This is a genomic window from Thalassotalea hakodatensis, assembly GCF_030295995.1.
GTDB classification, from domain to species: Bacteria; Pseudomonadota; Gammaproteobacteria; order Enterobacterales; family Alteromonadaceae; genus Thalassotalea_C; species Thalassotalea_C hakodatensis.
Map to the genome: position 1 here is coordinate 3,517,961 of NZ_AP027365.1, position 57,671 is coordinate 3,575,631.

At 38.4% G+C, this 57,671-nt stretch carries 60 protein-coding genes (2 of these 60 running past the window's edge); 11 read left to right on the plus strand and 49 right to left on the minus strand.

The genetic code is table 11. The features are described from left to right. The 11 genes from QUE72_RS15550 to QUE72_RS15600 all read right to left on the minus strand — a co-directional run. Nucleotides 1-149, minus strand: partial view of a Maf family protein gene (locus tag QUE72_RS15550; protein ID WP_074500298.1) — the 5' end (the start) only. It extends 454 nt beyond the left edge of the window; the window shows 149 of its 603 coding nt (coding positions 1-149); its start codon is at nucleotides 147-149; its stop codon lies off the left edge, out of view. Nucleotides 150-160: 11 nt separating this feature from the next. Beyond that, entirely contained in the window at nucleotides 161-640 is a 480-nt protein-coding gene (gene mreD / locus QUE72_RS15555) for a rod shape-determining protein MreD (RefSeq protein ID WP_074500296.1), read from the minus strand. Continuing rightward, entirely contained in the window at nucleotides 627-1,514 is an 888-nt protein-coding gene (gene mreC, locus QUE72_RS15560) for a rod shape-determining protein MreC (protein WP_074500293.1), read from the minus strand. The genes mreD and mreC overlap by 14 nt, the downstream gene beginning before the upstream one ends. Nucleotides 1,515-1,698: 184 nt before the next feature. After that, nucleotides 1,699-2,742, minus strand: coding sequence for a rod shape-determining protein (locus QUE72_RS15565; protein ID WP_074500290.1), 1,044 nt, complete (start codon nucleotides 2,740-2,742; stop codon nucleotides 1,699-1,701). A 168-nt stretch (nucleotides 2,743-2,910) separates the two neighbouring features. Next, nucleotides 2,911-7,074, minus strand: a complete 4,164-nt coding sequence (locus QUE72_RS15570) for a LamG domain-containing protein (RefSeq protein ID WP_286270000.1) — start codon at nucleotides 7,072-7,074, stop codon at nucleotides 2,911-2,913. A 225-nt stretch (nucleotides 7,075-7,299) separates the two neighbouring features. After that, nucleotides 7,300-7,929: a PEP-CTERM sorting domain-containing protein gene (locus tag QUE72_RS15575; protein WP_286270002.1), complete on the minus strand. Its 630-nt coding sequence runs from the start codon at nucleotides 7,927-7,929 to the stop codon at nucleotides 7,300-7,302. A gap of 173 nt (nucleotides 7,930-8,102) precedes the next feature. Beyond that, nucleotides 8,103-8,513, minus strand: a complete 411-nt coding sequence (locus tag QUE72_RS15580) for a pilus assembly PilX N-terminal domain-containing protein (protein ID WP_074500282.1) — start codon at nucleotides 8,511-8,513, stop codon at nucleotides 8,103-8,105. 19 nt (nucleotides 8,514-8,532) lie between these two features. Continuing rightward, nucleotides 8,533-9,282 (minus strand): type II secretion system protein, encoded by a 750-nt coding sequence (locus tag QUE72_RS15585; RefSeq protein WP_286270003.1) that lies wholly within the window; start codon nucleotides 9,280-9,282, stop codon nucleotides 8,533-8,535. Further along, nucleotides 9,282-9,827 carry a type II secretion system protein gene (locus QUE72_RS15590; protein ID WP_286270005.1) on the minus strand — a complete coding sequence of 182 codons (546 nt, stop codon included), beginning with the start codon at nucleotides 9,825-9,827 and terminating at the stop codon, nucleotides 9,282-9,284. Before QUE72_RS15590 ends, QUE72_RS15585 begins: the two co-directional genes overlap by 1 nt. Then, nucleotides 9,817-10,326, minus strand: a complete 510-nt coding sequence (locus QUE72_RS15595) for a type II secretion system protein (RefSeq protein WP_074500274.1) — start codon at nucleotides 10,324-10,326, stop codon at nucleotides 9,817-9,819. Before QUE72_RS15595 ends, QUE72_RS15590 begins: the two co-directional genes overlap by 11 nt. After that, entirely contained in the window at nucleotides 10,323-10,814 is a 492-nt protein-coding gene (locus QUE72_RS15600; protein ID WP_074500272.1) for a prepilin-type N-terminal cleavage/methylation domain-containing protein, read from the minus strand. Before QUE72_RS15600 ends, QUE72_RS15595 begins: the two co-directional genes overlap by 4 nt. Nucleotides 10,815-10,975: 161 nt before the next feature. On the opposite strand from QUE72_RS15600, the gene QUE72_RS15605 reads away from it, so the two are divergent. Continuing rightward, nucleotides 10,976-12,709, plus strand: coding sequence for a PglL family O-oligosaccharyltransferase (locus QUE72_RS15605; protein ID WP_286270006.1), 1,734 nt, complete (start codon nucleotides 10,976-10,978; stop codon nucleotides 12,707-12,709). A 68-nt stretch (nucleotides 12,710-12,777) separates the two neighbouring features. Here QUE72_RS15605 and QUE72_RS15610 read toward each other — a convergent pair whose 3' ends face one another. The 12 genes from QUE72_RS15610 to QUE72_RS15665 form a co-directional block, all read right to left on the minus strand. Continuing rightward, nucleotides 12,778-13,221 (minus strand): type II secretion system protein, encoded by a 444-nt coding sequence (locus QUE72_RS15610; protein ID WP_286270008.1) that lies wholly within the window; start codon nucleotides 13,219-13,221, stop codon nucleotides 12,778-12,780. Between the two features lie 20 nt (nucleotides 13,222-13,241). Further along, a complete protein-coding gene (locus tag QUE72_RS15615) occupies nucleotides 13,242-13,853 on the minus strand; it encodes a pilus assembly FimT family protein (protein WP_286270010.1) in 612 nt (203 codons plus the stop codon). Nucleotides 13,854-13,954: 101 nt separating this feature from the next. Continuing rightward, on the minus strand, nucleotides 13,955-14,440 hold the full coding sequence (locus QUE72_RS15620; RefSeq protein ID WP_286270012.1) for a hypothetical protein: 486 nt from the start codon (nucleotides 14,438-14,440) through the stop codon (nucleotides 13,955-13,957). A 2-nt stretch (nucleotides 14,441-14,442) separates the two neighbouring features. Next, complete coding sequence (locus tag QUE72_RS15625) at nucleotides 14,443-15,675, minus strand: type II secretion system F family protein (RefSeq protein WP_286270014.1); 1,233 nt, start codon at nucleotides 15,673-15,675, stop codon at nucleotides 14,443-14,445. 6 nt (nucleotides 15,676-15,681) lie between these two features. After that, the gene (locus QUE72_RS15630; RefSeq protein ID WP_286270015.1) at nucleotides 15,682-17,397 is read right to left on the minus strand and encodes a GspE/PulE family protein; all 1,716 of its coding nucleotides are present in this window, start codon (nucleotides 17,395-17,397) and stop codon (nucleotides 15,682-15,684) included. A 4-nt stretch (nucleotides 17,398-17,401) separates the two neighbouring features. After that, entirely contained in the window at nucleotides 17,402-18,553 is a 1,152-nt protein-coding gene (locus QUE72_RS15635) for a tetratricopeptide repeat protein (protein WP_286270017.1), read from the minus strand. Beyond that, nucleotides 18,550-19,452, minus strand: coding sequence for an ExeA family protein (locus tag QUE72_RS15640; RefSeq protein WP_286270019.1), 903 nt, complete (start codon nucleotides 19,450-19,452; stop codon nucleotides 18,550-18,552). The genes QUE72_RS15635 and QUE72_RS15640 overlap by 4 nt, the downstream gene beginning before the upstream one ends. A 17-nt stretch (nucleotides 19,453-19,469) precedes the next feature. Beyond that, entirely contained in the window at nucleotides 19,470-21,167 is a 1,698-nt protein-coding gene (gene mshL / locus QUE72_RS15645; protein WP_286270021.1) for a pilus (MSHA type) biogenesis protein MshL, read from the minus strand. A 2-nt stretch (nucleotides 21,168-21,169) separates the two neighbouring features. Beyond that, a complete protein-coding gene (locus tag QUE72_RS15650; protein WP_286270022.1) occupies nucleotides 21,170-21,496 on the minus strand; it encodes a hypothetical protein in 327 nt (108 codons plus the stop codon). Continuing rightward, nucleotides 21,489-22,172, minus strand: coding sequence for a hypothetical protein (locus QUE72_RS15655; RefSeq protein ID WP_074500248.1), 684 nt, complete (start codon nucleotides 22,170-22,172; stop codon nucleotides 21,489-21,491). Before QUE72_RS15655 ends, QUE72_RS15650 begins: the two co-directional genes overlap by 8 nt. Nucleotide 22,173: 1 nt before the next feature. Beyond that, entirely contained in the window at nucleotides 22,174-22,776 is a 603-nt protein-coding gene (locus QUE72_RS15660) for a PilN domain-containing protein (protein ID WP_286270025.1), read from the minus strand. Further along, entirely contained in the window at nucleotides 22,769-23,680 is a 912-nt protein-coding gene (locus QUE72_RS15665; RefSeq protein ID WP_286270026.1) for an MSHA biogenesis protein MshI, read from the minus strand. The genes QUE72_RS15660 and QUE72_RS15665 overlap by 8 nt, the downstream gene beginning before the upstream one ends. Nucleotides 23,681-23,850: 170 nt before the next feature. On the opposite strand from QUE72_RS15665, the gene QUE72_RS15670 reads away from it, so the two are divergent. Continuing rightward, the gene (locus QUE72_RS15670; RefSeq protein ID WP_286270029.1) at nucleotides 23,851-24,798 is read left to right on the plus strand and encodes a 1-aminocyclopropane-1-carboxylate deaminase/D-cysteine desulfhydrase; all 948 of its coding nucleotides are present in this window, start codon (nucleotides 23,851-23,853) and stop codon (nucleotides 24,796-24,798) included. Here the strand turns inward: QUE72_RS15670 and QUE72_RS15675 are convergent. The 9 genes from QUE72_RS15675 to QUE72_RS15715 form a co-directional block, all read right to left on the minus strand. After that, a complete protein-coding gene (locus QUE72_RS15675) occupies nucleotides 24,761-26,383 on the minus strand; it encodes an EAL domain-containing protein (protein WP_286270031.1) in 1,623 nt (540 codons plus the stop codon). The two genes, QUE72_RS15670 and QUE72_RS15675, sit on opposite strands and share 38 nt — an antisense overlap. A 134-nt stretch (nucleotides 26,384-26,517) precedes the next feature. Beyond that, a complete protein-coding gene (rplI, locus tag QUE72_RS15680; RefSeq protein ID WP_074500239.1) occupies nucleotides 26,518-26,970 on the minus strand; it encodes a 50S ribosomal protein L9 in 453 nt (150 codons plus the stop codon). Between the two features lie 20 nt (nucleotides 26,971-26,990). Beyond that, entirely contained in the window at nucleotides 26,991-27,218 is a 228-nt protein-coding gene (gene rpsR, locus QUE72_RS15685; RefSeq protein ID WP_074500237.1) for a 30S ribosomal protein S18, read from the minus strand. Between the two features lie 9 nt (nucleotides 27,219-27,227). After that, nucleotides 27,228-27,533: a primosomal replication protein N gene (gene priB, locus QUE72_RS15690; protein ID WP_074500235.1), complete on the minus strand. Its 306-nt coding sequence runs from the start codon at nucleotides 27,531-27,533 to the stop codon at nucleotides 27,228-27,230. Nucleotides 27,534-27,540: 7 nt separating this feature from the next. Next, nucleotides 27,541-27,948 (minus strand): 30S ribosomal protein S6, encoded by a 408-nt coding sequence (gene rpsF / locus QUE72_RS15695; RefSeq protein ID WP_074500229.1) that lies wholly within the window; start codon nucleotides 27,946-27,948, stop codon nucleotides 27,541-27,543. Between the two features lie 170 nt (nucleotides 27,949-28,118). Next, nucleotides 28,119-29,195, minus strand: a complete 1,077-nt coding sequence (locus tag QUE72_RS15700; protein WP_074500226.1) for an ABC transporter substrate-binding protein — start codon at nucleotides 29,193-29,195, stop codon at nucleotides 28,119-28,121. Nucleotides 29,196-29,385: 190 nt separating this feature from the next. Beyond that, a complete protein-coding gene (gene rlmB, locus QUE72_RS15705; RefSeq protein WP_074500223.1) occupies nucleotides 29,386-30,159 on the minus strand; it encodes a 23S rRNA (guanosine(2251)-2'-O)-methyltransferase RlmB in 774 nt (257 codons plus the stop codon). A gap of 8 nt (nucleotides 30,160-30,167) precedes the next feature. After that, nucleotides 30,168-32,561, minus strand: coding sequence for a ribonuclease R (gene rnr / locus QUE72_RS15710; RefSeq protein WP_286272993.1), 2,394 nt, complete (start codon nucleotides 32,559-32,561; stop codon nucleotides 30,168-30,170). A 136-nt stretch (nucleotides 32,562-32,697) separates the two neighbouring features. Further along, entirely contained in the window at nucleotides 32,698-33,315 is a 618-nt protein-coding gene (locus QUE72_RS15715) for a tetratricopeptide repeat protein (RefSeq protein WP_286270034.1), read from the minus strand. 385 nt (nucleotides 33,316-33,700) lie between these two features. Here QUE72_RS15715 and QUE72_RS15720 point away from each other — a divergent pair, with 385 nt between their 5' ends. Beyond that, nucleotides 33,701-34,870, plus strand: a complete 1,170-nt coding sequence (locus tag QUE72_RS15720; RefSeq protein ID WP_074500216.1) for an HD-GYP domain-containing protein — start codon at nucleotides 33,701-33,703, stop codon at nucleotides 34,868-34,870. 65 nt (nucleotides 34,871-34,935) lie between these two features. Here QUE72_RS15720 and QUE72_RS15725 read toward each other — a convergent pair whose 3' ends face one another. The 4 genes from QUE72_RS15725 to QUE72_RS15740 all read right to left on the minus strand — a co-directional run bounded on the left by QUE72_RS15725 (nucleotide 34,936) and on the right by QUE72_RS15740 (nucleotide 40,590). After that, complete coding sequence (locus QUE72_RS15725) at nucleotides 34,936-38,076, minus strand: efflux RND transporter permease subunit (RefSeq protein WP_074500215.1); 3,141 nt, start codon at nucleotides 38,074-38,076, stop codon at nucleotides 34,936-34,938. Further along, the gene (locus QUE72_RS15730; RefSeq protein WP_286270035.1) at nucleotides 38,076-39,176 is read right to left on the minus strand and encodes an efflux RND transporter periplasmic adaptor subunit; all 1,101 of its coding nucleotides are present in this window, start codon (nucleotides 39,174-39,176) and stop codon (nucleotides 38,076-38,078) included. Before QUE72_RS15730 ends, QUE72_RS15725 begins: the two co-directional genes overlap by 1 nt. A 352-nt stretch (nucleotides 39,177-39,528) precedes the next feature. Further along, nucleotides 39,529-39,870 (minus strand): iron-sulfur cluster insertion protein ErpA, encoded by a 342-nt coding sequence (gene erpA / locus QUE72_RS15735; protein ID WP_074500213.1) that lies wholly within the window; start codon nucleotides 39,868-39,870, stop codon nucleotides 39,529-39,531. Nucleotides 39,871-39,921: 51 nt separating this feature from the next. After that, nucleotides 39,922-40,590, minus strand: a complete 669-nt coding sequence (locus tag QUE72_RS15740) for a DUF6776 family protein (RefSeq protein WP_286270037.1) — start codon at nucleotides 40,588-40,590, stop codon at nucleotides 39,922-39,924. A 148-nt stretch (nucleotides 40,591-40,738) separates the two neighbouring features. Here QUE72_RS15740 and QUE72_RS15745 point away from each other — a divergent pair, with 148 nt between their 5' ends. The 4 genes from QUE72_RS15745 (at nucleotide 40,739) to hemL (ending at nucleotide 45,279) form a co-directional block, all read left to right on the plus strand. After that, nucleotides 40,739-42,424, plus strand: coding sequence for a chloride channel protein (locus QUE72_RS15745; protein ID WP_286270039.1), 1,686 nt, complete (start codon nucleotides 40,739-40,741; stop codon nucleotides 42,422-42,424). Beyond that, complete coding sequence (locus QUE72_RS15750; RefSeq protein WP_286270041.1) at nucleotides 42,421-42,852, plus strand: CopD family protein; 432 nt, start codon at nucleotides 42,421-42,423, stop codon at nucleotides 42,850-42,852. The genes QUE72_RS15745 and QUE72_RS15750 overlap by 4 nt, the downstream gene beginning before the upstream one ends. Nucleotides 42,853-42,966: 114 nt before the next feature. Then, on the plus strand, nucleotides 42,967-43,980 hold the full coding sequence (locus QUE72_RS15755) for an aspartate carbamoyltransferase (protein WP_286270043.1): 1,014 nt from the start codon (nucleotides 42,967-42,969) through the stop codon (nucleotides 43,978-43,980). 9 nt (nucleotides 43,981-43,989) lie between these two features. Further along, entirely contained in the window at nucleotides 43,990-45,279 is a 1,290-nt protein-coding gene (gene hemL, locus QUE72_RS15760) for a glutamate-1-semialdehyde 2,1-aminomutase (RefSeq protein WP_286270045.1), read from the plus strand. Between the two features lie 50 nt (nucleotides 45,280-45,329). On the opposite strand, the gene QUE72_RS15765 is transcribed toward hemL, so the two are convergent. The 6 genes from QUE72_RS15765 to QUE72_RS15790 form a co-directional block, all read right to left on the minus strand. Continuing rightward, nucleotides 45,330-45,731, minus strand: a complete 402-nt coding sequence (locus QUE72_RS15765; protein WP_074500210.1) for a hypothetical protein — start codon at nucleotides 45,729-45,731, stop codon at nucleotides 45,330-45,332. A 279-nt stretch (nucleotides 45,732-46,010) separates the two neighbouring features. Beyond that, entirely contained in the window at nucleotides 46,011-46,403 is a 393-nt protein-coding gene (rpsI, locus tag QUE72_RS15770) for a 30S ribosomal protein S9 (RefSeq protein WP_074500209.1), read from the minus strand. A 3-nt stretch (nucleotides 46,404-46,406) separates the two neighbouring features. Continuing rightward, a complete protein-coding gene (gene rplM, locus QUE72_RS15775; protein WP_074500208.1) occupies nucleotides 46,407-46,835 on the minus strand; it encodes a 50S ribosomal protein L13 in 429 nt (142 codons plus the stop codon). A gap of 376 nt (nucleotides 46,836-47,211) precedes the next feature. Next, nucleotides 47,212-47,991, minus strand: coding sequence for a TIGR04219 family outer membrane beta-barrel protein (locus tag QUE72_RS15780; RefSeq protein WP_286270050.1), 780 nt, complete (start codon nucleotides 47,989-47,991; stop codon nucleotides 47,212-47,214). A gap of 4 nt (nucleotides 47,992-47,995) precedes the next feature. Next, on the minus strand, nucleotides 47,996-48,988 hold the full coding sequence (locus QUE72_RS15785; RefSeq protein WP_286270051.1) for a DUF2333 family protein: 993 nt from the start codon (nucleotides 48,986-48,988) through the stop codon (nucleotides 47,996-47,998). A 9-nt stretch (nucleotides 48,989-48,997) separates the two neighbouring features. Continuing rightward, the gene (locus QUE72_RS15790) at nucleotides 48,998-49,495 is read right to left on the minus strand and encodes a copper chaperone PCu(A)C (protein ID WP_286270053.1); all 498 of its coding nucleotides are present in this window, start codon (nucleotides 49,493-49,495) and stop codon (nucleotides 48,998-49,000) included. 68 nt (nucleotides 49,496-49,563) lie between these two features. Between QUE72_RS15790 and QUE72_RS15795 the strand changes: the two genes are divergently transcribed. Further along, a complete protein-coding gene (locus tag QUE72_RS15795) occupies nucleotides 49,564-50,301 on the plus strand; it encodes an enoyl-CoA hydratase-related protein (protein ID WP_286270054.1) in 738 nt (245 codons plus the stop codon). A 27-nt stretch (nucleotides 50,302-50,328) separates the two neighbouring features. Here QUE72_RS15795 and QUE72_RS15800 read toward each other — a convergent pair whose 3' ends face one another. From QUE72_RS15800 to dusA, 7 genes are all read right to left on the minus strand, one after another. After that, nucleotides 50,329-51,303 (minus strand): tetratricopeptide repeat protein, encoded by a 975-nt coding sequence (locus tag QUE72_RS15800; protein WP_286270056.1) that lies wholly within the window; start codon nucleotides 51,301-51,303, stop codon nucleotides 50,329-50,331. Between the two features lie 298 nt (nucleotides 51,304-51,601). Next, the gene (locus tag QUE72_RS15805; RefSeq protein ID WP_074495289.1) at nucleotides 51,602-51,940 is read right to left on the minus strand and encodes a hypothetical protein; all 339 of its coding nucleotides are present in this window, start codon (nucleotides 51,938-51,940) and stop codon (nucleotides 51,602-51,604) included. 40 nt (nucleotides 51,941-51,980) lie between these two features. Continuing rightward, a complete protein-coding gene (locus QUE72_RS15810) occupies nucleotides 51,981-52,193 on the minus strand; it encodes a PspC domain-containing protein (protein WP_074495286.1) in 213 nt (70 codons plus the stop codon). A gap of 68 nt (nucleotides 52,194-52,261) precedes the next feature. After that, nucleotides 52,262-52,924: a phage shock protein PspA gene (pspA, locus tag QUE72_RS15815; protein ID WP_286270058.1), complete on the minus strand. Its 663-nt coding sequence runs from the start codon at nucleotides 52,922-52,924 to the stop codon at nucleotides 52,262-52,264. Between the two features lie 10 nt (nucleotides 52,925-52,934). After that, a complete protein-coding gene (locus QUE72_RS15820) occupies nucleotides 52,935-53,216 on the minus strand; it encodes a hypothetical protein (protein ID WP_286270059.1) in 282 nt (93 codons plus the stop codon). 750 nt (nucleotides 53,217-53,966) lie between these two features. After that, nucleotides 53,967-54,098 (minus strand): hypothetical protein, encoded by a 132-nt coding sequence (locus tag QUE72_RS15825; RefSeq protein WP_286270060.1) that lies wholly within the window; start codon nucleotides 54,096-54,098, stop codon nucleotides 53,967-53,969. A 279-nt stretch (nucleotides 54,099-54,377) separates the two neighbouring features. Then, nucleotides 54,378-55,343 carry a tRNA dihydrouridine(20/20a) synthase DusA gene (gene dusA / locus QUE72_RS15830; protein ID WP_286270062.1) on the minus strand — a complete coding sequence of 322 codons (966 nt, stop codon included), beginning with the start codon at nucleotides 55,341-55,343 and terminating at the stop codon, nucleotides 54,378-54,380. A 238-nt stretch (nucleotides 55,344-55,581) separates the two neighbouring features. Here dusA and zur point away from each other — a divergent pair, with 238 nt between their 5' ends. The 3 genes from zur to QUE72_RS15845 all read left to right on the plus strand — a co-directional run. After that, nucleotides 55,582-56,016 carry a zinc uptake transcriptional repressor Zur gene (zur, locus tag QUE72_RS15835; protein WP_074495273.1) on the plus strand — a complete coding sequence of 145 codons (435 nt, stop codon included), beginning with the start codon at nucleotides 55,582-55,584 and terminating at the stop codon, nucleotides 56,014-56,016. Nucleotides 56,017-56,267: 251 nt separating this feature from the next. After that, entirely contained in the window at nucleotides 56,268-56,732 is a 465-nt protein-coding gene (locus QUE72_RS15840) for a chemotaxis protein CheX (protein ID WP_074495270.1), read from the plus strand. A 392-nt stretch (nucleotides 56,733-57,124) separates the two neighbouring features. Further along, nucleotides 57,125-57,671 carry the 5' end (the start) of an IS4 family transposase gene (locus QUE72_RS15845; RefSeq protein ID WP_286269174.1) on the plus strand. The gene runs 632 nt beyond the window's last position, so 547 of the gene's 1,179 nt are visible here — the first part of the coding sequence; it begins with the start codon at nucleotides 57,125-57,127; the stop codon falls past the right edge of the window.

The following is a 57,671-nucleotide window of genomic DNA, read 5'->3' on the forward strand; positions in this document are numbered from 1 at the left end:
CGTGCTACATAATCATCAGGTGTTTCTTGCGCTTTTAACGATTCATCAATATCTGGGCTAATACTTTCAAATTGATAGCCTAATTGCGAAAGAAATGCTTTTCGTCGTGGAGATTGCGAGGCTAAAATCAATGAGTACAGTTGTGACATGCACACTCCTGTTATTTAATACCAAAATGCCGGCGTATTTTTCGTAATAATAAAAAAGCCCACGGCCATAAAATGATTGTGGTGATCACTGGATATAAGTAGCTTGGTAAAAAGATAATATCCGTTAAAAAGCGTTGAAACCAAAACACCAACAAGTGATATAAAGCTGATAGTACACCAACAATAAGTGCTTGCTGCCAAACTGAAAAGTTACGAATTTTTTGAAAGTTTCCTGCAACAATATACACACATAATGCCATTGCTGCCGCATGTACCCCTAGTACCGACCCTAAAAGTACATCAAGTAGAAAACCCATTAACCAAGCTGTGATCACATTTACTCGGCTTGGTAATGCTAAGGTCCAATAAAGTAAGACTACCAACACCCAATCAGGTCTAAAGGCATCAACGTTTAATGGTAGCGGCATAATAGAACCGACTATCGCTACTAATAAAGTTAATAGAATAATAATACCGTTATGAGCCAGCATTTTCACTCTCCGGCGCTACTGTTAATGCATCTTTACTTGAAAATATTGGTGTTGGTTTTTCTGGCCATAAAAGTAAGACATAACGTAGTCGATTTATTTGCGCAACTGGCTCACTTTGAACCTGTGCAAATGGTCTAGATTCATCCATTTTAACGGCTACAACTTTAGCAACTGGATAACCTTCTGGGTATTTACCGCCAAGGCCTGATGTTACCAGTAAGTCACCTACTAACACATCTGTGCTGTGTGGCACAAAATTATGCACTAATCGATCAATAGTACCTGTACCGTTGGCTACCATACGTATACCGTTTCTACGGTTTCGCACCGGCACAGCATGAGTAACATCTGTTATTAATAATACCCGACTTGTAATAGTACCAACATGTAATATTTGGCCAACAATACCCTTTTCATCAATAATGGCTTGTCCTTCAAACACACCATCGTTAGCGCCTCGGTTAATAACCACTTGGTGAGAATAAGGGTCGCTATCGACGGATAAAATCTCAGCCACCATTTTCTTAGCATCTTTGCGCACAGGAGATGACAACAACGAACGTAACCTATCATTTTCTTGCTTAAGAATATTAAGTTGCATTGCCTGCTCTTGAAATTGCAATTCATTTGATTTAAGTCGTTGATTTTCTTCTATCAAATGCTGTCTGGTAGTTAAATTCTCTACTGCCCAATCAATCGCTTGTTTAGGGGTTGTAGCTAAGTATTGCAATGGACTTACCATAGACTGTAAATAGCCACGCACAAACTCGAAACTATTCATTTTATGGTCAAAAAATATCAATAGCGCAGAACAAAACAGCACCAGAACTAGCCGGTGCTGTGGAGAAGGTCCATGTTTGAATATAGGATTCATCGAGAATATAGTTTCTCTTTTTTATTAAATTTAATCGCGCATAATGTAAATTACTTAAGCCATCTGGCGTCAATTTATGCGCCTACAATACACTTTAACATGAGAAAAAAGCACGATATTGATTGTTACCAAAGAGTACTTCTAACGAATTCATAAAGTGTCATAACAAGCATAAAGCTCGTTATTATTCGTAGGCAAACAAGTCGCCACCATGCATATCAATCATTTCTAAGGCTTTACCACCACCTCGTGCAACACAAGTTAGAGGATCATCAGCAACAACAACAGGAATACCTGTTTCTTCCATTAATAAACGATCTAAGTCTTTCAATAAGGCTCCACCGCCGGTTAATACCATACCGCGCTCTGAAATATCAGACGCTAATTCTGGCGGAGATTGCTCTAACGCTACCATGATTGCGCTAACAATACCGGTTAACGGCTCTTGTAAAGCTTCTAGAATTTCATTGCTATTAAGCGTGAAACTACGCGGAACCCCCTCAGCTAAGTTACGACCACGTACCTCTATTTCAATTAGCTCTTCGCCTGGATATGCAGAGCCTATTTCGTGCTTAATGCGTTCAGCCGTTGCTTCACCAATTAAACTACCAAAGTTACGACGCACATAATTTATGATCGCATCGTCAAACTTATCACCACCAATGCGTACTGATGACGAATACACCACACCATTTAATGAAATAATACCCACTTCGGTAGTACCACCACCGATATCTACCACCATTGAACCTGTTGCTTCAGAAACAGGCATGCCAGCACCAATAGCTGCTGCCATTGGTTCATCAATAAGATAAACTTCACGCGCACCAGCACCAAGTGCAGACTCACGAATAGCACGGCGTTCCACTTGTGTTGAACCACAAGGCACACACACTAATACACGTGGACTAGGACGTAAAAAATTATTGCTGTGTACTTGCTTGATAAAGTATTGCAACATTTTTTCAGTCACGAAAAAGTTAGCGATTACGCCGTCTTTCATCGGACGAATAGCCTCAATATTACCAGGCGTACGACCTAACATTTGTTTTGCAGCGGTTCCCACTGCGGCAACACTTTTTGAACCACCGGCTCTGTCTTGACGAATAGCAACTACGGATGGCTCGTTAAGTACGATGCCTTGTTCTTTAACATAAATGAGTGTATTTGCTGTTCCTAAATCGATTGATAAATCGTTTGAAAACATGCCTCTTAATTTTTTAAACATAAGGTCTAAATGTCCTTGCTACTTGACTACAACATGCCTGCCATAGCGTACTTCAATTATTTTGCTAATTGTCGGTAATCATACCCCAGTATGTACTAGATGTGATGCCTCAATGATGAAAAAAACACGTTTTTTTGCAACTTTTTTCATGAAAATGTCAAAAAGCGGTTATTTTTGAATTTCTCGCCACGAAATTACCCGATCGTTACCACGAAATAGACCAAAATTTAATAACGCTGCAGGGTTATCATCGTTATTGCCATTATCTTGCCAATCGTATTTTAACCATGCAGGCACTTCATATTCAAACCGTAATACACCTTGTTCACCATTTCTGGGGGCGCTGAAAGTAAATCGGCTTGGCTGTTCAATAAAGTGTCCCGCGGCAAAAGCACCTGAAGTTGCCGCTTCAACATCTGAAGCTGTTAATCCATCTGAATTATCTTCATCAAACAATCGATATTGTCCTTCCCCTAAGCCACCACTAAAAATTGCACCAGAAGCAACTTTATCGTTAGGCGTTCTATTTAATGACGGAGTCGTACAGCTATCACTTGTATTGGTCATAAACTTACCACCATTAAAATATTCAACCGTCATTGCAACGGGTAAGTCTTCGGTTTCTGGACCATAAGCATTATCCATGACCCATCGACCATAAAGCATTTCACTAACATCGATTGCCAATGCTTTCGCGGTAAAGTTACCCGCATTCGATAACATATCTAAACTTAGTAATTCACTGCCTTCAGGATCAACAAGCTTAATACCGTACCGAAGTTGTTCATAGGGACCATCGATAGTTGTTAGTCGATTAAATTTACCAAGGTCATCACCTAAATGATCGTCATCATTTTCATAAACACCTGATTGCCAACTGCCTTTAAAGTCAGCTAATCGCGTTGTTAAATCCGTTACATTGGCATTTTCAGCAACAAAAGTAATATTCGCCTTAATAAAGTCAAAATTGCTAGTTTTAAGATAATTTTCAGTTTTAACACCTTTTGAATTTTGCGCCTCTATCTGATAATTGAATTTAATTTCTGGTTGAGACATATATGTCATAGCATTACAAAAATTATCTACACCACTACTGATCATCGCAAACTGCGCCGGCACAAATCGCCCGATAGCCGACTGGCCTTGCGCATGATTATTGTTGTTATTGGCATTTTGTACTTCACGAGCAAACAATTTAATTAATCCTACTTCACTGTATGCCGCACCTTGATCATTGACTGTGCTATTGTATTCCCCTTGAGAAAAAGGCACCGTGACACCGGTATAATTTTCTGCGAGGGTATTTGACACTAACCCTAATACACTTTTAGCAACCAATACTCCCTCATCACCTTCGCTAAATGGCGCTGTGCGTTGTAACGCCAACTCAACATTTTTGTTAAAATTCTTTGTCACATCACCTGATTTATTCACGGCTTTTATCGATAAATTAAACGCTTCACCCGCTTTTTGAATACTTCCCCCAGTATCGCTTGTGTTATCTAGGCTATTTCCGGAAGAAGTAAAGGCTGAAATTAAAAACGCATAAGGCCTTACATAAAAAACATCACTGTCTCCAACAAGCGTGATTGCAGGGTTGTCTACAGTAGCGGGAATAGTGTGCTTGGCATATAACGCAATTTCACCTGCATCATCATAGAGGTTATTCGGCAATTGCGCTTGCGAGTTCACATCAAACGTTAAACTGACCGATGTATATTGACTGGGCGTTGCACCGTTGTACTTCGGTATTATGCTATTGCCCATGGCGTAGTCCTGCGTGCCATTGGTTGTATTTGGCGTGATAGCTTTCATGGCGAAATCAATATCTCTAACGCCTGGGGTATCAAAATATCCTTGGCATACCCCTTTATTATCTTTCACTGCTTGAATAAAGATTCTCGAGTTTCCAGCAGAAAGCATTGGCTCGCCAGCAACTTCAATGTTATTGAAGCCGGTAATTTTAAAGCCCGCGTTACTAAACGTGATTTCACAATCATTTGGATTATTACTATTACATACGTATCCGTTGCTAGCTGCAATACTGGCATTATTAATTGATAACGTCGCCGTCTCTGCGACTTGAAAAGGTAAATCAACCGTGGTGCTGCCAATAAAACTGACCGTTTGAGTCACGGCATGTGAACTACCTGTAGCAACAAGATCTACATTGACAATATTGCTCGATTCTACACAATTTGCGCCAAAGCTATTGGTACATGCTTTTATTGTGATGGGCTCCGGTTCACATGTTAATCCTGTTCCACTGTGCGTGATTAAGTAATGATCCACATCGGTCAGTGGACAACTCGGGTTGTTATCAATAAGCGTTTGTACTTCTGCGGCAGATAATGCATTTTGAAAAACATGAATATCATCAATAAGACCATGGAAGAAATATTGATTGGTACCTACCCGTTTACTGATCGCTAATGGGTCATTGGTTTGAACTAATGTTGTCGCAGAGAAAGATTTACTAGCAACAACGACACCGTCTTGATATAGCTTTAAACTTGAACCATCAAATACCAAAGCAACATGTACCCAATCACCTAATATTGCAGGTAATGACGACGTAATTTCATGCCTACCATTAACCGTTTCGGCCCGCCCCTTTAAAACACCTCTTTCAGAAAAAATACCCATTTGTGCTCTACCAGATCCACCGCCGTGTACTGATTTGGCCATTATTTGTGTAGTACCATTCCAACTATTCGCCCTAAAATAAGCAGCATAAGTTAAGGTTGAAGAACCGTTTAATAGGTCGTTGTGGGGAATTTCAACGTGATCGTTACGTCCATCAAACTCACCATATCGACATGACGCATTACCAACGGTATTAGCGCCATTATAAGCAGTACCGTTGATGCCATTAATACTGTCAGTAACTAAGCCAGTGCCACCTTGCCACGTTGGCTCTTCCATTTTTAAATGCAACACTTCTTTTGGTTGTGCTGTTGAGCCACAACTGTAAGTAACAAAAGAGTCTCGCTTCAATTCAATATTATCACCCGAAATTGCGCCTAAAATAGTGGCGCTCCTTTCAATTTCAATATCTTCAATGGCATATAAGAGCGCAGTCAGATTAACGTTACGGTTTAACTTTACGCCTTGATAGGCATAAATATGAAATTCACTCGCATTCCCCCCCTGATTTATCGTAGTATTTCTTGGTAACTCCAGCGCATTATTATTTCCATCACCATCTTTAAAAAACAGACGTACTAAGCCACTGCCAATCACTTCAAAATTAAGAGCAACGCCTGAATAGGTTAACTCTTCAATCCAATAATCACCTGGCGTCAAGCGCAAAGTAGCGTTAGCTTTTAATGATAGTGTTTCAATGCGATATTCAGAATAGTTAGATGAAAAGTTTAACGTGCCATCTCTTTCTATTTCGACTTCTTCAAAGTTATTGCCATTGATAGTTCTCGTACTATTTCGTGAGACACTGAAATCTCGGCTACTTGATGTTGTTTTAAATCGAGACTCGACAATTTTAGTGGTTGGTGAACCTGAAGCTGAACATTGCCCATAGATATCACAAGAAGAATTATTACTTGAATGCATAATCCTTGCTGTAGCGAGAAGGTTATCAGGATTATTGATAATTTTACTATCACGATAAAAATGTATTTGGCCATTATTTGTGTGGCTCGTTAAACCATCGACAAATGTTGAATTACAAGAAAAGTCAAAAGGTTTAGTATTGACACATAAACCATGTGTATCCATATCGGTTATATCTTCAGCATCAAAATCAAATTCACCTTCACCATATACCGCTAGCGCTCCACCAACTGAAATAGCGCCATTAATATCAAAGTCATTCCCACCCAAACTTCCTATTACAGCAGAACCAGCCACATAAATATTCGCATTAATTTTGACATCGTCGGCAATCGTTAAGGCTCCAGTTACAACAATTAAAATATTGCTTGGTACTCCTGATAAGTTAACTTCAGAACCAACAGGAATTGTCGCGTTTCCGTCAATGTAAATAACCGCTGTACCTGCTCCAGAAAATGTCAGCCCTTCACTGTCAGTAAGTCCCCAACTAGAATAATAATAAACCCCATCGGTTACGGTGGTTAGATTAAACGCGCCGTTATTGGGTAAACCGGTTACAGAAGGGGGGGTAAAGGTCGGTATAGTAACGCTCTTGCACTTATTGCTATTACATTCACTATCATCACCATACGAAAAAAATTGTTTACTGCCGTTCACAGCAAATGAATGATCTTGCTGAGGAAAGATCTCTGAACAATCTATTGCATTAGCAACCACTGAACAACATAACAAAATGGTAGCAGCAAATACCTTAATATACATATGTTCCTTGACACGGTTTCGCACATGATTAGTTAAAAGGTACTCTGATGTTATCGAATTGACAAGTAACAGCTTGTATTTATAAAAATAATATTAATTTCAATTGCGACAGCAATACAAAAAGAAAAAACCCCGCATGTGCGGGGAAGATTTTCATGAAACATCGGGTTACGAATAACAATGTTCTCATAAACAACATCGTTATGTGTAAAAGCGGTAATCAATCTAGTAACGTACTAACTTACGAGACACTATAAAAACAAGACCTAGCGCAATTAAAAGTAATGACGCTGGTTCAGGTACATCAGCTGATGGGGTGTCAACTAACGATTCCCTTACATAAAAGGTATCAGCAAAATCAAGATAAAAAGGAATTAGCCCCGCTTCGTTTCGCTCACTGGCAATTATACCAATAAGGAAATCACTTGTAGTGACAACGTCTTGATCTAATATATTCTGATTCAGACCAGTAAAAACGGAATTAAAATACTCTACAGCGTGGATATAACCTGTCGCATTTCCCTGAGCATCTTTAATGGTAAAAGCATCTAAAGTTAATACCTGATGAATAAACACCAATTGTTCTAACGTAGCATACGTCCAGTTTTGTTGAACTTCAGGCGCGTATAATGTGTTTGTTCCCCAAGTTTCTGCATTTACTGGTGAAACCCATGCATAATCCCACCCATTTGCTGAAACATAGTGAATATTTTCAGAGGCTGATGATAACTGATCGACCGCGTTAGTATAATCATGACTATCAAGTTCAGACTGCGTTAAATTAGTGATCAGCGTTGCCTGTGAAGCACTAGTTAAACATATCGATAATAATATTAGGCTAAAAAAACTTTTCATTAATACCACCTCTATTTAATGAGAAGACTCACAAAACGTGTAATCTTGAGTTTTTACAATCAAATTACATGCCAATAATATATTTTTCATTATTTTCAATATATTGATGAAAAATTTAACGGTGAAAAATTTAATACTGTAAAGAAATCCTACAATATTGTGTTACAGGAGTGTTATAAACTACGTGCCTGTACTTCTATCGTTCGAGATGTCACAACATCATCAACAGCGCAGCTTCCCGTGCTAGTTAATCGGTAATAACGCACACCAGAAACTTCAATATTGTCTTCACACGTTGTATTTATCACTTGGCAATTTTGAAAACCATCGACAGAATCAATCCGTGGCGCAGGCCCAAAAGATGTGCAACGTTGTGCAGGGTTGTTTAATGGGAAGAGTTTATTTAGTTGCCATTGCATACCTGTTTGAGCAGCATGAAAAGCGCGAGTGCCAAGCACTTCATAAACCACGGTATTGCTACTTGTGCGTAGCATTTTTACTAATGCTACGCCAAGTAAACTCATGACAACAATAACGAAAATAGCGATCACAAGCGCACTGCCTCGTAGTTGCTTTCTATTCATTGTATTTTTTCCTGATACGCTATGGAACATTTGGCACCTGTATCTCATTACTAAACAATGCTTGTTCATCATTTTCTTTAAATAACAGCGAAATACGCACTAACGCGTTTCGTTGTAAACTTGCTGGTATCACTTCAATAATTGACGATGCTGTGTCTATACCTTCAGCGATTGTCACACTATTACGCTGTAAAGTACCTGTGCTTGTTAAGCAAATTTGAGTGTTATTGCCAATAAAATAAACGCGCTTAGTGGGTGAATCTGTATTAAATATCACGTTAGTAGCAAAGTTTACCCGCCAGGGTATTATTGAGTCATCAATGGTAGTGAAGCTTTGTACTTTACCAGAAGCTACATTCGTATCTGATTGATGTGTAGGGTACACAATCACTTTATCTGCGTTTGCAATATCTCTCACTTCAAATGGTACAACTTCTATAGCGTTTTTTGGTGACTCTGGCGATACAGGAATATCAATATAAGTCGTTACGCCCCATATCGGCATGAAGGTTAAGCACGTTGAGCTACCAGCATTTGTCACACGTAAAGAGTTTGGTAATGCTTGTCGCACTTCTCTATTTAGTCGTTCAATTGCAAATCGCGCACCACTAACTAACTTATCTCGAGCAGTAGATTCGGCGTAAATATTACTGCCAAATTGCAAAAAGTTACTAACACCTACCGCCAATATCCCCAGGATTACAATAACCGTAATTAACTCAATCAAGGTAAAACCATGCGCTTGACGTATAGAGCTTTGAGAGAACATCAGTGGTTTGTCCGGTAGGTTGAAAACGTAAGTTCGTAACCTGTTGGCGTTGTTACAGTCACCGTGATAAGTTTTGCCGTATTGCGATTATCATCAGTATCACCTTCTTCATAAGTAGCACCATTATAGTCACTATCATTGCCTACTTTGACCGATAAGGTATAGCCTAAATAATCAAGAGCATTTTCTTGAGAATCTTCAATTTCACCGACGTTATAAATTAGCCCATGGTAATCATCTACATCATCAAATTGCTTACGTTCATTAGCTTCTTCATTTCCCATGCTTGTGCTGCATGCAGCAATACCTGTTTCACCACAGCGTAATCGGCCTCCAGACTTATCGCTATTTTCATCGAATGCTTTTTGCTGAATTTCATTGAGCATTGATTGTGCTAATTCAGCACCTCGTATTTGATGCAATACACTCGCACTTTGCTCAGTCGCGGGGTATAATAAACTAGTTAAAACGGCAAATGAAATAGAAAGCACCACCATACCAACAATGGTTTCGATTAACGTAAAGCCTTTACTCTTAACCTTCATAAATAAAGCCTTCTATATTTACCAATACTTTTACGGTTTTTTCGCTGCCTTGTATCTGTATTTCACAAGGTGCGGTACAATTGTTCGGCCGTCCCATCTTATCAAATTGAATATCTGCTCCGCTAAAAGCTACCTCATGATTTGCATCTATTTGAACACTCGTAGGGCCATCTTCTTTGGTTAAGTCATATCGTGCATCATCCTGCCAATTACTCGCATGACAATTATTCGAGGTACTAAGATCTGTTGCTAATAACCCAATAGTTTTCGCTTGCACTTTTACCGTATGGCAATGTTCATCCGTTGCTTGTTGCATTGCGCGCATTTGCACAGCACGCAAGGTTGTGATGATTTCATCTTGATAGGTCATTTCTTCATAACCGTTGCTAGTAAACCATTTAGGTACAATCGTTACCGCAACAATCGCTAAAATAATAATAGTTACGACCATTTCAATGGTGGTAAACCCTTGTAACGGGCGATGTGGAGTCGTTATCATGGGCAAGGGTTCATGCCCACTTTAGCTTTAGATGTATCGGTAGCCGCTAGATAAAACACGATACAGTCTTCATTAATGTTATTAGGTACTGCTTGACCTTTTGGATAAATGATAAACCGAGTACTATCAGTAGTGGCAGTGTGTGTAAACTCATCGCGATCATAGGTAATTATTTTTTGCCATTCACTATCTGAGCCAAGTGGATAACCATAACTCACCGCAACCATTTGACCATCGAGGGTTACGCGCGGGAATGCTAATGCAGTATTTGCATTCGGTGCAAACGGTAATTGGTGATTACCTGCAACCACTGACTTTCCATGTACTCGTGCCATCCCTCCTTCAATCGAAGCCTTTATCGCTTCTAGGGTTGTTGTTTTTGCATTACCGGAAAAGTCGATATACTTAGGCACAGCAATTGACGCTAAAATACCAACGACAATGATCACCACAATCAATTCTATTAAGGTAAAGCCGTTTTTATGCATTAGTGTGTAACCCCAAGTGTATTGCTATCAACTTTCTATAACACTTCAATCATAATGAATATTCTTCAATAAATACAACTCTTGGGTAAAAATCGTTAAAAAGTTGAAATAAAATCACTTTCTACTTAATCTGCGTTTAACGCAACTTAACTCTTCACCTTATGGCTCGCTTTAACCAAATCTCGTTTTTCTTATTGTTCGGTTATTTTGTTATTGGTATGCCATTTATTATGGAGACGTCCGGTGGTAGTGGTTTAGCCTATTCATTCAATGTGTTAGCGTGGCTTTGCATGCTGTTAACCATAGCTTTAGCGTTATTTAAAGCGTCTACTGAGAAAACATTTGCCATATCATGGTTTGAATATAGTTTATTAGCGGTTTTATTGTGTTTATTGATACCTTTCTTTTATGGTGCAGATTACCGTGACTTTGCCATTCCCCGATTTTTAGGTGCTTGTGTTGCTATCGCTTTTATTATTGCGCTGCATCAATTTGATATTTGGCGGAACAAAAAGCATTTACTTTTAGGGTTAATTTTATTAGCTGTTAGCATTCAAGCCGCGGTTGGACTCTTTCAATTAAGTCTCACTGAATATTTTGCGCCACTTCATTTTGATCCTCAACGTAATCGTGTTTATGGTCTATTTTATCAGCCGAATGTCATGGCAAGTTTTATCGCAACGGGTTTCGCTATCTGCTGTTATTTCATGGCAACACGGCAATTATTAGCAAAAAAATGGCTCGTACTACTTTTAATTCTACTCGCAATTTTTACGGTTTTACTGACCGATTTATTATCATTAACGGGCAGATACGGCGCAATGACTGCGCTCATTTGTATTACCCCCTTACTCATAAAACGTTCAATTAAACGTACGTTGGCTTGCTATGTTGTTATCGCTGTGGCTGTACTGACGACGCTTTATATCAATAAGCACACTGATGAACCCAGTTATATAAAGGATGAACAACGCAGCGTTAATGTCAGAGAAACTATTTACAGCGTTAGTTTAAAACTCTGGCTCACTGAGCCGTTAACAGGAATTGGATATGGCCACTTTGAGCGCGAATACCTCGACTTTCACAACCAATTAAAAAAAGAACAGCCAGCAATAGCTGAACCCTTAATTAATCTAAGCCATCCGCATAATGAGCCACTGTTATGGATTGTTGAAGGCGGTGTTATACCACTGATTGGGTTTTTATTATTGATAGGCTTATTTGTTCGATTAATGGTTAGCAGTAAAAACACCTATCAAGCCGTTGCTTGTTTAGGGCTGTTAATGCCTATTGCTTTGCATACGCAAACAGAGCTACCTTTTTATAGCTCGACGCCTCATTTGTTAGTATTTGCAATGCTCATTGTGTATGTTTCTAAAAAACTACTAACAGATACCGCAATTACCACTAATGAAGGTAGAGCTATATCCTCCTTTAAGCGTAACGGTTACAAAGCCTATACAGTAATATGGCATAGCAGCGCAAAATTAACGGCAATACTGATTACAGTGATCTCAACAACTTTTTTACTAACCACACTACACACCAATTATATTGTCACGCAATACCAAAAATCTTCGGTGCAAACGTTAGATAAGTTAGCAGCAATTATTAATCCACTACCTTGGCGAAGTAAAATTGAGGCGCTTGTCTTTCATAATATGCTGTATTCAGGCGTAAAGCATAAAGACATTCAAAAAATAGCAGCCTTTGCTAGCTGGGCGGAAAAAAGAGTAAAGCGAAAACCGAGAAAAGCATTATATGAACAGCTTTTATTTTGTTATCAAATTAGTGGAGATGAAAAAAACTATCAACGTGTACTACAAGAAGCAAAAGCGACCTACCCATTAGTTAACAACTGGTCTATCACAGCTAAAAATTATAATGAATCATAAATACTAATTGCTTTATTGGTATAAAAAACCGAGCGTTAACGCTCGGTTTAAATGCATACAATTACCGCTTAACACGCATCTAAATCAACCGCGGTTATTTCAGGGCGACCATTGATATTTGTTAAGTTATTGTTATAAGTCACACGACAATTTGCTTGATCATTTGACTCTAAATGAAAAAATGCCCCCGCAGCAAAACTTACTGACTCATCAATATCAATTAAGTCAACAATTGATGCATTGGTTGGCCATCCAAATGCAAGGTTGACCGTTTCGCCAGCCATTGAAATAGACGCGCTACTTGAGGTTTCACCTTCAACCAATGCTTTTGCATGAGCTAAATCAGCAGCCGAATTAATCGAGCCTTGTACACCTTGCATCACTGACGCTTTTGCATCCCCAGTTAGGTCGATAAATTTAGGCGCGGCTGTCGCTGCTAAAATACCTAAAATGACAATCACCACAACAAGTTCGATTAAGGTAAAACCTTTAACATTTGATAATTTTTTCATAGTAAATCCCCGAACGATTATTAATTATTTATTGTTATTGCAACCGCACTGTTTGCGGGTTGATATGTAAAGTAGTTCGCAACGCTATTGATGTTAGTAACATCGTAATCGCCATTAGTGTCTTTCGCAATGGTTTCTTTCAAGTAATAAAAACACGTACTTGCAGCACCTGTACCGGTTTTTGCTACATAATATTGCATACTAGTGTCGCTATTTAAGGTACCAGGAACATCCGTTACTTTAGGTGGTTGCTGTAAAATACTGTTCCAAACGTCAACACAATTTGCAGCATCAAAACCACCACCTAGACTTGCACCATCATTGCTCACAGCCGTAGAACCCACCACATAACCAGGGCGAATACCGGCAGCTTCTGTGGTTAATAGCACTTCTGTTCCGTCATAACTCACGACATTACGGCCACCAGTATCTTGTTCTCGACCTAACGCTTCCCATTGCGCTCTCGCCAGCGATATACCCGTTGCAAAGCCGCCGGCCATACCTTCAATATTGGCTTCTTTAGCACGATCGGTTAAATCTAAAAACTTAGGTATTGCTGTTACCGCAAGAAAACCCAAAATTACAACAACGATAACCAGTTCAATCAATGTGAAACCTGATTGCTTTTTCATATGACACAACCTCAATTAAGATCTTAAAATTATTCTAACAACGTTTTAACTAATAAGTCACTGGTTTATATTTACTAATGATTATTAACATTGACGCCTTTTTATTTTATTACCATTACCTGACTCACTGTACCTGTTTGCAGGGCATAGTCAAAGTATTCTCCGCTAGCAAGTTGATACCGACAACTTCTTTGTAAGGTCGGCTTTTCTCTAAACCTTTCAATAGCAGCGACAGGTTGGTTCATAAAAGTTAACGGTGATTGCATAACAACTTGCCAAATCTTGCCACAATTATTGTTAACCTGCTGAAAGTCAACCCAGCCTTTCCCATTTACAGAAATCGTCATATCTTCTTTCTTAATAGTAACAACACTTGGTTGATTTTCCATAAACCATTGCGCTCTTATCGACATTACTCTAGTGGAAAACGTTGATGCTGCGGTTTCAAAGCTAACTTTAGTAAAGCGTTGTTCTTGCTTAAAGAAATAATAAATAAATACTGACATTAAGCAAGCCACTAACGTAATAATAATAATATTTTCACTGAGTGATTTTTCTCGGCTATTTGCCTGCTCTTGCTGTGTCATTTTTACCCCTTAAACGCAGACATCATATCCCACATTGGTGTAAATATACCTAAAGCTAAAATGAGTACCATGGCCGCAACAACCGCTATCAAAATAGGTTCGATTTTAGCGGTTAACGTACTTAATTCGTAATCAACTTCACGTTCATAATATTCCGCTACCTCTTGCAATAGCTCATCAACTCGGCCAGTTTCTTCACCAACAGCGACCATCTGTAATACTAACGGGGTAAACAACTCACTCGCTATTGCTGAACGCAGTAAACTTTCTCCACTCTCGATTGCGGTACGCATTGCAACTATTTTCTTACCCATATAGCTGTTATCAACAGCTTCTGATACTAAGGATAGACCTGTAGTCATCGGCACACCAGCTTTTAGTACAATGGCAAAACTATGTGAAAAGCGTGCAAGTATCGAACGTTCAATAATAGAGCCAACAATTGGCAAGCGAGTTTTGATACGATCCCAGCGATATTGGCCATCAGTGGTTTTTAAATAACTTCGCGTGCCAAAAAAGCCAAGCACACACACAATGAGCATATGCGGCCAATATGTTAAGAAAAAAGCTGAACTATTAATTAACGCTTTAGTTGCCCAAGGTAACTCGGCACCTAACTTAGAAAACATATCAGCAAAGGTTGGAATAACAAAAATATTTAAAATAACAATGGCAATAACAATCGCAATGATCACAAAAGACGGATAACGTAAGGCCGTTTTAATGCGTTTTCTCGTCTCTTGTTCACGTTCAAAATAACTGGCTAATTTCGCAAAGGCTTGTTCAAGTTGTCCGGTATTTTCACCTACGTGAACCAAAGAAATAAACAGTGGCGTAAAAATTCTCGGGTGATGGTTTAACGCAGAAGAAAGCGCATACCCCCCTTCTAACTGTGATGCTATCTCGACTAACGCTTTTTTTAACTGTTTGTTCGTGCTGGAATCTGCCATGCCATTGATAGCACGTAAAATGGGAACCCCTGAACGAACTAAGGCATACATCTGGCGACAAAACACGATCAAATCATCTAACGATACAGGTGAAGAACCAAATATTTGCGCCAAATCCAACTGATTATTGGCATCACCTGATTTGTTTTTACTTGGCTCAATGGCGATTGGAATTATTTGCTGGCGATTTAGCTGCTCGGCTACAGCCGTAGCATTAGCGGCTTCAATTGACCCCTTTACCTGGGTGCCGCTGCTATTTCTACCAATATAATCAAATGCCGCCATATCTTGTTACTCGCTCACATCAACCATTTCAACAAGGCGTAACACTTCTTCAACGGTCGTTATTCCTTGGGCGGCATAATCAAAAGCAGCCATCGCTAAAGGAATAAACCTAGGGTGTGCTTTTGCTTGCTCAGTAAACATTTCAGCATCATCTCTTTTTAATGCCGCCATCATCGGTTCATTCATTTCTAACAATTCAAATACACCAATTCTGCCTTTATAGCCTGTATATTGACACGATTGGCAACCTGTCCCTTGTTTATAACTTGCTTGTGTGGCTTTCTGTCCTGCTAAGTGGGATAACCACATTTTTTCTTGGCTGGTTGGTTCATGCTCACTTGCACAACTTTCACATACGCGTCGTACCAACCGCTGGGCAATAATCGCACGTAAAGAGCTACCCACTAAAAAACCTGCTGCGCCCATATCTATCAATCTTAATGCGCTAGTTATAGCATCATTAGTATGTAAAGTTGATAGTACCAAGTGACCTGTTAATGCGCCTCGTAAACCAATTTCAACGGTTTCATGATCACGCATCTCACCCACCATGATAATATCAGGATCTTGGCGTAATGCCGTACGCAACACCCCTGAAAAGCTTAAATTTATTTTACTGTTAACTTGTACCTGATTAATACGTGGTAAACGATATTCTACGGGATCTTCAACCGTGATTATTTTTTTAGATGACTGGTTTAGTTCACTTAACGCACCATATAATGTAGTTGTTTTACCGCTACCTGTGGGGCCAGTAACCAACACCATGCCGTGCGGACGGGTTATTTGATGTCGTACCCGTGCAACTAGCTCAGCAGGCATACCCGTTTCATCAAGCGACAGTAAACCTGCTGATTGATCTAACAAACGCATAACCACTGACTCGCCATGTTGCACCGGCATTGTCGACATACGCACATCAATACTGTGCCCTTTAATTTTTAAATTGAAACGGCCATCTTGCGGTAAACGTTTTTCTGAAATATCTAACCCTGCCATGAGTTTCAACCGTAATACCATGGCTGAGGCTATTTTATTTTCTTTTAATACATTTTCTTGCAACACACCATCAATACGTTGGCGAATACGTAAAAGGTTTTCATCCGGCTCTATATGGATATCTGATGCACGCATTTGCACGGCATCTTCAAATACTGATTGTAATAACTTCCCTACGGTTGCGTCACCGCCCTCATCGACAAACGAAGTCGTTAAATCAAATTCAGAAGATTGATCGTATTCTTCTTCTAATTGGCTAGCGAAAGATTCTATATCTGCTGTACGGCGATATAAGCCATCAAAAGCTTGATAGAGTTGAGATTCCATCACTACCGCAAGTTTTATTCGGCGTGGCGAAAGCATATCTTCAAGTTGATCTAAACCACCTAAATCAGCTGGATCACTCATGCCTACAAGTACTGCATCACCTTGATCTTCAATGATGAGTGCTCTTAAACGTCGGGCATGTACTTCTGGTAATAATTTTGCGACTTCAGTCGGAATTCTACGCTGACTAATATCTAAAAATGGCACATCAAGTTGTTGTGCAAGAAACTCTAATAGCTGTCGTTCTCCTAAATAACCTAATTCAATTAAGGTATCACCAAGTTTTCTACCCGTTGATTTTTGACTATTTAGTGCTTGCATTAATTGTTCATTAGTAATGATATGCTCATGAACAAGCAAATCACCAAGTCGCATTTTTAATTTAGGGGCAGCCATAGTGTTATTCTCCTATCTCTGTCAGTCGTTGACGAATAAACTGACGAGTACTTTCAGATATATCATTCGTTTGTTGAGTTTGACGGTACGCACTTTTCGCTAAGTTAAATTCGCCTTGGCTATCTAATGCAACGGCATATCCTAGCCACCATTTTCCTTGAGCAGGCTGTAGTTGAGTAAGGCGTAAATACGCTGCTGCGGATTTTTTATGATCGCCCACTTGCTGAGTTAACGATGCCAAAAGCGATTGAAATTCAACATTATCGACTTTGGCAAGCGGCAGCAAACTTGCAATAGCATTTGAAAGCATGCCTTGCTTAATATAAATACGTGCTTGCATTATCCTAAAATCAGGGTTTTGCGGTGCGAGTGAAATCCCTTGAAACAACACATTTAAAGCCGCACGATAATCTTGTCGGCCAAACCAGAGTGCAGCAAGCTGTTTTCTGCTTGAATGATGTGTTGGTTGTATTAATAAAATTTCTTCTAGAAGTTGTTCCGCTTGTTTGATCTCACTTCGTTCTATGGCTTGTTGAGCTGCATTTGTTTTTTGATCAACGAGTTCTTTCGGCGTTAACTGTTTACGTGCAATTGAAAGTGTTGGTTTACTGTCAGTTTTTGAGCTCACGTGTTGTTGAGCCGTATCATTCTCTTGTTGCTTAACTGTATTGTTAGTTGTTGTAGGTTGCTGCCTGTGTACCTGTTCATTGCTATTGTTCGATGGCACATTTTTCTGTATTGATAAAGCAATTTGTTGGTTTTCGTTTTGTTGTTCGGTAACCTGCGAACTTATATTTTCATCAACTCGATTTACAGACTGTTTAACTACCGTATTTTGGCGTTCAGTATCAATCGAACGTTGAAGGGAAGACTCCTTAATGCTGGCCGCCGGTGACTTTACTTGATGTTCAAGCTGTTCACTTGCAATGTTAGCCGTTGAAGTTATATTTTGCTGAGCTTTTAATTGTTGATTTTCTTGGTATTGCCACCAAATAATTAAGGTAAAAACATTAATTAAAACCAAACTAAGCAGTATAAGTAACCATGTTTTTTTTGGCTGACGTTGAGTAGCAAATATGTGCTGCCTTTCGTTATTTATTGATTCATCACCTTGGCGCTGATCTAAATCTTTTAGCATTTGGTTAATTACACTCACAGTATTTCTCCAAGGAAGTACCACCCTATCAATAACATACTCAATAGCACACCGCTAGCAAACCAGCCATTAACCCTTACTGCTTTTTCAACTGTTGCTTCTGTATCTTTTACGGCAAGTTTAAGATGTGTTTTAGTCAATTGGTAGGTTCCTTGTCCATAGCTTAACATCAGCATTTTATGGCATAAGATATTGACTAGCCTCGGAATGCCTTCTGTAACTTTTGCGATCTGTTGACATAAATTTTTATCAAACAACTGCGCACCTTTATAGCCAGCAATATGCATACGATGATCAATATACTGTGCAACTTCTTCACCAGTCATAGCTCGTAAACCATATGAAAAAGTGATGCGTTGCTTTAATTGTCTAAACCTTGTTTCATTTAATCGCTGATCAAGTTCAGGTTGCGCAAATAACACCACTTGCAGTAATTTTCGTGTTTCTGTTTCTAAGTTGGTAAAAAGCCTTAATGCTTCTAAGCTTTCAGCCGGCAACGCCTGTGCTTCATCCAAAATTAGTACCACTGAATGACCTTGACTGTGTAATGTGAGAAGTCGTTCCTGAATACGTTGCGTTAACAGTTGCACCGACATTCTTTGAGCTTGTTTAACACCTAACTCTACCGCGACTGCTCGTCGAAGCTCATCTGGTTGTAAGTAAGGGTTAGGTATATAAGCTGTTACAAAATGCTCTGGTATTTCATTCAATAACTTACGACATAGCAGTGTTTTTCCTGTACCAACCTCACCAATAACCTTGATGAAACCTTCACCTGTCTTTAACGCTGTCAGCAATACTTCAAAGGCTTCATAGTGCGGTGCAATCCCCAAATAAAAGTTGGTATTTGGGGTTAGGGTAAACGGTAATTCACGCAAACCAAAATGATAAAGATACATATAAATGCCTAAGGCGCTTATTGCGTGTCTTCTTCAGGAAACCATTGTTTCAATAATTGTCGAGCATCTTCTAATTGGCTTTTCCAAGTATCTTGACCAGTCACTATCGGTTTCAACATCAGTACCAGCTCTTTCTTCTGAGTACTTTGACTTTTGCTTTTAAACAGTTCACCCATCAATGGAATATCACCTAGTAACGGCGTTTTAGACTCCATATCAATTTTAGTAGTTTCTATAAGACCACCAATAACGATAATTTCACCTGATTTTGCCCTAACGACAGTATCTGATTCTCTAACGCTACTTTGCGCCAGAGGTAACACATAATCTTGACCATCTAAGCGTATGGTTTTTGTTTTCTCTTGTACTGTTGTCACCGAAGGGTGAACATGAAGAATAACTTCGCCATTAGCATCTATTTGCGGTGTAACGTCTAGCGCTATTCCTGAGAAAAAGGGCGTTAATTCTATTTCTGGCGTGGTGGTGGTAGCAGTACCGGTTGTAGTCGTTGATGAAACTTCAGTGACAAAAAACTCATCATCACCAACTTTTATCACCGCCTTTTGGTTATTCGTTGCCGTAATACGAGGGCTAGAAAGCACTTGTACATTCCCTTGTGTCGATAGCAATCGTAATACCCCTGAAAAATCAGTGTTCTTAAAGAAGCTAATGCCAGTAACACCACCGATAGTGTTTGAAATAGCATTACCTTCGATATTTCCAGTAGTACTAAAACCAATTGCGGTTTCGTTAAAACCACGATGTAAGCTACCAAGGATACTTTCCCATTCTATCCCTTGTTGGTAATCATCATTTAAGGTGACTTCCAATATTTTTGCTTCAATAATCACTTGTCGGCGCAATAATTCTTGCGTACCGGTTAAAAAGCGCTTAATTGCTTTGATATCTTTCGGGTATGCTCGCACTGTCACTAAACCTGACTGGGGAGATACCACCACTGAGCTTTCTGAGTTGTCACTTGCACCAATTAAATTTTCTAAATTTTCTTCAAGTTCTTTCCAAAAATCTGATTTATTCTCAGTGTATACGTTGGTACCATTAACATTCATTTGTGCCGATTGATTATTTTGACCACCGTTACCATTTTGATTTTGTCGGTTATTGTTGTTCGAGTTATTGTTGCCATTATTTTGACCACCGTTATTACTATCAGCATTACCAACACCACCTGAATTAACACTCATGGTAGAAAAACCACCGCGAGTAATGAACAAATAATCTAATGGTATTGTTTCAGTACGGATACCTGCCGGGTAAATCTGAATAACTTGGCCTGTTTGGTGAATTTCATAACCATATAATTGCTCTACAACATCGAGCGCTTCATTCAGTGTGACATCTTTTAAATTTAAGGTAATTGCTCCTGTCACGCCTGGATGCACAGCAACACTATAACTAGAATCTTCTACCAACGCGGCAAAAAATGCTTGCGCATCAACACCACTCGCACCAATATCTAATCGCTTCTCAGATAATAAGCCTTGCCTTGCTTGATTCATACTCTGTTGCATTAAGTCTTGCTGCACCGCCGATGGAAGACTCGCAAGGGGTTTAGGTGCTTTAGTATTCTCTGCAGAAGCAATTGCTTTATCTAATTCGTCGGTAATATGTTTGGGTTGTGGTGGAACAGATTGACAACTCGCTAAGAAGATTGTCATTGCACCTAGTAACATACTTTTTGAAGGCTGATTCATAGTTAATTATCTTTTTTCTTTGAATTGTCGACAACGGACGAGAACAATGACAGCTTTATATTTTTCTCATCAGACGAAAGTAATACGTAACGCGGTGTAACCTTAGTCAATCGGTATTGATTTAGCTTATCACCTTGTTTTAACAAGGTACCATTAATAACAACGTTAAATTGTTTACCTGATTGCACAATGCTTTGAAGCACAAGTTCAGCGTTAGCTTGCTGTTGTTCACTGGCAACTTCTTGCTTTAATAGTGGTTTTGTTGGGTCAGTAGATTGCCCAAGGCTAACAAAAGAAACGAGCACTAAACTTAACAATACTTTATACACCTAAAAACTCCTTATTCGTGCTTAAGCTATACATCGTTATTGTTAATTCACCCTTAGGGTACGCCATTAACTGATAATCAAATGTTTGCCAGAAGAACTTCCATTTCAGTTTTTCTAAAGCTGCTATATAGTCTTTTAGTGCGAAATAATCTCCGGATAATGTTAATTTAACACCATGTTTATACAATGATAATGATTGTACTGGTAAAGGTTGTTCAGCAACGTTTTTCTTTTCAGTTTCAGGAGTTAACTCCATAGGCTCTGCGGCAAAAACATCGAACGATGTTAACGAAACAGCTTTTTTTGATGACAATAGATCAATAAGTGCATGCCGCATTTGAATGGGGTTAATAAGATCTGACGCTAATAAACTAAGCTGTTGATCAACTTCACTCATTTGTAATTGATATTGGCTCAGCTGTTTGCGGATCGCATCATTAGGATCTGTCTTTAATGCCTCAGCAAGCACATCAACCGTCATTTGTGTTGATTGAATATCAGCTACATTTTGTTGATGCTGTTTAGTAAGCTTTTCAATTTGTAGTAAATTATCGTCAATGAACATACTAAATATAATGAAGATAATCGCAATCAAGCCAGTTAGGATGATCAAGTATTGTTCTCGGGGTGTGATCTGCAAGAACTTATCAGCATATATTTGCCAACGTTGCTTCATCTTATTGCTCCTTGCCTGTCTGTTGACGAGAACTTATGACAAACTCCGTTAGCTTTTGATCATTTTCTTGTAAGGTGAAATGACTAAAAACATGTCCAGAAAGAAACGTTGATTGCTCAAACGCAGCTAACCACAAAGGTACACTTTCTGGCGTATTTGCTACCCCGGAAAAGCGAATATAATCCCCTGAAATTGTCACCTGCTTTAAGCTAATATCACGATGATGATATTGCGATAACTCAGTCATTGCCGCAGAAAATCCAGCAGCATGTGTGGAAGAGGTATCCGTCAACTGCTGATGCAATAATTGTTTATTTTTAAACAGTAATTTAACGGTTGCTAATTGTTCTACCAGGGCTGTATCAGCTTTGTTTGATGCTACTTGACTTTCGAGCGTCATTTGCTGAGTAACTAAAGCTTCTTTTGCTAATGTTGATTTCGCTACTTGCTTTTTACTGTCATTAAGCTGATAGTGCGACCACGTTAGCCACAAAAGCATGGCAATAAATACAAACACCCATAAGGATACGACACGCGCTAACGTCAACGTAGGCTGTTTAGCAATAAGTTCAGGTTGTAATAAATTTATCGAATACTTAGCCATCGACAACCTCAGACATAGCTTGAATACGTGTCGCTCCTAAACTCGCCGCATAGGTACGATATGGTTCAAAACCTTCTGGCATAGTAAATAAATTGACCGCAACATTAGCATTTTCAGCTAAACACCGGGCTAAATAAGCTTCGTTTTCAATGGGCACTAACACCTCAATACTTTTTATTGGTGCTTGTTTCATTTGTCGCTCAAAGTAATCCATAGAACGCTGAATTTCTAAACTCAATGAGTCAATCGTACCAAAGCTAAGTTCTTGTTCTGTTTTCTCACCAATTTGCGCCATACCTCGAAGTCGTCTTTGAAAGTATAATCGTCCTTGTTTAACAATGAGCAATAACATATCTTCATTAGGTTGTTGGCATAATAGAATTTTAGCGTCATCAATATTCGGCATTAAAGCAGCAAAGGCAAACTCTTCAATAGTAATTGATGCGACACTAAGTTGTTGAGTATTCAATGATGTTAACCACGTTGCTAGCATATCTTTCGCCGCACAAATCACATGTATTTTATCACTGTCATTTGACGTTTTAGGTGCATCAAAATAGTCAATCACCATATTCTCTGGAGGAATTGACACTAAATCTTTGATTTGCCATTTTAACGCACTGTTGATTTCTTCTTCTGGCAAAGCAGGTTTATCAATTTGTACCACTTGGTTATGTTTCGAAGACAAAACTAAATGGCACTGACCACTTGGTTTATATTTTTGATGCACACGAGTAAATGCCGCATTGAAATCGCCATCTGTTAGTTCCATTAACTTACAACGCGCATTAAGACTATGATCTAAAGAACATAGATGAATAGAGCGCTGTTGTAGACTAAGCCCAACGATATTGCTTGAACCGTGAGGTTTAAATACTTGTTGAATCCGTGACGCTAGTGACATTTAATTGATATTATTGTTGTTTATAAGAGTCGGCATGTTTTTCATTATCACTTATTCGTATATATCCGCAAGTTTTTTAGTTAATATTTCATTATTAAACATTTATAGTCTGTCTAAATGTTGTGAAATAGCCCGCAACCACACCAACAAAGTATATACTTATCGTCATCATGAAATCTTCTGCTAATTTACCTTCTCCTGTTCAAGCCATTGAACATCCGTTATTCACAAAACATAAACTGACTGTTTACGTAAAACGCGATGATCTTATTCACCCCGTTGTGTCGGGCAATAAATGGCGGAAGTTATACTATAATTTACAGCACGCAAAATCTTTAGGTTATCGTGGCACTCTCAGTTTTGGTGGCGGATATTCAAACCATCTTCATGCACTCGCTTATGCTTGTCAGCAACAACAAATACATGCAATTGGCATGGTACGTGGTGAACAGCATTATGAAACCAATACAACGCTGACGCAGGCCAAGCAATGGGGTATGACTTTAGATTTTATTGATCGAAAAACCTATAAGTTACGCCACGATGAAACCTACTTAGCAGACTTAAAAGCACGTTACCCAGACCATTTTATTATTCCTGAGGGTGGCAGTAATTCTCTTGCTTTAAAAGGTGTCAGTGAGTTATGTGATGAGCTAAATAGCCAAGTTGAATTTGATACGATTATTACCCCAGTTGGAAGTGCAGGCACGATTTCAGGAATAATTGCAGGGGACAAACAACAACATAATATTCTCGGTATTGCGGTATTAAAACAAGCAGAGTATTTACATGAACACATTCAATCACTGCTGCAGTCACATCATTGCAACGCACAAAACTGGCAACTATTCACGAATTTTCATGGTGGAGGGTATGCAAAATTTTGTGCTGAAGATTTATCAAAAATGTGTGAATTTAGCCAGTTAACGCAATTACCGTTAGAGCCCATTTATTCAGGAAAAATGATCTTAGCGCTATTAACCTTGATCGAGCAAGGCTTTTTCCCTGCTGGCCACCGTATTGTGATATTACATACAGGCGGACTACAAGGTTTACACGGACTTATTGAGCAAAAAAAAATTAAGGCTGATGAATGGCTTTTGCCACCTGCGACATAGGCTCAGTAAAGTAGTGTCCTTGTCCGCCGTTCACGCCTAATTTTTTTAACGTTCGCCACTCTTCAGCGCATTCGACACCAAAGGCGTAAATGTCAACTTGTTGAGATTGGCAGATTTTTACTAAACTTTTGACGAAAATTTGATTTTCAGAACGCTGATGGATATTAATAACAATACTGGCATGAAGCTTTATCGCACTGATTGGACATTCCTTTAAGTAATCAACACTTTCAATATATTGTCCAACCTTGTCAATAAATAACCGGATCCCAAGTGACTGTAACTGTGATAATACAGGCTTTAGCCGTAAATACTCATTAACCAAATGATATTCTGATATCTCTACAATCAATTGTGATGATATGCTTGGATAGCGAACAAGAATTTCTTTAAACTTGCCGAGCAAGTTTTTCGATAACAAGCTCTCAATCGATAAATTTAAACTACAACTTTCAGTTAAATGTCGATCGTAATTCAATAAACGGCAGATTTGTGATAACACTAAAAAATCAACCTCTTTAATCACACCACTTTTCACTGCCATTGGTAAAAAGACGCGTGCGTTAATCAATTGCCCGTCTTCATCACGCACTTTGGCCAATACTTCATGATGTAAAGATTTTTCGTTGGTTGCAGCAAGTACGGGCTGAAAAAATAACACAAAGGCATTTCTTGCAATGGCTTTTTCCAAAAAAGTACGCCATTGTAATGAACCTTTAGCACGCACATGCTCCACCTCACCAGGTTCAAACATAAACCATTGAGAAGGGCCTTGTAATTGCGCTGATCGTAGCGCCATATCAGCTTCAGATTTAATTTGATAGCTATTCTCAGCTTGAGAAAAATAGCTTACACCGATATGCACAAAAGAATCTCGTTCTACGCCTATCGGTAAGGCTATACTTGATAAGGTTTTGATCATGCGTTGCGCTAATTGTTCTGCTTCAGTGATATAAACACCTGGCGCTATTAACGCAAGTTCATAGGTACCTCTGCGTGTTAAATAACAACCCGATAATTTATGTAGCAACATATTAATACTGGCGATCACCTGATTAAAAATTTGCGTTACCGCTGTTCTACCATGAAGCGTATAAACAAGTTCGCCTTCATTAAAATGAATAAAGTAAACAGCTCCTTGTATTCCTTCTTCTTTAAGTAACGCATCAAGACGATGATCAAAAAATTCTCTATTGCCAAGCCCAGTATCTTCATCGAGTAATATTTTACTTCTAATACCTTTATCAATCATGCTGTCAATATTATCAACATCACGACCTTTAGTGACTAATCGGTTTACCATTCGAGCAATAACGTCTTGCCCAACTAAATCTTGATACTCATGGCAGATATTGGCTAAGTACGCCCAATTTTCTACAACGAGATATCTTTTATATTTGGGTATGACTTTTTTATGAAGAAGATAGATAGTAACGATGAGCGCCAAAAGAACGATCGTGAGCAAGCTCGCAAGTAATATTTGATTATTAAACCAAAGTAATAGCGATGCCCCAGTGATAATAACTGTTATCAGGTACAATAAAGACAATAATACCACTGGTGAAGATGATGTTAGCTTGACCATTAACCTTGATGTGTTTGTAGATTCTAATCAAAGTGTAGCTAAAATTATGCAATCAACACTGATTGGCTAAAATAAAAGTAAAAAAAAACGCTGTAACCTAAGTTACAGCGTTTTCATATAAAGCTAAGTTGTAATTACGCTTCAGCGATAACAACAACTTTAATGCTTGAATCTACATCTGTGTGCAAGTGAATAGCGATATCGAACTCACCTGTTTCACGGATTGAACCGTGTGGTAAACGTACTTCAGCTTTAACAACTTCAACACCCGCTTCAGTGATCGCATCAGCGATGTCACGAGTACCAATTGAACCGAATAATTTACCTTCGTCACCAGCTTTAGAAGCGATTGTTACTTCAGCAAGTTCTACTAATTTAGCAGCACGTGCTTCTGCAGCAGCTAAGTCATCCGCTAATTTCTTTTCTAAATCAGCACGACGAGCTTCAAAGTGCTCAACGTTTGCTTTAGATGCGAAAACAGCTTTACCTTGAGGTAATAAGAAGTTACGTGCATAACCAGACTTAACAGTTACCTTGTCACCAAGGCCGCCTAATTTGGCGATTTTATCAAGAAGAATTACTTCCATTTTCAAAACCCCTTATTAGGTTACTTGTGTAAATCAGTATACGGTAATAATGCTAAGTAACGAGCACGCTTGATCGCACGACCAAGTTGACGTTGATATTTAGCACTTGTACCAGTGATACGGCTAGGAACGATTTTACCACTTTCAGTGATATAATTTTTTAACGTAGCGATATCTTTATAATCAATTTCGCTAGCGCCTTCCGCTGAAAAGCGGCAAAACTTACGACGTCTAAAAAAACGAGACATGGATTTCTCCTAATTTATCTTTTCTATTTGCGAGGCATGCAGTACGAGAATTGGGTTACCATTTCTTGATTCATGACGGTTGATAAAACCAGTCACTTTAACTACATCTCTTGCAATGAACTCACGCGTTATGTGGGTTAATTCACCTGTTGCCACTACCTGTATTCGAACAAACGCTTGACGATTTAAGCCAGCTTCTTGTTGCATTGAGCGATGATCAATTGAAAATTGGCAATGCTCTATACCTGCAGGACTTGTTGAAAAACTAGGTTTTTTCACCAGTTCCCCAACTAACACTAAGTGATTATCAACCACAGATTACTTATTCTTCGCTTGCAGCTTCTTCAGTTTTTTCTTCAACTTTAGCAGCTGGCGCTTCAGTAACCTCTTTCTTCACTTCGCGACGGTCATCTTTAGCAACAGCCATAGGTGATGCTTCAGTTACCGCGCCTTTAGTACGCATGATCATGTTACGAATAACAACGTCGTTATAACGGAAAGAAGTTTCTAATTCATCAATAACTGATTGCGGCGCTTCAACGTTAATTAAAACGTAGTGTGCTTTATGCAGTTTGTTGATTGGGTATGCTAACTGACGGCGACCCCAGTCTTCAAGACGGTGGATTTTACCTTCAGCGGCGTTGATCAAGTCAGTATAGCGCTGGATCATACCAGACACTTGTTCACTCTGATCAGGGTGAACCATAAATACGATTTCGTAATGACGCATTACGAGCTCCTTACGGTTGTAGCCTCTTAGCTGGCTCAGCCCAAAGCACCAGTATTGAGGCAAGGAACAAAAATATGTTCAGGCTGATTTAAGGTCGCGTATTGTAGGTAAAACAACCGATAAAGGCAAGCTTATTTAGTGATTATTTAATCACCGACGCGGTAAGCATTTTACTGTCTAACAGGTGAATAGATGTTTAAGTAAACGTTGTTAAGGCCCTGATGTTCTAACGGTGAAAATTCAATTTTAATATCAAGCTGTTGCGATGAAAAATTTTGTATTTCATTCAAAAAGCAAGTTGGAGTCATAGTGTTGATGCATTGCTTAGCTACTTGAGTAAATAAATAGCCATTCATATACCCTTCTAATTGAATACGATCCAAGTCAGAATAACCAGCAGCGTTCATGTCTTCAACAAATTGACGACAATATGCTTTTTTGCAATCTTTTGGATCGGGAAAGACTTCAGTGATCAATACATCACTGTGGTATTTAAGTAATGGGAATAAGTCAGCACTTGAAATAAAGGATACACTTGAAAAAAATGGCGTAAAATCTTGCTCATACGCTTGGTTAATTAATGTTGACAATGGTTTATATGTTCCCACAAAAGCGACCGCTTCAACTTTGTGTTTACGCAACAACATTAATGCAGTTTGTATATCTTCGGTATTTCTTCGATATCTTGCCGTTATCGTAGGCGTGACATGATAGCTTTCCATAATTTTCTTATAACCTTTCTCGACCGCATAGCCAAAATCATCCGCTTGGATCAATAAACCGATATTTTTAAATCCTCTGGTATTTATAAGGTAATCAAGTTGCGCCTTTACTTCTTGATAATAGCTAGCTCGCAAGGTAAAAATATTTTTAATTGCTGGCTTTCGAAGAAAATATGCACCGGTAAAAGGGGTTAAAAATGGTAACTTATTATTTTTAATGGTCTCGAGAATAGCTGCAGTTGTCGGTGTACCTACATAATTAAAGAAAGCAAAAAAATCACCTTGCTGTAGAAAATATTGCGTATTTTTAAGCGTATTGAACGGTTCATAACTATCATTTCGATGTGTCATTTCAATACGATAGCCTGGAAGTTCATTCTGATGATTTACTTTCTGAAAATAAACCTCTGCTCCCTGATTTAACCTGATACCAATTTGCGCCGCTGGTCCTTTCGTAACATTAGAGACAGCAAGCTTTATTAGGTTATCTTCATTGAATTGTGCATAGGTTAAAGTACTTAGCAATAATACAACAAGGTAAATAAGTATGTTAAGTATAAGTTTACCCCTTTTTAACTATCGTTAATGGTGATGTTACTGCAGCAATGTGCGCCCACTAGATCAACGGTTTAAGTTATTAATCTAATGGGTATTATAATAAACAAAATAAATGAACAGCGTAGCTATTTATTTAGGGTCTGTTGACCTTTCGCGTTTATTTTTGCAGCATTTTGGCTTGACGCTGACGAACAATTTCAAATAAACAAATACCTGTTGCCACTGACACATTTAAACTTGAAACATTCCCAGCCATTGGCAGCTTAACAAGTTGATCGCAATTTTCTTTAGTCAATCTACGCATACCTTTACCTTCTGCCCCCATGACAAGTGCCATTGGGCCATCTAGTTTTACATCATCATATAAGGAACAATCAGTTTCGCCTGCGGTGCCGACCAACCAGATACCTTGTTGCTGTAAAGACTTCATGGTTCTGGCTAAGTTAGTCACTTGAATCAACGGTACAGTTTCAGCTGCGCCAACCGCAACTTTTCGTACGGTGGCGCTTATTCGTGCCGCGTTATCTTTAGGGACAATAATCGCCTGCACCCCTGCGGCATCGGCATTACGTAAGCATGCACCTAAATTATGCGGATCAGTCACGCCATCTAAAATCAGTAAAAAAGGTAATTCATTTTTACGTTCAGCAGCGAATAACACATCATCTAAATCAGCTTCTGACAACTGTTTCTCTGGAGTTATTCTTGCCAGTACACCTTGGTGTTGCTCACCTTTCGCTTTATCGTCAAGCACCTTTCTCTGTACTACTTGCGTAGGAATGCCATACTTTCTTGATAAATTAACAATTGTAGATAATCGTTGGTCATCACGACCTTTTAATAGAAATAATTCTTTAAAGCGTTCCGGTTGGTTTTCAATTAGTGCTGTTACAGCATGAATACCAAAAGCCAATTCGTCATGTTTAGCCATTTTATCATTTAACCTTTTGTTTTCTTTCTCGCATTTTTACCAGGACGTGATTTCTTATTATTGTTGTTTTTTTTCTGGCTTGCTTTTGATTGTTTTTTCGATGTTGCTGGTGAGTTTTGTTTATCAACATTTTTTTGTAATTTGCGCTTTCTGGTTTTCGTTGCTGCCGTCTTAACGGGTTTTTTAGCAACCTTATTAAGGGTATCCACCAATACTAAATCAATTTTCTTTTCTTCTAAGTTTACCGCAGCAATTTGCACTTCCAATTCATCACCTACGTGAAAACTATTGCCGGTTTTATCTCCCGTCAAACACATACGCGCATCATCAAAGTGATAAAAATCATGACCTAAAGAAGTAATATGCACTAATCCTTCGATATGAATGTTATGCAAGCGGACAAATAGGCCAAAGTTAGTAACAGTAGAAATTACCCCGGTAAAAACATCTCCTACATGATCTTGCATAAATTCACATTTAAGCCAATCTGCAACATCGCGCGTTGCATCATCCGCTCTTCGTTCTGTCATAGAACAATGTTCGCCCAATTCAGCGATTTGCTGCTGTTCGTAAAGATGATGCCCTTCATTTGCCTCAGAAGCTGATTGCGATTGCAATATTGCTTTAATCACACGGTGAATAACTAAATCAGGATAACGTCTGATCGGAGACGTAAAATGGCTATATGATGCTAACGCTAAACCAAAATGACCAATATTATCATGCTGATAAACAGCCTGCTTCATCGAACGAAGTAACATGGTTTGTATTAGCTCTTGTTCTGGCCTGCCTTCTATTGTTGCTAAAATTGCGCTGTAGTCAGCAGGCTCAGGCCCATCTTCCATCGCCCCTTTTAGCGGCATAGTAATACCTAGCTCCGCTAAGTAGTTTACAAAATGCGTAAATTTTTCATCGTTAGGCTTATCATGTACGCGATATAGCCCAGGTTTTTGATGCGCTAAAACAAAGTTTGCTGTAGCGACATTTGCGAGAATCATGCACTCTTCAATAATTTTATGTGCATCATTTCGTAATAAAGGCTCTATAGACTCAATTTTACGATGTTCGTTAAACACAAAGCGTGTTTCTTGTGTTTCAAAAGCAATCGCACCTCTTTTTTCTCGCGCTATTTTTAGCGCTAAATATAATTGATTCAGTGTTTCAAGTTCAGGCACTCTGTCAGCATATTGCTCTCTAAGTTCTTGATCATCATTTAATATTGCTGCAACTTTCGTATACGTAAAACGTGCATGTGATTTAATAACCGCGGGATAAAATGTACTTTCAGCTAACTCCCCTTCAGTATTAATCGTCATTTCACACACCATTGCCAAACGATCAACATCAGGGTTTAAAGAACATAAGCCGTTCGATAGTTTCTCTGGCAGCATCGGGATAACTTGGCTAGGAAAGTATACGGAATTTCCTCGCGCTATTGCTTCATCATCTAAGGCACTTCCTGGACGCACATAATAACTTACATCGGCAATTGCCACCCATAAACGCCATCCACCGGTTGGTTCTTTTTGACAATATACTGCATCATCAAAATCTCGTGCATCTTCACCATCTATGGTAACTAAAGGAAGTTTGCGTAAATCTTTTCTGTTAGCCTTCGCCGGTTCATCCACTTCGTCATTGATCTGATTAACTTGCTCAAGCACACTACTAGGAAATTCATGTGGTAAATCATGTGCTCGTAGTGCTATATCTATTTCCATACCTGGCGCCATGTAATCGCCTAATACTTCGGATACTTTGCCAACGGCATTACTACGTTTACTGGGTCGCTGAATGATATCAACTACCACCATCTGCCCATGCCTTGCAGTCGAGCGCTCTTTTGGATCAATCAGAATATCTTGTTTAATTCTAGTATCTTCTGGCACAACAAATAAAATATTATGTTCAACAAAAAAGCGGCCAACAATACCGTGCTTGCGCGGTTCAATCACATCAATAATTTTAACTTCTTGTCGACCTTTACGGTCAGTTCTATCGACGATCATAGCTTCAACAATGTCACCGTGTATAACACGCTGCATCTCATGTGAAGAAATAAATAAATCTTTACCTTTTGTTGCTTCTACAGGTTGGTCTGGAGTAAAAAAGCCATACCCATCACGATGTCCACAAACCTTTCCAATTAATAAACTGTTTTTAGGAGGAATTGCATACTGTTTAAATTTATTAAAGATCAGTTGTCCTTCATTTTCCATCGCACGCAAACGCCGTTTTAATCCAACGATGTGTTCATCACGTTGATAGTTTAATTTTTTACATAACGCTTTAAAGGTAGGAGGAATATTGGACGTTTCAATAACAGACAAGAGTTCTTCACGGCTAGCGACCGGAAACTCGTATTCTTGCTCAATGTTTTTTGGTTTTGAATCTTTAATAATCGTTTTTCTTCGTTAATGGACTGACGTTTTTATTATATCTTACTTCACCTAAGACACGTCAATTATTAACCACTTTTTATCAATAATAAATCATGACCAATTGAGACCGTACTTTTCTTGGCAAAAAATTAGTTGTTTAATATTTTCCTTGCTTGGCCATATTTACAACACGCGTAGGCATTTTTTCTGCAAGATCAGACAGTAATATTGATATTTTTCTATGAATTTTCTTATCATCGGTTACAGAATGATGGAGTTGAGCATAGAGCTCAGGAAAGTCTAGAGGACTGCCGTTGCCTGCATTGTATATTTCAGCAAGACGAATTTGAGCATTAAGATTTTGCAGGCTTGCCGCTTCTTTAAGGAAAATAATTGCCTGTCTCATATCTACCTGCATAAACTTTCCAACGTGATAATATCGGCCTAATTGCTCTAAAGCTTCTGGTAAACCTTGATCTGCAGCCTCTCTCATATAGTGCAATCCTAGTGGAATATCTTTTTTTATACATACTCCGTAAGCTAGCATGTCACCCCATAAAAACTGAAAAGCGGGCTTTTCTGAAATAGTTGCGCGAGCTTCAATATCTTGAACAAGTTGACATTCATCTATGACAACTTGGCTTAAATGCTTGTTTTCTTTTATTAAATCTAAAAGTATGTCATCCGTATATACTTGTACTGCTTTTATAGACGCACCATGTGTAAATAACGTTACACTGAATAACATTAAAAAACTGATTAATAATCGCAACATAACTACCCTACTTTAACGGTCAAAAACACGTTCAATAATGCCTTGTTATCGACACTTTTCAGAAAATTTTTAGTCCTTAATCATAAAAATTTATTAAAGACTTGGGGAATGACTAATAGCACAGAGCCCACTCATCGTTAATTCTATGCAAATTTAGCACCAAAAAGATTTAAACGCATTTATTACTCAAACTTTACCCCCACGATAACAATATTAGAGCGTGTTGATTGTCCCAAATACTTCATTTTTTCTACCAAGTTGAACAATTATCTTCTATGATATTTATTCTACAATAAATAATACACCCTTAATATGTCACCATCATGTTGTGCCGAATGGAAACTCAACATAACAACATTAAAATATCAAATAGTTGAGAAAACATATGATAAAACAAATATGCATATCTGAATTAAAAGTAGGTCATTTTGTCGTCAATATTGCAAAGCAATCCGCGCAATATACGTTAACCAGTGCAGGTAATATTAAAAGTGACCGCGTTATTCAAAACTTGCTAAAAAAAGGTGTACAACAAGTTGTTATTGATACCGATAAAACACTTACTTTTGCACAAGATCAGGCCGAAATTGCACAGGAAAGCGTAAATGAACATGTAACGATTCAAGCTAAAGATGCGAAAGAAATTTTTTCAGTCTCGAAAGAGATCCAACAAAAAGTGTTTAACGATGCTGCACAAGGTAGACCATTAGATTTATCGCCTGTCACAGAGATTACAGATAGGGTCATTGAAGAAATTTTTAAGAATCCAAACGCACTTGCCAGTATTATAAACATCAGAAATAAAGATGAATATTTACTAGAGCATTCGATCTCAGTTTCTATCTTAATCACAATATTCGCCAAGTTTTTGAAACTTGATAAAAGCATTATTCAACAGCTGGCCATCGGCGCATTTTTGCATGATGTGGGCAAAATTATGATCCCAGAAGAAGTGCTCAATAAACCAGGTCGGTTAACTGAAGATGAATTTAGTATTATGAAATCTCACGTGACACATTCAATCGATATTATTCAACATACGCCAGGCATTTCAGAATTGAGTTTAGAAGTCGCAGCGTTACACCATGAAAAGCTCAACGGCCAAGGCTACCCTTTTAACATTCCTGGAGATCATATTTCTACTTACGGAAGAATGATTGCTATATGTGATATTTTTGATGCGTTGACCGCAGCAAGGTGCTACAAAGACGGCTACAGTCATGGTAAAGCCTTTGCAATTTTAAAAAACCTAGCCGATCAACAACATTTAGATGCGAGTTTAGTGACTAAATTTATTCAATGTATGGGGATTTATCCTGTAGGCACGCTAGTAGAATTAAACTCAGGTAAAGTTGCGATAGTTGAAGAAAAAAATGAAAAAGATTTATTAAACCCAAAAGTAAAGATTTTTTACAGCGCAAAACACCATCACTTTGTTGAAACCAAGTATATTGATTTATCTCAATCGGAAGATTTTATTATTAAAGGTATTAAGGCCGATGATCTAGATTTGGATATGCATCAGATCACCGAACAATTAATAACTGAAGGTTAGGGTCTGTTGATCTTTCGCGTTTTGTTCGAACAAAATTTAATCTCGAAAGGTCAACAACTCCTAGTCTAGGCCGCATTTTTTTCACGCTTATTGCGCGTAAACAGGCTCATTTTTTGCTTCGCTGATTGATATACACCTTTCTTAGTTCGCAACATAAGCAAACAAGGGGTTAATACCAGTGTCAAAATAGTGGCGAAAGCCAAACCGCCAGCAACTACCGTTGCCAATTGGGTCCACCATTGCGTAGAAGGCGCACCATACACAGCCGTGCGATTAAAAAAATCTAGATTGACTTGCATAACCATAGGCAATAAACCTAAAATCGTGGTGATAGTTGTTAGCATAACAGGGCGAAGGCGCTGTGCTCCGGTACTTAATACAGCATCCGTTGCTGACATGCCTCGCGATCGCAACACATTATAAGTATCAATTAATACGATGTTATTATTGACCACAATACCCGCTAATGAAATTACCCCTATTCCCCCCATCACTATTCCAAAGGGTTTTTGTACCAAAACAAGCGCTAAGAATACCCCTACCGTTGAAAACACCACGGCACTTAAAATTAAGAACGCTTGATAGAAACTATTAAACTGAGTAACCAAAATAATCGCCATCACAAATAAAGCGACGCCAAATGCATTGACCAAGAATGCTTGTGATTCTTGTTGATCTTCATTCTGTCCTTTCAGCTCAATATGTACTGTCGGCGCAATACCTAATGTTGGTAATTTCGCTTGTAAGGCAGGCAACTCTTTAAGCAGTTGAGCCCCCGTGATCAAGTTCGCTTGAATAGTAACCACTCGCCTGCCATCAGTACGTCTGATAGTATCTACTTTAGGCGCTGGCACACGTTCAACAAAACTGCTTACTGGCACTAAGCCCGCAGAAGTTTTTATTCGTAGTGAATCAAGTCGCCCGATACTGCGTTTTTCTTGTGGAAACCTAACGCGAATATCTAATTCATCATCCACATCATCAGGTCTATATTCCCCAAGCTTTAAGCCATTCGTTACCATTTGTACCGTTGAACCAACTAAAGCGGCATCTGCGCCATAAGTTGCGGCTTTTTTACGATCAATATTAAGTTGCCACTCGATACCCGGTTTAGGCGCAGTATCTTCAAGATCGGTGAATTTTCCTGAATTCACTAACACCCCTCGTATCGCTTTTACTGCTTGCTCTAACTGCTCAGGAAAACGTGAACTTAGCTCAATGACAACATCTTTTCCGCTTTGAGGTCCATCTTCATTTTTTCTTGCTTCAAGTTCAACGCCTGCCATATCGGCAGTATTGGTCTGAATATTTTCAATAATTTCATCTGCTTTACGACGTAACTGCCAATTTAAAAAGTTAACTTGAAAGGTACCTACTATGTCATTGCCACCCGTTAAATTATATAAGGTGTCTATCCCTTTAATCGGTAAAATGCGTTGTTCAATATCACGCATAATGGCATCTTTCTCATATACGGAGAGATCGCCATGTGAGCGCACCACAATGGTTGCACTATTTGGCTCAACTTCTGGAAAAAACACAACGCCCAACTCTGAAGCACCGTAAAGGAACATCACTACAACAGACATGATGATGGTGCCAATAATCACTTTCCATGGATGTTTTATCGCTTTGGACAGTAAACCAATATATTTTGCTGTGAACCCCGTTAGTTGCGAAAAATCTCCTTTTTCGCTATCCAATACTTGTTGCTTTTGCTCATCTGACATCGGGCGAGGCTTACCCAAAACTGTGCCTAACGTAGGAACAAAAATAAGCGCCATTGCGAGTGATGCTGTTAACACCGCTATCAAAGTAATAGGGAGGTATTTCATAAACTCCCCCATCATACCCGGCCAGAACATTAACGGTGCAAATGCAGCCAAAGTGGTTGCGGTTGAAGCGATAATCGGCCAAGCCATGCGTTTAGCCGCGTTTGCATAAGCTACTTGTTTAGATCTACCTTCACTCATTTCCCTATCTGCAAACTCGGTAACAACAATAGCGCCATCAACGAGCATACCTACCGCCATAATAAGACCAAAAAGTACAACGATATTTACTGTTAAGCCTGAAATCGCTAGTACTAAAATTCCAGTTAAAAATGCCCCTGGAATCGCTAAGCCAACTAACAAGGCAGTGCGTGCACCAAGTGCAGCAATAACCACGATAACGACGAGTAATACCGCTGATAACACATTATTTTGTAGATCATTCAAGGTGTCTTTAACGTCAACCGACTGATCGCCTACGTAATCAACCACAACTTGCTGCGGCCAACGTTGCTTTTTTTCAGCAATCAATTGTTTTACGTTATTAACAGTATTGATAATATTTTCACCCGAACGTTTTTTGACTTCCAGTGAAATTGAGCGTTCACCATTTAAGCGGGCAAACGTTGAAGGATCTTTATATGCTCTTCTTACCGTAGAAACATCTTCAAAGGTAATAACCTTGTCACCTTCCGCCTTTATGGGTAACTCTAATAAATCTTTAACTGATTCAAATACTGAAGGAACTTTAACGGCAAACCGCCCTTTACCAGTATCCATAGTACCTGCTGGTACTAAACGATTATTGCGATCGACTAACGTAAAAATATCGTTTTGATCTAATCCATAGCTTTCTAGCAGTAGTGGATCAACGATAATTTCAACCATATCTTCACGATCACCACCGATATCTACTTCAAGCACTTCTTTCATGCCTTCAATATCATCTTTTAGATCTCGTGCTAACGTAAGCAAACCACGCTCTGTAACAGGTCCTGATAATATCACCGTTACCGCAGGCACTTGGTTAGCCATCGTCACTTCGTGTACCTCTGGCTCTTCAGTTTCTGAAGGCAACTTGGCTTTAGCTAGCGTTACTTTGTCACGAACATCTGCAAGTGCTTCTTTAGGATCAAGACCCGCTAAAAATTCCAAAGTAATAGACGCATGTCCTTCACTAGCGACTGCTGTCATTTCTTTTATGCCAGCAATAGATTTTAGCTCTTTCTCCATTGGGCGAACTAGCATTCTTTCAGCATCTTCCGGAGAAATTCCATCGTGAATCATCGACACATATATCATTGGAATTGTAATATCAGGATTCGATTCTTTCGCAATATTTGCGTAAGTGACAGCCCCAGAAATCAGCAATAAAATAAAAATAAGCAATACTGAACGAGTTCTCGTAAGGGCTCCGTCAATAATAGTCAGCATTATTCTTCCTTATTACTAACAGCATGAACCGCTTCAACACGATCGCCTTCGCGAACGAAGCCTTGCCCGAGGGTAATAACATCAGCTTGCGAACCAAGACCGGCAAGCCACATGCCATCATTTTCACTTTTAACAACATTAATTGGTGTAAATTTAACCGTATTATTATTTACCGTTTTGACACCCAAATTCCCTTGATCATCAAGCGCTAATAATGCTGGTGATACTTTAATCGCTTCGACTTGTTCAAACGCTAAAGAAATTTCACTACTCAGCCCTGAAAATAGCTTATTTTCATCATTGTTTATCGCTACTTCAATTTTAAATGTATTGGTATATTCATCAGCCAAACTTGCGATATATCGCACATCACCTGTGAATTTAGATTTGTTTAATAAGGTAACCTGTGCTTGTTGGCCTACCTTTATTTTGCTGACTTGATTTTCAGTAACATGAGCGGTAACAATCAAGGGATTTAAATCAGCAATAATGGCAACATCATCACCACCTTGTAAGTAATCACCTTGTTCAACAAAACGTGTATTAAGTACTCCATCAAACGGCGCCCGAATAACGGTGTTTTTTAAAGCAATCTCAAGTTGCGCGATCTGTGCTTTTATCGCCTGTAAATTAGCGTCTGCCTGACTGAGTTGAACCTCACCTTGGTAACCATCAGCATTTAACGTTTTAATACCGCGATATTCGATTTCTCGCTGAGCCAATAGTGCTTTAGCTTGATTAAGCTGCGCAGGAAGTTCATTGCTAGCCAATGTAATAATTTTTTGCCCTTGTGAAACTGCAGCACCTCTATTAGCGTGTACTTTGACAACCTGACCAGAAATTTCCGCTTTTAACGTGGTAATTCTATCGGGAGCAGTACGACCATATAATTCGATTGCATCACTGACGGCATCAGCATACATCGTTTCCACTTTAACTTTAGGGATTACCTCTTGCTGTTGCTCGTTTTCAGCAGCCGACACTTTTACCTGAAACAGTCCGGACAACATCCATAATATCAACAAAATAGAAATGATAATCGCCAAAATATAGGGTCGTTGAGATAAGAAGGTTCTAAAATTGCTAATACGATTAGCCATGCTGACTCCAATGCCATTTACTTTTAAAAGTAGGTGATTCTGATTTGGTTGCTAAAATTGATGATTTTTAATAATGCGCAGATAAAGTACACCGAACAGCCTATTCACGCAATGATAAAAGAAGATCTAAATTGTTAAAATTTGTATAAAAATTAACTTATTGGTGCTACACGAAAATTGTTTTAATAAACATAAATACTTATGTTGACTTCACGTATTGCTGTTAACATTATAAAATGGCCAGCACACAGGTAAATAGCTTTATTGACAAGAGAAAAACAGGGGGTTGTCGCGCAAGAAACGAGGCAAATATTTCTTACGCGCTATAATATATGGCGACTCAAAGGCGACTTTAGATTGAAAATGATGAACCACAACCACACGTTGTGCTTGCATTTGGATTATTCACTAAAAAGCGACTCCCTTCTAAGCCTTCATAATAGTCGACTTCGCCATCCACCAAATATTGTAAACTCATTGGATCAACAACCATGGTGACACCCTGTTTTTCGATTGTCATATCACCTTCATTGACTTTTTCATCAAAGGTAAAGCCGTACTGAAACCCTGAACAACCACCACCTGTTACGTAAACACGTAATTTTAGCTCTGGATTCTCTTCTTCTGTGATCAAAGCCAATACTTTACTTGCAGCGGCATCAGTAAATTTAATTGGTACTTCTGGATTTGACATAGATTTCAACTCTTACTTTAATATGCGGGAATTATCGTAAACTTGACCAATTTAATCAAGTATTAGCGACGTGGATTGTTCGGTCTTCTCGGTGACATCAGTCCATGAGTAACTTTGATCAATACGTTGGTACGCTTGCCATTTACTTTTTGGCAATATTGCCGACAACACAATTTGATCAACTGTGAAATGCTCTGGTAATGTTATTTCTCCTTCAATCACTTGAAAGTATTGAAAACTGAAACCTAATTGTTCCTTGGTAATTTCCGATACTTCACTCAATGCAAGTTTAGTAGGTTTATTCTGTAAGCTACCATGAAGTGCTAATTGAATGTGGCCCTTAGCATAACGTTTTCGTACTTTCTGTTGAACCAATACCACTTTAAACCGATAGTGGTGTTCGCTTGCGGTATTTGAAATCACAAACTGATCAATCACTACGCCATCAGCTTGTTTTTCTGGTGCCATTACTTTTTCATAAAACGCGAGATCTTTTTTCACTTTAAAGTGCTGTTGCTCTATGGTTGTTAATAGCTTTTGTGACTTTTGATTTGCCAAACGCTCAACCTCTAATTCAACTTCTAAGGTATTGATCCGACGAATATGATTTTCTTGCTGCTCGTATAGGTGATCTAAGCGTTTCTGCATTTGTTCAAGGGTATGCTGTTGAAAACCGTGAAAGAAATTTCCAATACGGTAACCACAAAAAAAACAGGTCACAATTAGCGCCAGTAACAATAATGAAGATCGAAAAGTGCCTAGACGCTCTACGATACTATTTAAATTTAATTTTGCTAACCAACTCATATAAAAAGTATTATGATACCAATGAAATACAACAATAATAACAAACAACAAGCTTCACACTATGATGAATAACTTAGCGCTAAAAAAACATCTTGCTCAACCCAAGACGTCTTGGCAGCTTTGTTTACTTGCTGCGTTAGGTGGCGTTGCTTCTGCTGCAATAGTGATACTTTTTACATTTAGCATCAAAGAACTACAAAATCTATACCTCGTCTTGTCTGCTAATTATATCAACTCTGACCTCGTAAGTCGTATGCTATTACCAATTATTGGTGCATTAGTTATATTATTGTCCGCTATGCTGACTGGTTATCAGTATTTACGCACCGGAATACCTTTTGTACTCCACCGTTTAAAAGTCGCTTACGGCGTGATGCCGCTAAGAAATACGGTTAATCAATTTATCGGAAGCACTCTAGCCATTGCTAGTGGCTTTTCAGTTGGTCGTGAAGGACCAGCGGTTCATTTAGGGGCCGCTTGTAGTAGCTACATTGGCAATAAATTACATTTACCTTTTAACACGGTCAGAACATTATGTGCCTGTGGCATCGCAGCTGCTATATCCGCTAGTTTTAACACACCGATTGCTGCAGTTATTTTTGTTATGGAAGTTATTTTACGTGAATATAAAGTGTACATATTCATTCCAATCATGATCGCAGCATTAGTTGGTTCTATGATCACACAAGGTGTATATGGCCCAGCACATCAATATGAATTTTTCGATAAAATTGATTTAACCGTTATTCATTATCCAATTTTAATGTTATTTGGTATTGCTCTAGGAATTTTAGCCTCTGTTTTTAATAAAAGCCTAACCACTTTAATCGCTTATTCAAGCCAATTCTCTTTAAAACGTAGACTACTTATCGCCGCATTAATTACGGGAATTTGTAGTGCTTTTGTTCCGGCCGCAATAAGTACAGATATTCAATTCAGTCATTTTAACACTGAGTTTTCTCAACCTGTCATGATGGTACTACTGTTGTTATTAGCTAAATTGCTCATGACCATTACAGCGCTAGGTTTAGGTATTCCTGGTGGTATTATCGGACCCATTTTAGTTATTGGTGCTATTTCAGGTGTTGTTGCCGCAGAAGCAGTTGTGCCCTTTTTACCCGGTGAACACCTCCCCACTGACTATGCTTTAATGGGTATGGCTGGCTTTATGGCTGCAACGTTAAACGCGCCTTTAGCTGCTTTATTAGCGGTGGTGGAGTTATCTGGTCAACTTGAAGTGATTGTGCCTGCCATGTTAGTTATATCAACGGCTTGTGTATCCTCCGGACAATTTTTTAAAAATCGCAGTGTATTCGTTATGCAATTAGAAGTGCAAAATTTACTGTACCGTCAACCTCCCATAGAAAAAACGTTACAACGTGTTGGTGTTTTAGCTGCAATGAACACAACATTCGAGTTAGTGAGTGATACCCATATTGATTATTTGAGCAACCGGTACTTAAAAGACGAAGGTAAAACATTACTTATTTCTCGCGCAGTAGACCAGCCTGAACTATTCATTTGGCATCAAGCGCGAGTATCAGAAGATAACAGCGTGCAATCATTTGATAATCATCCGCTCATTGCTATTGATAGTAGAGCAACCCTTGCTGAAGCATATAATGCGTTAAGTGATGCCCGCAGGGGCGCTGTTTATATTTACCAACAAGACAAGAGTAAAATTTTAGGCATATTGCCTTTTGCACAAATTCGCCGATTTTTACTCGAAGGAAATACAACGTCATGACAATTCTATGGTTAAAAGCTTTACATGTTAGTTTTATGGTTGCTTGGTTCGCTGGTATCTTTTATTTGCCACGTTTATTCGTCAATCATGCACAAGCAAAAAATCAACAGGTGATTGAACAATTAAAAGGGATGGAGAAACGTTTACTCTTTTTTATTACGCCTTTTGCTATTTTAACGGTGATATTCGGCTTATTGTTAATATATTCATACGGTTCTGCTTGGTTTAACAGTGCGATTTGGTTACATATTAAAATAACCTTAGTTTTCATTTTGCTGGCATACCATGGCTATTGCTTTCGCTTGTTGTACCTTTTTAAGCATAATAGAAATCAACGAAGTAGTCTTTTTTATCGCATTTTTAATGAAGTGCCTGTAATCATTTTATTTGCCGTGATTATTCTAGCTTACCTCAAACCTAGTTTTTGACAAAAGCACGCGTTTATTCATTCTAAATATCCATTGAATGTGCTATATTTCGGCGGATTTTTTTCGTGTATATCGCACGTAAAGTAAACACCATTCCATTACTTAGGAAAGACTATGATGACCTTCGAAGGTAGCCATATCCTTTCAGTTTCACAATTTGATCGTGAAGCTATTTCAAAAATCTTAACTGTCTCTGCACAAATGGCGCCGTATGCCATGCGTCAAAAACGGTGTCATGTATTAGAAGGCGCCATCCTTAATAACCTCTTTTTTGAACCTAGTACAAGAACACGAGTTAGTTTTGGTACTGCCTTTAATTTGCTTGGAGGCTTTGTTCGAGAAACCGTTGGCGAAGAAAACTCATCGTTAAGTAAAGGTGAATCACTATTTGATACCGCACGAGTCATTAGTGGTTATTCAGATGTTATCGCTATGCGTCACCCAAAAATGCACTCAGTCAGCGAATTCGCTACTGGTAGTAATGTGCCGGTAATTAATGGTGGTGACGGCGCTAACGAACACCCAACACAAGCATTATTAGATTTATTTACCATTGAATCTGAAATGAAACCTTTTGGGCGCACATTAGATGGTTTACACATCACCTTAATGGGTGATTTAAAGCATGGCCGTACGGTACATTCGTTATCTAAACTTCTGAGCCTTTACAACAATATTACTGTCACAATGATTGCACCAGATGCACTTCAAATGCCTGATAACGTTATTGCTACACTTGAAAATGCAGGTCATAAAGTCATCCTTACGAATACAGTGGAAGGCAATCTTGACTGCGACGTTATCTACCAAACACGTATCCAACAAGAGCGTTTTGCCAGCCCTGGCGAGGCTGATCTATACCGCGGCCACTTTAGTTTGAATCGCGATATATACCAACAGTATTGTCAAGCACATACCGTAATAATGCATCCATTACCCAGAGATTCTAGACCCGAGGCAAATGAATTAGATACCGATCTAAATGATTTAGATAATCTCGCTATTTTTAGGCAAGCACAGAACGGTGTACTGGTAAGAATGGCACTATTTGCATTGGCGCTTGGCGTTGAAAATTCACTAACAAAATATGAAAAACCGATCACTTGGTATACCAACAAAGCCGGTTAAGGACGTGATATGAACAAATCAGAACAACTTTTCGAACATGCAAAACAAATTATTCCTGGTGGCGTAAATTCTCCCGTTCGTGCTTTTAATGGTGTAGGCGGCACACCATGCTTTATTGAACGTGCTGATGGCGCATATATCTTTGATGCAAATGGTAAAAAATACATCGATTACGTAGGCTCATGGGGCCCGATGATTTTAGGTCATAACCACCCTGCGATTAAAAAGGCGGTTATTGAAGCTGCTGAAAATGGTCTTAGTTTTGGTGCCCCAACCGAAATTGAAATCACTATGGCAGAAAAAGTACGTGAAATTGTTCCTTCGATGGAGCAATTACGCATGGTGAGCTCAGGTACAGAAGCAACCATGAGTGCTATTCGTTTAGCCCGTGGCTTTACCGGCAGAGATAAAATTTTAAAGTTTGAAGGCTGCTATCATGGCCACGCTGACTCACTGCTTGTTAAAGCCGGTTCAGGGGCTTTAACCATGGGCGTACCAAATTCACCAGGGATCCCTGAAGATTTTGCTAAGCACACTATCACAGTGAGTTTTAACGATATAGAACAAGTTAAACAAGTCTTTAGCGAGATAGGCGATCAAATCGCTTGTATTATCGTAGAGCCTGTTGCAGGCAATATGAATTGTATTCCACCTGTTGCAGGATTCCTTGAAGGCTTACGTGTTGTGTGTGATCAATATCAATCTGTACTCATCTTCGATGAAGTGATGACAGGCTTTCGCGTGGCATTAGGTGGAGCTCAAGCTCATTACAATATTACCCCTGATTTAACCACTTTAGGAAAAGTTATCGGTGGTGGTATGCCAGTTGGTGCTTTTGGTGGTAAAAAAGAAATTATGGATTACATCGCACCAGTAGGGCCAGTTTATCAAGCGGGCACGCTTTCTGGAAACCCACTTGCGATGGCAGCAGGTTTAGCTTCTTTACAGGAATTAAGCCAGGGTAATAAGCACGAGAAGCTTACTGCTAATACAGAAGCGTTAGCTAAAGGGTTTAAAGCTGCTGCTGATAGTCATAACATACCGTTATCTATCAACTACGTAGGCGCAATGTTTGGCTTTTTCTTTACCGAAGAACAGCAAATAACAAGCTTTTCACAGGCCACAGCATGTGATGGTGAAATGTTTAAACGGTTCTATCATCTAATGCTCGAAGAAGGCATTTATTTAGCGCCATCAGCATTTGAGGCAAGCTTTTTATCAACCGCACATTCTGATGAAGATATTGCAAAAACACTTGCAGCGGCTGAAAAGTGTTTTGCTATGTTAGCAAAACACTAATAGCGACGAAAAAAGGCGACTAAAATTAGTCGCCTTTCGCTTTTAACGATTTATTCTACTTTTATTTTTACAGTTTGTAGCTCACTCTGTAACCAATTGTAGGCTTGCTGCCACCCCAACTCCAACCCAGAAAAAACACGACAATTCCATTTGTCTATAGCACGTAATGCTTGTAAATTATTCGATATTTGTTGTGCTTCTTTTGAATAATATACAAAGGCTATCGCTTTTAAATGCGCATAAGACGCAACACTTAGTTTTGCTTCATAGCTATAAGTATAGTGATTAACTTTATTAATAAGCATTGCAAAATTATTGCAAAACCTTGATTGAATAAAATGATGACATTCATCCACCATTTCAAGATCCATCACTATGCCTTCATCGACTACAACTTCTACAATATTGTTAGAAAGCAGATTAAATTGCCCGAAACTCAAGCGATGTTTCATCTTTGCTTCCTTACAAATACCACAAAGTGTTTGCAGTTTTTTTGCGTAAACACGCCATACAAACATAGCGGTATTATTGTAAGAATTCAAACAAATCTGGTGGGAAAATCAAGCTAAGGAGAGTTTTTAAAACTAACCTGATGTTTTCGAAGTTAATTACATGGCAAATTGGTATAACTTAAATGGGCACGCATTTATCATCATCTCTATCAATGATAGAGCTAACATTAAGGCAAAAAAAAACCGGCAAAAGCCGGTTTTTTTGCATAACGTAATAAATTAACGTTTTGAAAATTGTGGACGTTTACGTGCTTTATGTAAACCAACTTTCTTACGTTCAACTTTACGTGCATCACGAGTAACGAAACCTGCTTTACGTAATTCGCTACGTAATGTTTCATCATATTGTAATAATGCACGAGTAATACCGTGACGAATTGCACCCGCTTGACCAGTACTACCACCACCGGCAACAGTAATGTTAAAGTCAAACTTTTCAGCTACTTCTGCAACATCGATAGGTTGACGAACAACCATACGTGCAGTTTCACGTGCAAAGTATTCTGTAATGTCACGCTTGTTAATTGTAATTGCACCACTACCAGCTTTCATGAACACACGAGCAGTAGAGCTCTTACGACGACCAGTACCGTAATATTGATTATCAGCCATTGCTTACAGCTCCAAAGGTTGTGGTTGTTGTGCAGCATGCTTGTGCTCAGGGCCAGCATACACTTTTAACTTGCGGTACATTTCACGACCTAAAGGTCCTTTAGGAAGCATACCTTTAACAGCGAATTCAATCGCACGCTCTGGCGCTTTTTCAATTAGTTTTTCAAAACTAATTTGCTTTAAACCACCAGGGAATTCTGTGTGCGAGTAGTAAATTTTACCCTTCGCTTTGTTACCAGTTACTTTTACTTTCTCTGCGTTAACAACTACGATGTAGTCACCTGTATCACAGTGAGGCGTGTATTCTGGCTTGTGCTTACCGCGTAAACGGCTAGCAATTTCAGTAGCGATACGACCAAGAGTTTTATTCTCAGCGTCCACTAAAAACCATTCGCGTTCTACGCTTTCTGGCTTAGCTACAAAAGTTTTCATTTGAAAAACCCAATATTAAATATGTTACTTAAAAAACAGCTTCACGCTGCAGTTCAATAAGACTTCGCTGTACCCCTTCGAGTATCGAGCCCTTTGTTTACGGTTTGGGAAAAACCTAATAAACAAAATTGTAACGTTAGGGAGCGCAGGATTATACAGAAAAAAAAACATAAGATCACGTACAAATTTTAATCTTTGATGATTTTGTACATTTTTTTAAAAATTAGCCAATTAACATCAACATACCGCTTGGCAAACATTATTTGTCTGAGCAAAAAGCCGTAAAGGTAATTGATTAATGTCGATTACAGAATTTACACTTGATAACCACCTACCAAAGCAGGCGGTAGATGGTTATTACGTTATTAGCGAATACTTAAAAATGTACAATCGCTCCAGCAAAGATGCCTTCAAATTCAATATTAGCATATAAATTATTGATGTCTTCGAGCTCTAACTTAACAGCGCGATAACCTAAAGTTAGGCTAACATCCACCGCTAAATTATCAATAACATCGTAACTAACACCTGCTTGATAATCATATAACGTGTGATCATCCAAAGATAAAAAATTGCCTCGAGCAAATACGTTTACTCCGGTGAATGGTAAACCTACGATGGTAGAAGCATATAGCATAGGCACTATTTCATCTGTTGATAATGAGCCGGTAACTTGCGTCGTCGTTGTTGTACCATCGTTAGACACGTTAGCTAACCCAGAGACTGAAACGTCTCCGTCAAAATCACGCCCTGTAATACCGAGATCAAACGAAAACAGACCATTATCAAAAAATTCATAATATAAGGTATAGTCGGTATAGCTTACATCAAAGTTTGCGTTTAATTGATTATTCGCTTCAAACGTATAATCATCAAACACAAAGTCTGAATTAAATTCAGTTGTACCTTTAGTTGCGAAATCTGTTTGCGAAATCATCGCATTGGGAATAAAGGGTAATGGATGTTCTACGGCAATAAACAATGAACCTTGTTGTTCATCTTTAAGATTAAAATTTCTTTGCCCGCCACTTTCGCCAAATACACCAGATGCTTCGTTGTCCCATATATGACCACCTAAGTAGACGCCAATTGCATCTGCTTGTACTGATGAGCTAAACATTATTGTTGATATAACGGTTGCTATTAATTTATTCATTGGTTTATCCCTGACTTAATAAATCATTTAAATCGATAAGTGCGGCATTAGCTCGCGATATATAATTAGCCATCACTAAAGAGTGATTTGCCAAAATGCCAAATCCGTCGCCATTGAGAATCATCGGACTCCAAATAGCTTCTTGGCTTGCCTCTAATTCACGAATAATTTGTTGTAAACTCACTTTAGCATTTTTCTTTGCTAATACATCATTAAAATCAATTTCAATCGCTTTTAAGAAGTGTAATAACACCCAACTTGCGCCACGCGCTTCATAAAATTCATTATCAATTTGCCACCAACTTGTTTTTACATGTTTTTGCTGGTTTGCGTAGGTTGATTGACTTGCCACATCATCACCCGCTAAATCAGTATTAAGTTGTTCGCGTCCAACACTTGCACTTAATCGTTGTGAGTAACTTCCCATACGTTTAGTAACTTCTTGTAACCAATCACGTAAATTATCTGCTCTGGCATAAAATTGTGCGTCTTGTGAGTTAACTTCAGTGAGTTGCTTACGATAAATATAAAGTGCATCAATGGCTTTTTGATACTCATTTTCAGCACTCGGCATTGCCCAGCTCGTATGATCAATGTTTAATTGTGGCTGTGCTATTTTTAATTGCGTATTTTCAACCGATTGCGACTGAGAACGACTAAACTCTTGTCGCATTACCAGCGCCATATCGCGGATCATTTCTAACGCGCCAAATTCCCATGCAGGAATATTGTCAAGAAACACTGACGGCGGTAAGGCATCATTAGCCAAATATCCACCGGGCTTGTTTAAAATCGTTTCTGTCACTCTTATTAACGCAGTGGTTGTGGTATAACCAACAACGGGGGATACATTTTCCGTTTTTGCCGCGTCGATTACCTCTTGTCTTATGTCTAATTTTTCAGGCTCAAAACTCCAATAAACACCCAAAAAGTAAAGCGCTAGGCAAATAATGCCAACGATGGAGGTAACGGTTTTTACTGACACGTTAAGATTCATAACTCACTCCTAATGATGATTATGTTGATGCGCTTTTTCGCTTTTCCGTTTAATGCTTTCAACCGGTAATGTAATAGCCAAACGCTCTCCGCCTTCAAAATGCAGACTTAAAGCAACGTTGTCACCGGCACTTAAAGGCTCCTTAAGTTCGAAAATCATTAAATGTAACCCTGACGGCTGTAATGTCACTGTGTCATGCATGTTAATTTCGATCGCATCAAGCTGACGCATTTTCATCATGCCATCCGACATTTGATGCTCGTGAATCTCGATTCTAGAACTAATATCACTGCTTGCACCAATTAGCTTTTTATTTTTCATACTATGGTTACTGATCACCATATATGCAGATGAAACATCAGTACCAGGTATTGTTGCTCGTATATAACCATTTTCTATCGTCACTTTTTGATCTGCATGAGCAATATGCGTTAATAATACCAACACACTGGCAAATGCCACCGACATCCATTTCTGACAAGTCTTTGTGAAAAATCTAATATTCATGGCTTGCTATCTTTCCTTTATATACTCATATTATATTCATACTGCCATTGTAACTAAGCTAATTTCAAATGGATAATTTAATTCTTTCAAATTTACAAAATAATGTTTTGCACATAACTATTAATCGCTTCGACAAAAAAAATGCATTAAATTCAAAAATGTATTTAACATTGTGTGATTTACTCGCATCAGCTGCAACGAACGATAAAGTGAATAGTGTACTCATTCAAGGCAATGAAAGTTGCTTTTGTGCCGGCAACGATTTAGCTGACTTCATTAAGCATGCTAATGATGACGACCTTGCTGCATTTCAATTTGTCAAAGCACTAGTACATTTCAACAAACCTCTGATTGCTGCAGTTGCAGGCCCAGCTGTTGGTATTGGTACCACTATGTTGCTTCATTGTGATTATGTTATCGCAACAAAAGACGCAAAATTAAAACTACCGTTTAGTCAGTTAGGGCTTTGTCCAGAAGCCGCTTCAAGCACTTTATTACCGCTAAAGTTAGGTCATAACAAAGCTTTTGAGTTACTTGTATTGGGCGATACGTTTAGTGGACAATACGCACACGACATTGGTTTAGTTAATAAAATTACCTCTAATGAAACGTTACTTTCTGATGCACTGGCAGTGGCTGAAAAAATAGCGAAACTACCTGCAGATGCCACTCAAACAAGCCGACGCTTAATTAAACAAGCAACACAACCACAGGTACTTAAGGCAATTGAACAAGAAGCTATAGAGTTTTCAAGGTTAATAAAAACAAACGATTGCCAGCAAATACTGCAACGTTTTTTTAATTAACGACGTTCTCTAAAGAGCTAGTAGCACTTAGCTCTTTAACTTTTTAATTTTCTTTTTAAGCTCTTTTACCTTGTCTGCTAGTTTTTCTTCGTCGTTTAACTCTATACTCGTTAACGTTTTTTCGGCTATATCATATTTTTTCTGATGCATGTATAACTGCGCTAACCTTAATTGGCTCCATTTCTCATACTGCTTACTATTTTTTACTTGGCTATTTTGCAAGGCATGAATACCTACTTCTACCTCTTCACCAGTTTCTGCTGCTAACTTACCTTGTTGATAAAGCGCTTTCGTTTTTTCTTCATCGTTTTGCGCAAATTTAACGGCAAGTTTGAAGTCTTCGCGTGCTTTTTGCCATGCTTTATCATCCATGCTTGTTATTGCACGATAGAAGTACAATTCACTACTTTCAGGGTATTTCACTAATCCTTCTGCAAGTGTTTTGTAAGCTTCTTGTGGTTTTTCATTGGCTCGGTAAATAGTCGCAAGATGCTTATACCCTTTCACTGGTGCAATTGTTAATAGTTTTTTCGCATATTGTGTTGCTTTATCTATATCTCCACCAGCAATACCTGGCGCATGTAAATAAAAACCAATCGCCGTATCAAGTGCTTCAATATAGTTAGGTTTCAAGGTTAATGTTTTTTCTATCGATTCAACAAAATCTTCCGCATAGCCCAACTTTGAAAAAATACTTGCCTGTTGAGCCATAATAATTGCACTGACTGAAAAATAGTAATTAACTTGCGCATTTGATGCGTGTTGTTCTTTTAATGCTTCAAAATAATCAAATGCTGGCTCTCCATCTTCATTTGATAAAAGTAAACGCCCTTTGGCTATTTTAGCAGGCAAAGTTTGCTTAACATCATCAGGCAAGGCTGAATATTCAGTTTTAGCTAACGCAATATCTTGTTCAGTTAATGCTTTCTCCACTTTTTCCATTGTTGAGGCAACACTTGCTGAGCATAAAAAAAACCATATTATTAGTATTAGCGCTTTCATTTATTATCCTTTGTCCATATTTTGTAAATTAAGATTAGGGCCTGTTGATCTTTCGCGCTTATTTTTGCAGCAGTTTATTGGTATTTAGACAAGGCATTGCGATTAATGTGTGGTTATTCCACATGAAAAAGCAATAACGACGTATAAATACCAAAAAACGCTGCCCTTTGGGTTGAGCTAAACGCTATTTCTTCATCGTTGTTCGCAATTTACATGGAATAACCATGCGACATTGCTCACGTCTTGAACAAAAAGCGTTTAGTTCGAACAAAATTTAATCTCGAAAGATCAACAGATCCTAATTATATTGTCGTTGTTTGTTTCGCGTACATAACCAAATAACGCCGGCTATCATGAATATCGGCCAAAAGGCACCAAGTAATGCCATAGCAACTGCACCAAAAACAAGCATCGCAAGAAAAATCACCGTACCAAACACACTGACAACTATCGCCACGGCAACAAGAGTCAATATCACAACAACTAACGCTGAGATACTGATCGCCTTTAAAGGTTCAATAAGTTCTTCTCCCATGTATACGTCAACGTCAAAATATTCGACAAAACTGGTCCCTAAAACATAAGTAAGAAACAACGTGGCAATAATGGCAAGTAACAGTGATTTAAATAATGACATAGCCTACTCCTATCGTTTGAAAGTACTGCCTTAACAGGGACTAATAATGATTTGGAAGTAAAATTGTTGCACAAATATAAGCAACCGCTGTAACGACAGGAAATGCAAATAAAGATACAACCGCTGCAATTCTTACTCCCCAACGTGGAAATTCGTAATGTCGAGCAATACCAGCACAAACACCTGATACTTTCTTATACAATTGATCTTTCGATAACGTAGACTGATGTGTATATTGACGTTGATATTTCATGTGTTTTTCCTTCTAATTAATGGGTAAACATGACACTTTGAACATAAAGTGTCATGGCAACGTGGTGATTAGCTATTGACTGTTTTCTTCTTTAAATTAGCGATTTCTTCATCAATACGTTCATCTGTTTCCAGCGCTGATATTTGGCTTGCAAGATCTTGATTAGCCGTTAAATCAAATGCTTCAACTTGCGCTTCAACGTCATCAATTTTTTGCTGGTATCGCTCAAACTTGCTAATCGCATCTTCAATATTATGCACTTGTGCGCTTTCTCTTACTTTTAATCGCACCGTTGCTGATTCTTGTCTTAACACATAGGCTTCTTGCTTGCGTTTTGCTTCTGATAACTTACTTTGTAAACGCTGGCTATCTTCCTGTACCGCAGTTAAAAACTCTTCTAATTGAGAAAGCTCCTGTTCATAGCTTTCTTGTTCACTCTGTGCTTTATGTTTTTCAACTAAGGCTGCTTTTGCAAGATCATCACGATCTTTTGCTATTGCTGTTTCAGCCTTCTCTTGCCAATTACCAACAGATTTTTCTAGCTGGCGAATATGTCGTAATACCGACTTTTTCTCAGCAATATGTTTTGCCGCTGTCGCTCTTACTTCAACAAGTGTTTCTTCCATTTCTTGAATGATTAATCTGACCATTTTTTCTGGATCTTCTGCCTTATCTAGCATGTTGTTAATATTGGCATTTATAATATCTGTAAATCGTGAAAACATTCCCATGGTATTTCTCCTACTCTTCTTCTATGGTTCTTTTTGATGATGGTGACACCTGAGCGATCATTTGCTCAGTATGAACAACTGGCTTATCAGCTAAGGCGATGGTTAATTTAAGTTGCGCTTGAATATTATCTTTCAATGCTTTTGATATCTGCTGTGACACTTGTTTAGTTTGTTCTGCTACCGCTTTATTTACGCTATCTTCAATACTGCTTTGATTTGCCGATACACTCGTAATTGTCGTTAGTCCTATAACAAGTGAAGTCAATAATAATGAAAAACGTTGACGGTTCATGTTGCTCTCCTGAGTGTGTGTCATCTAAAAATTAAAAACTTACCCTTCATTAATCTATACATTACAAAGCTTGTGCCAACAGCGTAAATTTATTTAACCACTTGTTTTATAACAAATATTTAAATAATCACTAAATCCTTAACAATTCACGACATAATATGTCAAACGAAATTATAGTGAATATAACTACCGATTTAGTCTAATTGACCAATATGACTATTTGACTGATGAGTAAGACTCTTCACGTAATAGGTACGCCGAGACAATTACCTTGTTTGATCTAGGTTCTGAGCCCTCATAGCTATCGATACCTCTGACCAATGAACGCTATTATTTAGCAATTGGGTGAGAGCAAAGAGAAGGTATTATTCTTTAGCATTGCGTTTTTTATGCCTGCCAATGTGGTACAGCTTTCTACTTTATTATCAACTAAGTAAATCTGTGCTGCTTAATAGAAAAACAATTGTTCAGATGACATTGGGAGGCTTCAATTTAATTAATGGCACGAAAAATAATGTAACTGCACAAGTATGTTATTTAACAGGTAAAATATCAGGAGTAGGTATTATGTTTCGCCGGATGATAGTACAAAACCGAGAGGAGCAAAGAACTCAATAATGCGTTGTCGTTAATGGCTCAAGAGAAGCATGTGTATACATTGATAGTAATCATTATGCTTAATAAAAATAATTCACTTTGATGAAAAAGGCACATTAGTTAAGATATTTAATTCGTTTTTCTTTCAAGTAATCAAATATCACAAACAGATATTCGATTACTTGTATTGAGCTTTTTTTCAAAAAACCGAATCACAACTGAGCAGGCAAGCACCGCTGCAGCAGGGATCATCATGATCATAGAAATGGTTAATAAACTTAGCATCTTCTTGTCCTTTAATAAGGTTATAGTGAGTAAGATGCAAGAAAGTAAACAAAGGTTGTGCCATTACAGCAAAAAAAACATAAACCATTGAATTATAAAGAAAGTTAATTTTTACAAAAAATTAACTTTCGAAACAGGTTTTTAATTATCATAACCAGTTGGTGAATTTCACTATTTGTTAGTAAAAAAATTGCTAATTATTGTTTTATTGAGAGTTAACAACCTAATTAGTTTCCCGAATACGGGAATACACTTCCCGATTTCGGAACTTTGTCGTCATTAAATACCCTTCACTTTACCAAACGCTTCAAGTAGAACACGACTATTTGCACCTTCACGGTTAGCATTTTCACTTAAGTAACGACGATATTGTTTTGCCCCTGGTAAACCGTTGCATAAACCAAGCATATGCCGAACAACATGCCATACACGACCACCATTGGCGACATAATTATCAATATACGCAGCCATTTCTTCAATAATTTTCGCTCGTTTTTTCACCACAGTGTTTTCATGCCAAACTTGCTGATCCGCTTGAGACAATAAATAAGGGTTTTGGTACACCTCTCGGCCGATCATTACCCCATCAATATGGGTTAAATGTTGATTTACTTCTTGAAAAGATTTAATCCCACCATTAATGGAAATGTTTAACGACGAAAAGTCGCGTTTAATTTGGTAAACCCGCTCATAATCAAGTGGTGGTACTTCCCTGTTTTGCTTAGGGCTTAAACCACTTAACCATGCTTTACGAGCATGTACAATAAAATGTTCACAACCCGCTTGAGATACCTCACTGATAAATTGATGTAAAAACTGATAGCTATCTTGATCATCAATACCAATGCGCGATTTCACGGTAACAGGAATATTTACTGCTGTTTGCATTTGCTCTACACAGCGAGATACTAGAGCAGGTTCAGCCATCAAACAGGCACCAAACTTACCGTTTTGAACACGGTCAGAAGGGCACCCTACATTAATGTTTATTTCATCATAACCTTGCTGCTCGGCGATTATCGCACATTCTGTCATTGCTTTAGGGTCACTACCACCCAACTGCAAAACAACAGGATGTTCTTCTTCGTTAAACCCTAAATAATCGCCTTTACCAAATAAAATAGCGCCCGTTGTCACCATTTCCGTATACAGCACCACGTTTTTAGACATGGTTCGATAAAAGTAACGACAGTGGCGATCGGTCCAATCAAGCATGGGTGCAATAGATAGTTTATGAGAAATCATAACGTTAAATTAAAAGCCTATAAAAGTATTATGTCAGCCTCTTAAGATATCGGGCTACTTCAGCAGTAATTATACGTTTTTTATATGCGTTAAACAAAAGAACATCGGCTCTTATTACAGAAAAAGCAAAATAATCACTATGTATTAACAATCATTTAAAGAGTTTTCACTGAAACGCTGGGTAACCTTTTTTCTCTATGGTAGACTCATTTAAAACAGTGAAAATATCGATAATGCAATGAATATTGAAAAATTGTTAGAGCAAGCAAAAGCCTATTGTGTAAAAAGAGAAGTTAGGTTTACTCCAACGAGAGAGCAAGTATTTAAATTATTAGCAGATAGAAATAAAGCTGTAGGTGCTTATGATTTACTTGATGAACTTAAAGAGACCGACCCAGCCGCAAAGCCTGCAACGATTTATCGTGCATTAGACTTTCTCAGCCAGCAAGGGTTTGTGCATAAAATTGAATCTATTAATGCATTCGTTTTATGTCATCACTTTGGTGACTGTAACCACCCTGTACAATTATTAATATGCGATAAATGTGGTTTAGTTGAAGAAATTCAATCTAATGATTTTGATATGGCATTAAAAGAAATGGCTGGGCAAAAAGGCTTCACGGTTCATCATCAAATTGTAGAAGCACACGGTGCTTGCATGGATTGCCAATAATAGTTACTCACAGATAAATGATAAAATTTTCATACTATTATTGGTAAAATTAGCAATACTCGTCGATACTTACAGGCAACTAGGTAATTAATGTGAATTTTCAAGAATCTGAAGTAAATGTTTACATAACTTTTGCCAAAGAGCATAAAGTTGCTAGTATCTTAGAATAACAATTGGTATTCTCGATTTACATTTACTAATTATATGTGCAAAATCAGAATACTAGAACTGATAAGGCTTTGAGTACCTTCATGAATGTAGAGTTTATTAACCCATTTTTATCGTCAATGCTAAATGTAATGTCAACAATGGCTCAGATGGAATTGACCCCAGAAAAGCCTAAGCTTAAGAAAAATGAAGTAGCCATGGGCGACGTATCAGGTCTAATTGGTATGGTGAGTGAGCAAACAAAGGGCTCATTATCCATTACATTTGATGCTCCATTAGCATTAGCAACCATGAAAAATATGGTTGGCGAAGCACCTGATGAGGTCAATGAAGAAATTACCGACTTGGTAGGTGAAATTACCAATATGGTAACAGGTGGCGCCAAAAGAATGCTAAGCGAAAAAGGCTTCGAATTTGATATGGCAACTCCTATGGTTGTGTCTGGCAATAACCATACAATTAACCATAAAGCAGACGGCCCTATTGTTATTATTTCGCTGAGCGCGCCAGAGGGCAAAGCGTATATCGAATTCAGTTTCGATAAATAATAAGCCCTCTTACTAAGCTTTATTGTACCCCCATAAAAAAGTTAATCGTACGATTAACTTTTTTGGTAGTGCCCATCATCAATGGTTCCTTGTCGCCAGTCTGATCGAAGTATACCAAGACTGTTTGTTCGCGGGAATGAATCGATAATAGCCGTTTGATATAGTGATCAATCGTTTTTAACTTATACCAATTCGCATAAAGATTAAGTCAGTTCAGAGCGATGTCAGAGGTGGGAGAATAAGCGAAACGTGTGCAGGTATAGTTGTCACGTTTTGCGCAATTATCGCGGCTCTAACACGCTCCCAAAGGGCTGACGAATCCCCAAAAAATGACAGGCACAACATTTTATGATCTTATTAGTTCGCCAAAACAAAAATAAGAGTAAAATGCTATGCCTGAATCCTTACTTTGCCATAACTTCTTTGATAAGTCCTTATCGAATTTCAATCAAGCGAGAATGAAGACACTTAAAGCATGCTCTGAAGCACTTATAGCGTCTGATAGATTAACCTTAACAAGTTTGGGGCGTTACTTAGCTGGACGTGCGAACATTAAGCATAAAATAAAAAGGGTTGATCGTTTTCTTAATAACGAGCATTTGTTTAACCAACAAGTTGAAATATACGCTTCGTTGGCCAAACCAATCATTAGCAACTTGCCTTATTTAGCCATTGCAGTGGACTGGAGTGGTTGTTGTCGTTCAGATTACCACCTGCTTAGAGCGAGTTTACTCGTTGACGGCCGTTCTTTAGTGCTTTACAACATGGTTGTTGAATTAAAAGATTTTGATACGCCAGAAACCAATGCCAGATTTTTAGACAACCTCCTTCAAGTTATTGGTGAACACCGGTCCGTTTATATTTTGTCAGATGGTGGTTTTCTTACTCCTTGGTATACTAAAGTCCGTTCATTAGGATGGCACTTTATTGGCCGTCTCA

What these genes read in the sequence shown, in the direction of transcription:
- QUE72_RS15665 (WP_286270026.1), bottom strand. Translation starts at nt 23,680, where the DNA reads ATGTCACTAGCGTCACGGATTCAACAAGTATTTAAACCTCACGGTTCA.
- QUE72_RS15675 (WP_286270031.1), bottom strand. Translation starts at nt 26,383, where the DNA reads ATGGTCAAGCTAACATCATCTTCACCAGTGGTATTATTGTCTTTATTG.
- QUE72_RS15625 (WP_286270014.1), bottom strand. Translation starts at nt 15,675, where the DNA reads ATGGCGGCATTTGATTATATTGGTAGAAATAGCAGCGGCACCCAGGTA.
- QUE72_RS15745 (WP_286270039.1), top strand. Translation starts at nt 40,739, where the DNA reads ATGATGAATAACTTAGCGCTAAAAAAACATCTTGCTCAACCCAAGACG.
- QUE72_RS15785 (WP_286270051.1), bottom strand. Translation starts at nt 48,988, where the DNA reads ATGAATCTTAACGTGTCAGTAAAAACCGTTACCTCCATCGTTGGCATT.
- QUE72_RS15570 (WP_286270000.1), bottom strand. Translation starts at nt 7,074, where the DNA reads ATGTATATTAAGGTATTTGCTGCTACCATTTTGTTATGTTGTTCAGTG.
- QUE72_RS15780 (WP_286270050.1), bottom strand. Translation starts at nt 47,991, where the DNA reads ATGAATAAATTAATAGCAACCGTTATATCAACAATAATGTTTAGCTCA.
- rpsR (WP_074500237.1), bottom strand. Translation starts at nt 27,218, where the DNA reads ATGTCTCGTTTTTTTAGACGTCGTAAGTTTTGCCGCTTTTCAGCGGAA.
- QUE72_RS15595 (WP_074500274.1), bottom strand. Translation starts at nt 10,326, where the DNA reads ATGATAACGACTCCACATCGCCCGTTACAAGGGTTTACCACCATTGAA.
- QUE72_RS15655 (WP_074500248.1), bottom strand. Translation starts at nt 22,172, where the DNA reads ATGAAGCAACGTTGGCAAATATATGCTGATAAGTTCTTGCAGATCACA.
- QUE72_RS15720 (WP_074500216.1), top strand. Translation starts at nt 33,701, where the DNA reads ATGATAAAACAAATATGCATATCTGAATTAAAAGTAGGTCATTTTGTC.
- QUE72_RS15565 (WP_074500290.1), bottom strand. Translation starts at nt 2,742, where the DNA reads ATGTTTAAAAAATTAAGAGGCATGTTTTCAAACGATTTATCAATCGAT.
- QUE72_RS15730 (WP_286270035.1), bottom strand. Translation starts at nt 39,176, where the DNA reads ATGGCTAATCGTATTAGCAATTTTAGAACCTTCTTATCTCAACGACCC.
- mreD (WP_074500296.1), bottom strand. Translation starts at nt 640, where the DNA reads ATGCTGGCTCATAACGGTATTATTATTCTATTAACTTTATTAGTAGCG.
- hemL (WP_286270045.1), top strand. Translation starts at nt 43,990, where the DNA reads ATGAACAAATCAGAACAACTTTTCGAACATGCAAAACAAATTATTCCT.
- QUE72_RS15630 (WP_286270015.1), bottom strand. Translation starts at nt 17,397, where the DNA reads ATGGCTGCCCCTAAATTAAAAATGCGACTTGGTGATTTGCTTGTTCAT.
- zur (WP_074495273.1), top strand. Translation starts at nt 55,582, where the DNA reads ATGAATATTGAAAAATTGTTAGAGCAAGCAAAAGCCTATTGTGTAAAA.
- rpsI (WP_074500209.1), bottom strand. Translation starts at nt 46,403, where the DNA reads ATGGCTGATAATCAATATTACGGTACTGGTCGTCGTAAGAGCTCTACT.
- QUE72_RS15825 (WP_286270060.1), bottom strand. Translation starts at nt 54,098, where the DNA reads ATGCTAAGTTTATTAACCATTTCTATGATCATGATGATCCCTGCTGCA.
- QUE72_RS15600 (WP_074500272.1), bottom strand. Translation starts at nt 10,814, where the DNA reads ATGCATAAAAACGGCTTTACCTTAATAGAATTGATTGTGGTGATCATT.
- QUE72_RS15620 (WP_286270012.1), bottom strand. Translation starts at nt 14,440, where the DNA reads ATGACACAGCAAGAGCAGGCAAATAGCCGAGAAAAATCACTCAGTGAA.
- QUE72_RS15585 (WP_286270003.1), bottom strand. Translation starts at nt 9,282, where the DNA reads ATGTTCTCTCAAAGCTCTATACGTCAAGCGCATGGTTTTACCTTGATT.
- QUE72_RS15755 (WP_286270043.1), top strand. Translation starts at nt 42,967, where the DNA reads ATGATGACCTTCGAAGGTAGCCATATCCTTTCAGTTTCACAATTTGAT.
- QUE72_RS15750 (WP_286270041.1), top strand. Translation starts at nt 42,421, where the DNA reads ATGACAATTCTATGGTTAAAAGCTTTACATGTTAGTTTTATGGTTGCT.
- pspA (WP_286270058.1), bottom strand. Translation starts at nt 52,924, where the DNA reads ATGGGAATGTTTTCACGATTTACAGATATTATAAATGCCAATATTAAC.
- QUE72_RS15615 (WP_286270010.1), bottom strand. Translation starts at nt 13,853, where the DNA reads ATGAAAAAGCAATCAGGTTTCACATTGATTGAACTGGTTATCGTTGTT.
- QUE72_RS15800 (WP_286270056.1), bottom strand. Translation starts at nt 51,303, where the DNA reads ATGAAAGCGCTAATACTAATAATATGGTTTTTTTTATGCTCAGCAAGT.
- rpsF (WP_074500229.1), bottom strand. Translation starts at nt 27,948, where the DNA reads ATGCGTCATTACGAAATCGTATTTATGGTTCACCCTGATCAGAGTGAA.
- QUE72_RS15670 (WP_286270029.1), top strand. Translation starts at nt 23,851, where the DNA reads ATGAAATCTTCTGCTAATTTACCTTCTCCTGTTCAAGCCATTGAACAT.
- QUE72_RS15660 (WP_286270025.1), bottom strand. Translation starts at nt 22,776, where the DNA reads ATGGCTAAGTATTCGATAAATTTATTACAACCTGAACTTATTGCTAAA.
- erpA (WP_074500213.1), bottom strand. Translation starts at nt 39,870, where the DNA reads ATGTCAAATCCAGAAGTACCAATTAAATTTACTGATGCCGCTGCAAGT.
- rlmB (WP_074500223.1), bottom strand. Translation starts at nt 30,159, where the DNA reads ATGGCTAAACATGACGAATTGGCTTTTGGTATTCATGCTGTAACAGCA.
- QUE72_RS15840 (WP_074495270.1), top strand. Translation starts at nt 56,268, where the DNA reads ATGAATGTAGAGTTTATTAACCCATTTTTATCGTCAATGCTAAATGTA.
- mreC (WP_074500293.1), bottom strand. Translation starts at nt 1,514, where the DNA reads ATGAATCCTATATTCAAACATGGACCTTCTCCACAGCACCGGCTAGTT.
- QUE72_RS15765 (WP_074500210.1), bottom strand. Translation starts at nt 45,731, where the DNA reads ATGAAACATCGCTTGAGTTTCGGGCAATTTAATCTGCTTTCTAACAAT.
- QUE72_RS15640 (WP_286270019.1), bottom strand. Translation starts at nt 19,452, where the DNA reads ATGTATCTTTATCATTTTGGTTTGCGTGAATTACCGTTTACCCTAACC.
- QUE72_RS15715 (WP_286270034.1), bottom strand. Translation starts at nt 33,315, where the DNA reads ATGTTGCGATTATTAATCAGTTTTTTAATGTTATTCAGTGTAACGTTA.
- rplM (WP_074500208.1), bottom strand. Translation starts at nt 46,835, where the DNA reads ATGAAAACTTTTGTAGCTAAGCCAGAAAGCGTAGAACGCGAATGGTTT.
- rplI (WP_074500239.1), bottom strand. Translation starts at nt 26,970, where the DNA reads ATGGAAGTAATTCTTCTTGATAAAATCGCCAAATTAGGCGGCCTTGGT.
- QUE72_RS15725 (WP_074500215.1), bottom strand. Translation starts at nt 38,076, where the DNA reads ATGCTGACTATTATTGACGGAGCCCTTACGAGAACTCGTTCAGTATTG.
- QUE72_RS15820 (WP_286270059.1), bottom strand. Translation starts at nt 53,216, where the DNA reads ATGAACCGTCAACGTTTTTCATTATTATTGACTTCACTTGTTATAGGA.
- dusA (WP_286270062.1), bottom strand. Translation starts at nt 55,343, where the DNA reads ATGATTTCTCATAAACTATCTATTGCACCCATGCTTGATTGGACCGAT.
- QUE72_RS15795 (WP_286270054.1), top strand. Translation starts at nt 49,564, where the DNA reads ATGGATAATTTAATTCTTTCAAATTTACAAAATAATGTTTTGCACATA.
- mshL (WP_286270021.1), bottom strand. Translation starts at nt 21,167, where the DNA reads ATGAATCAGCCTTCAAAAAGTATGTTACTAGGTGCAATGACAATCTTC.
- QUE72_RS15810 (WP_074495286.1), bottom strand. Translation starts at nt 52,193, where the DNA reads ATGAAATATCAACGTCAATATACACATCAGTCTACGTTATCGAAAGAT.
- QUE72_RS15575 (WP_286270002.1), bottom strand. Translation starts at nt 7,929, where the DNA reads ATGAAAAGTTTTTTTAGCCTAATATTATTATCGATATGTTTAACTAGT.
- QUE72_RS15610 (WP_286270008.1), bottom strand. Translation starts at nt 13,221, where the DNA reads ATGAAAAAATTATCAAATGTTAAAGGTTTTACCTTAATCGAACTTGTT.
- QUE72_RS15590 (WP_286270005.1), bottom strand. Translation starts at nt 9,827, where the DNA reads ATGAAGGTTAAGAGTAAAGGCTTTACGTTAATCGAAACCATTGTTGGT.
- QUE72_RS15805 (WP_074495289.1), bottom strand. Translation starts at nt 51,940, where the DNA reads ATGTCATTATTTAAATCACTGTTACTTGCCATTATTGCCACGTTGTTT.
- QUE72_RS15790 (WP_286270053.1), bottom strand. Translation starts at nt 49,495, where the DNA reads ATGAATATTAGATTTTTCACAAAGACTTGTCAGAAATGGATGTCGGTG.
- QUE72_RS15580 (WP_074500282.1), bottom strand. Translation starts at nt 8,513, where the DNA reads ATGAATAGAAAGCAACTACGAGGCAGTGCGCTTGTGATCGCTATTTTC.
- QUE72_RS15605 (WP_286270006.1), top strand. Translation starts at nt 10,976, where the DNA reads ATGGCTCGCTTTAACCAAATCTCGTTTTTCTTATTGTTCGGTTATTTT.